Source organism: Bacillus sp. MSP13 (assembly GCF_000815295.1).
Lineage (GTDB): Bacteria > Bacillota > Bacilli > Bacillales > Bacillaceae > Bacillus > Bacillus vallismortis.
Genome location: NZ_JXAQ01000011.1, coordinates 230687 through 288357, shown reverse-complemented (window position 1 = coordinate 288357; position 57671 = coordinate 230687). Strand labels below are relative to the sequence as shown.

At 43.6% G+C, this 57671-nt stretch carries 52 protein-coding genes, 1 other RNA gene and 3 pseudogenes (2 of these 56 running past the window's edge); 12 read left to right on the top strand and 44 right to left on the bottom strand.

What is annotated here, in order from left to right; genetic code table 11:
* The 10 genes from cysI to csoR form a co-directional block, all read right to left on the bottom strand.
* A protein-coding gene (gene cysI, locus SC79_RS13625) for an assimilatory sulfite reductase (NADPH) hemoprotein subunit (protein WP_039075510.1) crosses the window boundary here: on the bottom strand, nt 1-549 show its beginning. 1167 nt of this gene lie to the left of the window's left edge; the window shows 549 of its 1716 coding nt (coding positions 1-549); it begins with the start codon at nt 547-549; its stop codon lies beyond the left edge, outside the window.
* Nucleotides 550-575: 26 nt separating this feature from the next.
* Entirely contained in the window at nt 576-2396 is a 1821-nt protein-coding gene (locus SC79_RS13620; RefSeq protein ID WP_039075509.1) for an assimilatory sulfite reductase (NADPH) flavoprotein subunit, read from the bottom strand.
* A gap of 312 nt (nt 2397-2708) precedes the next feature.
* Nucleotides 2709-5033: an RNA polymerase recycling motor HelD gene (gene helD, locus SC79_RS13615; protein WP_039075508.1), complete on the bottom strand. Its 2325-nt coding sequence runs from the start codon at nt 5031-5033 to the stop codon at nt 2709-2711.
* A 187-nt stretch (nt 5034-5220) separates the two neighbouring features.
* On the bottom strand, nt 5221-5829 hold the full coding sequence (locus SC79_RS13610) for a trimeric intracellular cation channel family protein (protein WP_010330083.1): 609 nt from the start codon (nt 5827-5829) through the stop codon (nt 5221-5223).
* 182 nt (nt 5830-6011) lie between these two features.
* On the bottom strand, nt 6012-6428 hold the full coding sequence (locus SC79_RS13605; protein WP_039075507.1) for a disulfide oxidoreductase: 417 nt from the start codon (nt 6426-6428) through the stop codon (nt 6012-6014).
* Nucleotides 6429-6432: 4 nt separating this feature from the next.
* Nucleotides 6433-7101, bottom strand: a complete 669-nt coding sequence (locus tag SC79_RS13600) for a DsbA family protein (RefSeq protein WP_039075506.1) — start codon at nt 7099-7101, stop codon at nt 6433-6435.
* Between the two features lie 121 nt (nt 7102-7222).
* On the bottom strand, nt 7223-9331 hold the full coding sequence (locus SC79_RS13595) for a heavy metal translocating P-type ATPase (RefSeq protein ID WP_156122673.1): 2109 nt from the start codon (nt 9329-9331) through the stop codon (nt 7223-7225).
* Nucleotides 9332-9487: 156 nt separating this feature from the next.
* The gene (gene copA / locus SC79_RS13590; RefSeq protein WP_039075504.1) at nt 9488-11899 is read right to left on the bottom strand and encodes a copper-exporting P-type ATPase CopA; all 2412 of its coding nucleotides are present in this window, start codon (nt 11897-11899) and stop codon (nt 9488-9490) included.
* An 81-nt stretch (nt 11900-11980) separates the two neighbouring features.
* Nucleotides 11981-12190: a copper chaperone CopZ gene (gene copZ / locus SC79_RS13585; RefSeq protein ID WP_039075503.1), complete on the bottom strand. Its 210-nt coding sequence runs from the start codon at nt 12188-12190 to the stop codon at nt 11981-11983.
* A gap of 73 nt (nt 12191-12263) precedes the next feature.
* Nucleotides 12264-12569: a copper-sensing transcriptional repressor CsoR gene (gene csoR, locus SC79_RS13580; protein ID WP_014115157.1), complete on the bottom strand. Its 306-nt coding sequence runs from the start codon at nt 12567-12569 to the stop codon at nt 12264-12266.
* A 127-nt stretch (nt 12570-12696) separates the two neighbouring features.
* Between csoR and SC79_RS13575 the strand changes: the two genes are divergently transcribed.
* The gene (locus SC79_RS13575) at nt 12697-13773 is read left to right on the top strand and encodes an oxidoreductase (RefSeq protein WP_039075502.1); all 1077 of its coding nucleotides are present in this window, start codon (nt 12697-12699) and stop codon (nt 13771-13773) included.
* Nucleotides 13774-13812: 39 nt separating this feature from the next.
* Here the strand turns inward: SC79_RS13575 and azoRB are convergent, their stop codons facing one another.
* From azoRB to SC79_RS13550, 5 genes and pseudogenes are all read right to left on the bottom strand, one after another.
* Nucleotides 13813-14448 carry an FMN-dependent NADH-azoreductase AzoRB gene (azoRB, locus tag SC79_RS13570; RefSeq protein WP_010330091.1) on the bottom strand — a complete coding sequence of 212 codons (636 nt, stop codon included), beginning with the start codon at nt 14446-14448 and terminating at the stop codon, nt 13813-13815.
* Nucleotides 14449-14608: 160 nt separating this feature from the next.
* Nucleotides 14609-16507: an FUSC family protein gene (locus tag SC79_RS13565; RefSeq protein WP_039075501.1), complete on the bottom strand. Its 1899-nt coding sequence runs from the start codon at nt 16505-16507 to the stop codon at nt 14609-14611.
* Nucleotides 16508-16612: 105 nt separating this feature from the next.
* The gene (locus SC79_RS13560) at nt 16613-17269 is read right to left on the bottom strand and encodes a GntR family transcriptional regulator (protein WP_039075500.1); all 657 of its coding nucleotides are present in this window, start codon (nt 17267-17269) and stop codon (nt 16613-16615) included.
* A 7-nt stretch (nt 17270-17276) separates the two neighbouring features.
* Nucleotides 17277-18224 carry an EamA family transporter gene (locus tag SC79_RS13555; protein ID WP_039075499.1) on the bottom strand — a complete coding sequence of 316 codons (948 nt, stop codon included), beginning with the start codon at nt 18222-18224 and terminating at the stop codon, nt 17277-17279.
* A gap of 91 nt (nt 18225-18315) precedes the next feature.
* Nucleotides 18316-18543, bottom strand: a pseudogene (locus tag SC79_RS13550) (SDR family NAD(P)-dependent oxidoreductase); the annotation flags it as partial.
* A gap of 248 nt (nt 18544-18791) precedes the next feature.
* On the opposite strand from SC79_RS13550, the gene SC79_RS13545 reads away from it, so the two are divergent.
* Both SC79_RS13545 and SC79_RS13540 read left to right on the top strand, forming a co-directional pair.
* Complete coding sequence (locus SC79_RS13545; protein ID WP_039075497.1) at nt 18792-20672, top strand: ribonuclease YeeF family protein; 1881 nt, start codon at nt 18792-18794, stop codon at nt 20670-20672.
* A 4-nt stretch (nt 20673-20676) separates the two neighbouring features.
* Nucleotides 20677-20976, top strand: coding sequence for a contact-dependent growth inhibition system immunity protein (locus SC79_RS13540; RefSeq protein WP_039075496.1), 300 nt, complete (start codon nt 20677-20679; stop codon nt 20974-20976).
* A gap of 38 nt (nt 20977-21014) precedes the next feature.
* Here the strand turns inward: SC79_RS13540 and SC79_RS13535 are convergent.
* The 6 genes and pseudogenes from SC79_RS13535 to secG all read right to left on the bottom strand — a co-directional run.
* Nucleotides 21015-21728, bottom strand: a pseudogene (locus SC79_RS13535) (peptidoglycan-binding protein); the annotation flags it as partial.
* Nucleotides 21729-21919: 191 nt separating this feature from the next.
* Nucleotides 21920-22282, bottom strand: a transfer-messenger RNA (tmRNA) gene (gene ssrA / locus SC79_RS20645).
* Between the two features lie 177 nt (nt 22283-22459).
* Nucleotides 22460-22930 carry an SsrA-binding protein gene (smpB, locus tag SC79_RS13530; protein WP_003220025.1) on the bottom strand — a complete coding sequence of 157 codons (471 nt, stop codon included), beginning with the start codon at nt 22928-22930 and terminating at the stop codon, nt 22460-22462.
* Between the two features lie 144 nt (nt 22931-23074).
* Nucleotides 23075-25414 (bottom strand): ribonuclease R, encoded by a 2340-nt coding sequence (gene rnr, locus SC79_RS13525; RefSeq protein WP_039075495.1) that lies wholly within the window; start codon nt 25412-25414, stop codon nt 23075-23077.
* A gap of 18 nt (nt 25415-25432) precedes the next feature.
* Nucleotides 25433-26173: an alpha/beta hydrolase gene (locus tag SC79_RS13520; protein WP_039075494.1), complete on the bottom strand. Its 741-nt coding sequence runs from the start codon at nt 26171-26173 to the stop codon at nt 25433-25435.
* Nucleotides 26174-26302: 129 nt separating this feature from the next.
* Nucleotides 26303-26533: a preprotein translocase subunit SecG gene (gene secG, locus SC79_RS13515; RefSeq protein WP_003220028.1), complete on the bottom strand. Its 231-nt coding sequence runs from the start codon at nt 26531-26533 to the stop codon at nt 26303-26305.
* 150 nt (nt 26534-26683) lie between these two features.
* Between secG and SC79_RS13510 the strand changes: the two genes are divergently transcribed.
* Nucleotides 26684-27454, top strand: coding sequence for an alpha/beta fold hydrolase (locus SC79_RS13510; protein ID WP_039075493.1), 771 nt, complete (start codon nt 26684-26686; stop codon nt 27452-27454).
* 38 nt (nt 27455-27492) lie between these two features.
* Here the strand turns inward: SC79_RS13510 and SC79_RS13505 are convergent, their stop codons facing one another.
* A complete protein-coding gene (locus SC79_RS13505; RefSeq protein ID WP_003220031.1) occupies nt 27493-27726 on the bottom strand; it encodes a helix-turn-helix domain-containing protein in 234 nt (77 codons plus the stop codon).
* A gap of 151 nt (nt 27727-27877) precedes the next feature.
* Between SC79_RS13505 and rghR the strand changes: the two genes are divergently transcribed.
* From rghR to SC79_RS13485, 4 genes are all read left to right on the top strand, one after another.
* Nucleotides 27878-28282, top strand: coding sequence for a transcriptional repressor RghR (rghR, locus tag SC79_RS13500; protein ID WP_010328616.1), 405 nt, complete (start codon nt 27878-27880; stop codon nt 28280-28282).
* 26 nt (nt 28283-28308) lie between these two features.
* Complete coding sequence (locus SC79_RS13495) at nt 28309-28728, top strand: helix-turn-helix domain-containing protein (RefSeq protein ID WP_039075492.1); 420 nt, start codon at nt 28309-28311, stop codon at nt 28726-28728.
* Between the two features lie 93 nt (nt 28729-28821).
* Entirely contained in the window at nt 28822-29145 is a 324-nt protein-coding gene (gene catR, locus SC79_RS13490; protein WP_010328618.1) for a catDE operon transcriptional regulator CatR, read from the top strand.
* Nucleotides 29146-29272: 127 nt separating this feature from the next.
* The gene (locus tag SC79_RS13485; protein ID WP_039075491.1) at nt 29273-30979 is read left to right on the top strand and encodes a methyl-accepting chemotaxis protein; all 1707 of its coding nucleotides are present in this window, start codon (nt 29273-29275) and stop codon (nt 30977-30979) included.
* A 17-nt stretch (nt 30980-30996) separates the two neighbouring features.
* On the opposite strand, the gene SC79_RS13480 is transcribed toward SC79_RS13485, so the two are convergent.
* The 14 genes from SC79_RS13480 to opuBA all read right to left on the bottom strand — a co-directional run bounded on the left by SC79_RS13480 (nt 30997) and on the right by opuBA (nt 46381).
* On the bottom strand, nt 30997-32388 hold the full coding sequence (locus tag SC79_RS13480) for a HAMP domain-containing histidine kinase (RefSeq protein WP_039075490.1): 1392 nt from the start codon (nt 32386-32388) through the stop codon (nt 30997-30999).
* A complete protein-coding gene (locus SC79_RS13475) occupies nt 32379-33041 on the bottom strand; it encodes a response regulator transcription factor (protein WP_039075489.1) in 663 nt (220 codons plus the stop codon). The genes SC79_RS13480 and SC79_RS13475 overlap by 10 nt, the downstream gene beginning before the upstream one ends.
* 17 nt (nt 33042-33058) lie before the next feature.
* Nucleotides 33059-33829: a lantibiotic immunity ABC transporter MutG family permease subunit gene (locus SC79_RS13470; protein WP_039075488.1), complete on the bottom strand. Its 771-nt coding sequence runs from the start codon at nt 33827-33829 to the stop codon at nt 33059-33061.
* Between the two features lies 1 nt (nt 33830).
* Nucleotides 33831-34586 (bottom strand): lantibiotic immunity ABC transporter MutE/EpiE family permease subunit, encoded by a 756-nt coding sequence (locus SC79_RS13465; RefSeq protein WP_039075487.1) that lies wholly within the window; start codon nt 34584-34586, stop codon nt 33831-33833.
* Nucleotides 34583-35299 carry a lantibiotic protection ABC transporter ATP-binding protein gene (locus SC79_RS13460; protein ID WP_039075486.1) on the bottom strand — a complete coding sequence of 239 codons (717 nt, stop codon included), beginning with the start codon at nt 35297-35299 and terminating at the stop codon, nt 34583-34585. Before SC79_RS13460 ends, SC79_RS13465 begins: the two co-directional genes overlap by 4 nt.
* Nucleotide 35300: 1 nt before the next feature.
* The gene (locus SC79_RS13455) at nt 35301-35810 is read right to left on the bottom strand and encodes a NisI/SpaI family lantibiotic immunity lipoprotein (RefSeq protein WP_180298685.1); all 510 of its coding nucleotides are present in this window, start codon (nt 35808-35810) and stop codon (nt 35301-35303) included.
* 445 nt (nt 35811-36255) lie between these two features.
* Nucleotides 36256-36426 (bottom strand): gallidermin/nisin family lantibiotic, encoded by a 171-nt coding sequence (locus SC79_RS13450; RefSeq protein ID WP_003220055.1) that lies wholly within the window; start codon nt 36424-36426, stop codon nt 36256-36258.
* Between the two features lie 72 nt (nt 36427-36498).
* Nucleotides 36499-37827 (bottom strand): lanthionine synthetase C family protein, encoded by a 1329-nt coding sequence (locus SC79_RS13445; RefSeq protein ID WP_039075484.1) that lies wholly within the window; start codon nt 37825-37827, stop codon nt 36499-36501.
* Nucleotides 37800-39140 carry an ABC transporter ATP-binding protein gene (locus SC79_RS13440; RefSeq protein ID WP_231559197.1) on the bottom strand — a complete coding sequence of 447 codons (1341 nt, stop codon included), beginning with the start codon at nt 39138-39140 and terminating at the stop codon, nt 37800-37802. Before SC79_RS13440 ends, SC79_RS13445 begins: the two co-directional genes overlap by 28 nt.
* Before the next feature lie 494 nt (nt 39141-39634).
* Entirely contained in the window at nt 39635-42727 is a 3093-nt protein-coding gene (locus SC79_RS13435; protein WP_039075482.1) for a lantibiotic dehydratase, read from the bottom strand.
* Between the two features lie 220 nt (nt 42728-42947).
* The gene (locus tag SC79_RS13430; protein ID WP_039075481.1) at nt 42948-43619 is read right to left on the bottom strand and encodes an ABC transporter permease; all 672 of its coding nucleotides are present in this window, start codon (nt 43617-43619) and stop codon (nt 42948-42950) included.
* A gap of 16 nt (nt 43620-43635) precedes the next feature.
* Nucleotides 43636-44556, bottom strand: coding sequence for a choline ABC transporter substrate-binding lipoprotein OpuBC (gene opuBC / locus SC79_RS13425; RefSeq protein WP_039075480.1), 921 nt, complete (start codon nt 44554-44556; stop codon nt 43636-43638).
* A gap of 11 nt (nt 44557-44567) precedes the next feature.
* Complete coding sequence (opuBB, locus tag SC79_RS13420) at nt 44568-45221, bottom strand: choline ABC transporter permease OpuBB (protein WP_039075479.1); 654 nt, start codon at nt 45219-45221, stop codon at nt 44568-44570.
* 14 nt (nt 45222-45235) lie between these two features.
* On the bottom strand, nt 45236-46381 hold the full coding sequence (gene opuBA, locus SC79_RS13415) for a choline ABC transporter ATP-binding protein OpuBA (protein ID WP_039075478.1): 1146 nt from the start codon (nt 46379-46381) through the stop codon (nt 45236-45238).
* Between the two features lie 284 nt (nt 46382-46665).
* Here opuBA and SC79_RS13410 point away from each other — a divergent pair, with 284 nt between their 5' ends.
* From SC79_RS13410 to SC79_RS13400, 3 genes are all read left to right on the top strand, one after another.
* A complete protein-coding gene (locus tag SC79_RS13410; RefSeq protein ID WP_039075477.1) occupies nt 46666-47214 on the top strand; it encodes a GbsR/MarR family transcriptional regulator in 549 nt (182 codons plus the stop codon).
* Between the two features lie 182 nt (nt 47215-47396).
* Nucleotides 47397-48011 (top strand): PH domain-containing protein, encoded by a 615-nt coding sequence (locus SC79_RS13405; protein ID WP_039075476.1) that lies wholly within the window; start codon nt 47397-47399, stop codon nt 48009-48011.
* Nucleotides 48012-48154: 143 nt separating this feature from the next.
* The gene (locus tag SC79_RS13400; protein ID WP_039075475.1) at nt 48155-48853 is read left to right on the top strand and encodes a zinc ribbon domain-containing protein; all 699 of its coding nucleotides are present in this window, start codon (nt 48155-48157) and stop codon (nt 48851-48853) included.
* A 37-nt stretch (nt 48854-48890) separates the two neighbouring features.
* On the opposite strand, the pseudogene SC79_RS13395 reads toward SC79_RS13400, so the two are convergent.
* Nucleotides 48891-50704, bottom strand: a pseudogene (locus SC79_RS13395) (zinc ribbon domain-containing protein).
* 126 nt (nt 50705-50830) lie between these two features.
* On the opposite strand from SC79_RS13395, the gene SC79_RS13390 reads away from it, so the two are divergent.
* Nucleotides 50831-51298: a GNAT family N-acetyltransferase gene (locus SC79_RS13390; RefSeq protein ID WP_082022701.1), complete on the top strand. Its 468-nt coding sequence runs from the start codon at nt 50831-50833 to the stop codon at nt 51296-51298.
* A gap of 45 nt (nt 51299-51343) precedes the next feature.
* Here the strand turns inward: SC79_RS13390 and SC79_RS13385 are convergent, their stop codons facing one another.
* The 7 genes in view from SC79_RS13385 to SC79_RS13355 are tightly spaced (at most 16 nt apart) and all read right to left on the bottom strand, a layout consistent with a single transcriptional unit that may run on beyond the window.
* Complete coding sequence (locus tag SC79_RS13385; protein WP_039075473.1) at nt 51344-52576, bottom strand: MFS transporter; 1233 nt, start codon at nt 52574-52576, stop codon at nt 51344-51346.
* Nucleotides 52554-53471: a TIM barrel protein gene (locus tag SC79_RS13380; RefSeq protein WP_039075472.1), complete on the bottom strand. Its 918-nt coding sequence runs from the start codon at nt 53469-53471 to the stop codon at nt 52554-52556. The genes SC79_RS13385 and SC79_RS13380 overlap by 23 nt, the downstream gene beginning before the upstream one ends.
* Nucleotides 53472-53474: 3 nt before the next feature.
* Nucleotides 53475-54152: a PIG-L deacetylase family protein gene (locus SC79_RS13375; RefSeq protein WP_052245604.1), complete on the bottom strand. Its 678-nt coding sequence runs from the start codon at nt 54150-54152 to the stop codon at nt 53475-53477.
* Nucleotides 54115-54873: a WbqC family protein gene (locus tag SC79_RS13370; protein WP_039075470.1), complete on the bottom strand. Its 759-nt coding sequence runs from the start codon at nt 54871-54873 to the stop codon at nt 54115-54117. Before SC79_RS13370 ends, SC79_RS13375 begins: the two co-directional genes overlap by 38 nt.
* The gene (locus SC79_RS13365) at nt 54846-55727 is read right to left on the bottom strand and encodes a GNAT family N-acetyltransferase (RefSeq protein ID WP_039075469.1); all 882 of its coding nucleotides are present in this window, start codon (nt 55725-55727) and stop codon (nt 54846-54848) included. The genes SC79_RS13370 and SC79_RS13365 overlap by 28 nt, the downstream gene beginning before the upstream one ends.
* 16 nt (nt 55728-55743) lie before the next feature.
* Complete coding sequence (locus SC79_RS13360; RefSeq protein WP_039075468.1) at nt 55744-56979, bottom strand: DegT/DnrJ/EryC1/StrS family aminotransferase; 1236 nt, start codon at nt 56977-56979, stop codon at nt 55744-55746.
* Nucleotides 56945-57671, bottom strand: partial view of an NAD-dependent epimerase/dehydratase family protein gene (locus tag SC79_RS13355; RefSeq protein ID WP_039075467.1) — the 3' portion only. The gene runs 203 nt beyond the window's last position; 727 of the gene's 930 nt are visible here — the last part of the coding sequence; its start codon lies off the right edge, out of view — the gene reads right to left on this strand; the stop codon is at nt 56945-56947. The genes SC79_RS13360 and SC79_RS13355 overlap by 35 nt, the downstream gene beginning before the upstream one ends.

Here is a 57671-nt window from a genome sequence, read left to right as displayed (position 1 = left end):
TCTCGTCCGCGGCAGCAAATCGTCACTTAATTTTTTAGACCACTCGTATACCTCTGAGTGGATGTCAGACTGATAAGGATTCGATGCGCACATCACATTGCGGTTTACGTCTCCGCAGGCCGCGATTGTATCCAACAGAGCGGAGTGGATCGTCTGAATGGTTTTCTTCATGTTCCATTTCAGAATTCCATGCATTTGGAATGTTTCACGGGTCGTCAGCTTTAATGTGCCGTTCCCGTATTTCTGGGAAAGATCATCCATGACAAGCCATTGTTCCGGTGTTGAAACGCCTCCTGGCATACGCACGCGCAGCATGAACTGATAGGCCGGTTCAAGCTTTTGCTTTTGGCGTTCATTGCGAAGGTCACGGTCATCCTGCAAATAACTGCCGTGGTGTTTCATCAGGCGGTTGTCATCATCCGGAATTCCGGCACTGATCCGGTCCAGCATCACTTCTTTCAGTGTGCCGCGCAAATAATCACTTTCTTGTTTTATGCGTTCAACATCACTTGGAGAGCCGTCCGGTGCTTTTAAGATTTTGGTCACCATGTTGAAAAAACCCCTTTCAAGTCAAATCAATATACATCCCGCTGATAGCGTTTTTGCTGCTGCATGTCGGCAAGGTAAGCTTCCGCTTCTTCGCGGCTCATATTGCCTTCTTTCTCGATAATATCAAGTAATGTGTGATGGACGTCATGCGCCATGTGTTTTTCATCACCGCAAATATAGACAGCCGCGCCGGCTTGAATCCATTCGAACAATTCCGCGCTCTGTTCAAGCATGCGATGCTGAACATATACTTTTTCTTCCGTATCACGTGAGAACGCCACATCCATTTTTGTCAAAACGCCGTCTTTGATCCAATTCTGCCACTCTGTCTGATAAAGGAAATCCGTGACAAAGTGCTGATCGCCAAAGAACATCCACGCTTTGCCTTCCGCTCCCGTCTCCTCACGCTCCTGCATAAAGGAACGGAACGGAGCGACGCCTGTCCCAGGGCCAACCATGATAATTGGTGTTTCAGGATCATTCGGAAGCTTAAAGTTTTGATTATGCTGGACATAAACAGGCAGCGTGTCTCCCGGCTGCAGACGCTCCGCGCATAAAATCGAGCAGACGCCTTTTCGTTCACGGCCGTGCGCATCGTAGCGGACTGCGCCGATCGTTACATGTACTTCATCCGGATTTGCTGATAAACTGCTCGCGATTGAATAGAGGCGGGCCGGCATTTTTCGCAGAATCGAAACAAACTCCTGCGCCGAGACGCTGAACGGTCCGTAATCACGAACAAGATCAAGCAAATCGCGTCCTTCAAGATACGCTTTTACGTTACCCTCATTTCCCGGGGCTAATAGCTCTCTAAGCTCATCGCTCCCCGACAGCTGAACAGCCTGTTCAAGAAGCGGTTTTGTGAGAACGGTAATCTCATAGTGAGAAATGAGCGCTTCTTTGAGTGGGCGCACATCACCTTGCTTATTCAGCGTCACAATTTCTTCGGGGTCCCAATTCATTTCCTTCAGCAGCAGCTCAACAAGCTCCGGATCGTTTTCCGGATAGACGCCGAGGCTGTCACCAGGCTCGTATGTCAGGCCAGATCCTTCAAGAGACAGCTCGATATGGCGTGTTTCTTTATTTGATCCTCGGCCGTTCAAATTTATGTTTTCTAACACTTCAGCCCGAAACGGGTTTGTTCTGGAGTAAGAAGACTCACCGCTTTGAGGCGAAGCTGCTCCTGACGCAGGCGCGGCGCTTCCGCCACCGGCTTCACTTAAGCCCTCACATACACTCTCAAGCCATTCAGCTGCTGGCTCATCATAGTCAAGATCGCAATCAACGCGCGGAGAAATACGTTTTCCCCCAAGTTCTTCTAAGCGCTGATCAAATTCCTTCCCTGTCTGGCAGAAGAATTCGTACGAGCTATCACCAAGCGCCAAAACAGAAAAACGAAGGTCTTCAAGCTTAGGCGCCCGTCTTCCATGCAGAAATTCATGAAACGACAGCGCGTTATCAGGCGGCTCGCCTTCACCGTGCGTGCTGACAACGATCAAAAGATTGTTTATTTTCTTCAGCTGATTCGGCTTAAAATCGCTCATAGATGAGACGGTCACTTGAAATCCGCGCTCCTCAAGCTGCTTGCCAGCATGTTCTGCAAGTCCCTGTGCGTTTCCCGTCTGTGAACCGTAAAGAACGGTCACTTCTTTTGAAACGGCCGGTGCCGCCGCTTCTGCAGACACCGCAGCCGCAGGCGCCCCCACGGTTTCTTGGGCGGAAACAGATTGCGCGGATAAATATCCGCTCAGCCAGATTTTCTGAGATTCGGTCAAAGTTGGCAGAAGGCGGTTAAGGAGTTCTGCCTGCTCCTGATTAAACGGACTGTTCATTACCTGAAGTTGCAACGTATCCACCTCACAAAGTTATAAACTGATCGAAAATTGCATCTAATTGAACTTTACCGGAATACTAGGCTTAAGTAAAATATATTTACATGATGATAACGATTAAGAATCCTAATGATAAAACCGCTTTGTTTCATTCAAATTGCAGAGAAAACCCTAAACAGAGTTTTAGGAAGGACGAGCAACGGGGCAGGCGATGGGTGAGAGCGGCATTCGGCCGGATGCTCTGGTTTTTACCCGAAGAGTTTTTTCACGTGATCACCAATGCGAGAGGTTGTCGGCATGCTAAAAAAGAGAAGGCTCCCCTTCTCTTCACTTAGCATCCTGGTATAAATGAGACGGCATAGCCGTTACAAACGGACTTGCCTTACCTGTATAAAACACCGTCAGCGAATGCATCGCCCGAGTGCAGGCAGTGTATAAGAGCCTGCGGTCGTGCTCGGTATGATAATGTTCTTCTGATGCATCATAGACAAGGACTGCGTCAAACTCAATACCCTTCGCTAAATACACTGGAATAACACAAACTCCCTTTTGAAATGTTTGATTTTCTTTATGAATCAGCCTGGCATCTATATATTCGCTTATATTTGCGTGCGCCTGTATACATTGCCGCGCAGTCTTGCAAATAATGGCTATTGTTTCGTGTCCTTGCTTCTTAAGCCTCTCCATTTCTTTCGTAAGCTTTTGACAAAGGTCTTCATGCCCTTCGCTTTTGAAAACGAGAGGCATTTCCCGGTTTCTGTTAAAAGGCTCAATGTCCTCTCCATCCTCAAGAATCGCTTTTGTTAACTCGACAATCTGCCTTGTCGATCTGTACGTTCTTTTTAAACGAACATATTCAGCCGGCTCAGCTTCAAAGCTCGCATCCATACGCTTTGGGCCATGTATAGTATGGGCGTAGATGGACTGATTGATATCGCCGAGCACTGTCATGCTGGCGGCCGGAAAAATGCTTCTCATATACGCCATCTGAAACGGTGAATAGTCCTGGGCTTCGTCGATAAAAAGGTGTTTGATTTTCATATTTTTCTTCCTGCCTTCGATCAAATCCTGCAAATAAAGAAACGGCGCCGCGTCCTCATAGAGCAATTGATTTTCCGCAAATGCCGCTCGGGTCTGCTCCCCTATTGGCGCCGTCTTCTCATGCTGAGATGTCCCTCCCCAGGCTGAAAACAATTGCAGATACAGCTGTTTCACATCAAGAAATGCGAGAAGCCTGATCGCCTGTTTGAGCGGGTTAAACGCCTTTTTCACAATGATGGCGGCAAGCAGCTGCTGCTCTCTTTGATAATCGTTAAACGTGCTCTCACTGAACTGTTTCCTTTCCTGGAGTTTTTTGTACACGTCCAGGTAATCCTCCTTGTCGAGCAGCTCAGCTTCCTGAATGACCCAATCTTTGCGCCGTTCCTTTTTCTCAAATGTATTAAGCTCACTCAGCAGCCACTTTGCCGTTTGCTCTATCCGGTTCGGAATGGATTGTCGTTGATCCAGTGAGTAAAAATAGGATTGAATGTGTTCCTTAGTGATCAGTTTTTGTCCGCGGAAGACGATATTTTTAAAGATCATCCCTTCGGTGGACAGCCGGCTGACATATTCATCAATGAATTGCTGAAAAGATAAGCCCGCCTTCCATGTGATTCCCGAAAGCCTTGATAGAAAACCGCCTTCCTTTGATTTGGCCAGGCAATATTCGAGCTGATCAAAGGAGCTTTCACATTGGAACGTGCGGCCAAGCCGGCGCTCGATATATTCCTGAAACGTCGCCTGCTCCATATTCTCTTCCCCTAACTCGGGCAAAACAGAAGAGACGTAGCTGTTAAATAAAAAGTTGGGCGAAAATAAAACGATTTGTCCGGCATCAATGACACCGCGGTGCCTGTATAACAAATAAGCGACACGCTGAAGCGCTGCCGAGGTTTTCCCGCTGCCGGCCGCTCCCTGCACGATCAGGAATTTGCTTTTTTCATTACGGATAATCTGATTTTGTTCTTTCTGAATCGTAGACACGATGTTTTTCATTTGGGTATCAGATTGATGGCTTAAGACCTCTTGCAGCATTTCATCACCAATCGTCATATCAGTATTAAACATCGCCTTGAGAGCGCCGTTTTTAATGATAAATTGTCGTTTCAGCACCATTTCGCCTTCTATCGTTTCACCGGGCACTTCATACTCCGCTTTTCCTGGGGAATAATTGTAGTACATACTGGATATCGGCGCCCTCCAGTCATATATCAGAAAGTGTTCTTCCTTCTCATCCATACAAGAAGCTAAGCCGATATAAATTGGCTCCGCCTGTTCTTCGCCAGTTTCAATAAAATCAATCCGCCCGAAATAAGGTGATGCTTTTAATTGATGAATTCGTTTGAGCTGCTGATCCATGCGCCGGTGATTCCGTTCCCGATCAGACAGCAGCTCCGCCTGCTGCTTCATGCTAGCCATCGTTTCAACGGCTTCATGGGTATCATCAAAATTGACCGTAACATCCTCCCAAAAGCTTTTTCTTAATCCGATAATATCTTGCTTCAACCCGCCTGCTGATGTTTCGAGAAACCGCTCTTTTTTGCCGAGTTCCTGCAGTACCTCATCTATTCTTGACTGCTCTTCCTTCCATTCTTTATCCTGCTGATTCATGGACGGCACCTCCAGAAAATAGTTGACAAACACAGATGAAATACTGTAAAATAAATTTGGATATAAATTATATTTATGACAAAAACAAACAAATACAATTTATCTTAGCACATGTACCCAATCTCAATCAAGGTTTGGGTTATTTATATGCAAAAAAACCGATTTCAATTGAAATCGGTTTTTCCTGTTAGTTATCTAAACGAAAAGAACGGTTTGGCAGCTTCCACTTAAACATGTAGGAACAAACACGGCAAACGACGAGCACGAAAAACAGAACGTACAAGCCAAACGAGTTTCCAAGCCAGCCCAAGCCGACGATTAAACCGCCGAGAGCCGCCCAGACCGCATAAATTTCCGCTTTCAGCACAAGCGGTTTGCGTCCAGCAAGAAGATCGCGGATGATTCCGCCGCCGCTTCCCGTCAGGACCGCAGCCACGATGACGGCACTAAGCGGGTGACCCATTTTGACGGCATACAGCGCGCCTTGGATGGCGAAAGCCGCGAGACCGATTGCATCTGATAAATTGCCCCACTTGTTCCAATGCCTCAGCAGCAGCTTCGGAAACAGAAACACAATCGTAATGGACAGGAGGGCGATTTGAAAGTATGCGCCCTGCTCCCATAATGCCGACACCGGAACACCGATTAGCAAATTACGGATCGCTCCTCCTCCAAAGGCTGTGACAATTCCTAATATATAAACTCCTAAAATATCATATTCTTCTTCCATCGCAACAATTGCGCCGCTGACTGCAAACGCAATGATGCCAATCACACTGAGCAGCTCCCAAGCCATTCTGATGACTCCCTTTAGGTTTGTTAAATTTTCTGACGACCTCTAGATTTTATAATCGCTCAAGCGTAAAATCAATAACATTTTCACAATAAAAAAAGATAAATATAGAGAGAATTCGCCAAACGCTGTAGAGCTGCCATTTACAGAGAAAAAGCGCCCGGCATACGCGGACGCTTCATTGGTTATTCAGATTTTTCGCCTTTCAGCAGACACATAAAAACAATAATCAGAATAAAAGCAATCAGGGCCAGAAACGGAATGGTGATAAAACCAAACCAGTTAATGTATTGGCCTGAGCACGGCACACCGCTTACACACGGCTTAATGCCGGAAAAGCCCGGGACTTTCTGCTCTAAGTAATGCATAATGGAAATAAACGCCCCGATAATCGCCATCGGAAGCACATATTTTTTTACGCGAGTATCCCCTTGAAAGGTGGCGATTCCTAAAATCAGGACGAGCGGATACATCAGGATACGCTGGTACCAGCACAGTTCACATGGAATGAACTTTTTGATTTCACTGAAATACAGGCTGCCGAGCATGGCGATAAGAGCGACAACCCAGGAAGCATATAAACATACGATTCTATTTTTCATATGATTACTTCCCTTTCAGCTCTTTTTCTATTGTCTCTTTGATTTCATCATAATCTGAGAAATCGCTAATCACTTTATCATTAACGTAAATCGTCGGGGTTGCTTTTATGTTCATTTTTCGATTAAGTTCTGAATCTCTTTCCACCTGAGAAGCGAATGTTTCCTTATCAAGATTATCCTTGAGCGTCTCAGGATTGACCTTTGTGGTGCTTTTGGCAAGATCACCGAGAACGCCCGGGGTCACCCACTCCTGTCCTGTATCCGGCTGTTTATCGAACAGCTTTTCATGGAATGCCCAGAAAGAGTCAGGATCTTCTTTCCATACTTCTTCTGATGCGAGAGCCGCTAGCCTTGAACCTTTTCCATGAAACATGACGTTCACGAATGAAAATTTTACATCGCCCTTATCAATAAAGTCTTTTTGTATTTTTGGGAAGATGTCACTGTTAAACATTTTGCAGGACGGACATTTGTAATCTCCGAATTCAACTACAGTTACCGGTGCATCATCCTTGCCGAGCACAGGCTGGCCTTTGATAGACGGCTGTCCGGAAACCGCTTCATTGCCTTGTTCCGTTTTGTTATTAATCATGACAATGGCTGCTAGCAAGACAACAACCACAACCGTAAGGATCACCGCGAATTTCGCAGAAGACTGCTGTTTCTTTTTCACTCCGACACCTCATCGTTTTAAAATTATAAAAAAGAAGCGGATCGCAATTGACCCACTTCTTCATTTTAACAAGACAAGCGCTGATAAGAAAACCCCGAAAAAATGAATTATTTCCGACAATTTAACTGTTTTTGAGACGCATGACGCGCATGGCGTTTGCCACAGCGAGCAGCGTAACGCCGACATCTGAGAAAACCGCTTCCCACATGGTTGCAATTCCGAATGCTCCGAGAATAAGAAAGATCACTTTCACGCCTAAAGCAAAGCTGATGTTTTGCCATACGATCCGCCGTGTCCGTTTGGCAATCCGAATCGCTTCGGCTATTTTTGACGGCTGATCAGTCATGAGCACGACGTCTGCTGCTTCTACCGCGGCGTCTGAGCCAAGGCCGCCCATGGCCGCTCCGATATCCGCGCGCGCAAGCACCGGCGTATCATTGATGCCGTCACCGACAAAAATGAGTTTTTCATTTGGCGATAGCTTGGCTTCTAATGCTTCGACCCGCGCGACTTTATCCTGCGGCAAGAGCTCCGCATATACCTCGTCGATGCCAAGCTGTTTTCCGACCATTTCTCCCGTTTGTTTTGAATCACCTGTCAGCATCACCGTCTGTTTGATTCCAAGCGACTTCAAATCAGCAACCGCCTGTGCTGCGTCTTCTTTTGCTTCATCCGCTATGATGATTGCTCCGGCATAGTGTTGGTCAACAGCTACGTGTACGATTGTTCCCGCATGTTCATCGGGGACGCCTTTCACCTGTTCTCTTTCCATGAGCTTCTGGTTCCCGGCAAGGATTTCTGTTCCGTTTACTTTTGCAAAAATGCCATGGCCGGATATTTCCTCGTATGACTCTATCGCGTCAGAGGAAAGCGTCTTTCCGTAAGCTTTACGCACAGATTCAGCGATCGGATGCTGGGAATGAAGCTCAGCATATGCCGCCGTTTCAAGTAATTTGTCCTTTGTGAATCCTTCAGCAGGTTTGATTTCTGTCACTTCAAAGCTGCCTTTTGTTAATGTTCCCGTTTTATCAAACACCGCGTATTTGACTTGATTCAAGGCTTCTAAATAATTGCTTCCCTTCACTAGCACTCCGGCCTTTGAGGCTGCGCCGACTCCGCCAAAGAACCCGAGCGGAATGGAGACAACTAGCGCGCATGGACAAGAAATCACTAAGAAAATCAGCGCGCGGTACACCCAATCGGAAAGTAGGGCGCCGGGAATCACCAGCGGCGGGACAAAGGCCAGCAATGCTGCGATGATCACGACAGCGGGTGTGTAATACTTGGCAAACTTCGTAATAAAGTTTTCTGTCCGGGCTTTATGGCTGCTCGCATTCTGAACCAAATCTAATATTTTTGATACCGCAGACTCCTGATAGCCCTTTGTGACTTCAATATGCAGAACGCCGTTTTGATTGATAAAGCCTGACATCACATCTTGTCCTTCCGCAGCTTTTCTCGGAACGGACTCACCTGTCAATGCAGACGTATCAACCATCGCTGATCCTTGCACAACTTTACCGTCAAGGGGTATGCTTTCGCCCGGATTGACCACAATGATGTCTCCTATTTTCACGTCTTCCGGAGAAACCAATTCGATGCCGTTCTCTGTTTTGACATTGGCGTAATCAGGCCGTATATCCATTAACGCACTGATTGATTTTCTGGACCTGCTGACCGCGGCTCCTTGAAAAAGCTCACCGATTTGGTAAAACAGCATAACGGCGACACCCTCAGGGTATTGCTGGATCAGAAAAGCGCCGATTGTGGCAAGGGCCATTAAAAAATGCTCATCAAACAACTGGCCACGGCTGATGTTTTTCATTGCCCGGATGACGATATCACCGCCGATAATCAAATAGGCAGCAAGGAAAAGGAAAAATTCGATGGTTCCGGATTGAACGGCATAGGCCGCTGCTCCTAACATGACAGCTGCCGTCATTCTAATCAGCATATTGATCATGCGATTGCGAAAGCCGTCATCAGCCGATTTCTTTTTATGCTTTTGGCGAACCGTTACATGCGGATCGATTGATTTTACTTTTTTCTCCACCTTATGGGTGACCCATTGCTCTTCTTTCCCACCGGCTGAGACAGTCAAGGTGCTAGCCGCAAAATTTACCGCGCATCCGTCTATGCCCTTTATGCCTTTAATTCCGTTTTCGATTTTTTGGGCACAATTGCTGCAATCTAAACCGTCCAGAACGTATTCCTGTTTCACTAGTCTCACCTTACCTTCCGAATTAGGGTTCCCTCTTCAAAGCGTATCAATGAGTGCTTTTATGGATTATATATGTTCATATGCTCATATATTAGTTGTATCTATTATATGATGTTTCCCAAAAAAGTGTCAATGAAAAACAAAAACCGGCATATCGCCGGTTTTTTATTTTACTTTCTGCAGACGCAGCGCATTCAAAACAACGGAAACAGAGCTGAATGCCATCGCTGCTCCCGCGATCCATGGCGCTAAAAATCCGAGCGCTGCGATCGGGATGCCGAGGCTGTTATAACCAAGCGCCCAGAATAAGTTTTGTTTAATGTTTTTCATTGTCAGTCTGCTCATTCGAATGGCGTCGGCAATGCTGTTTAGATCGCCGCGAATCAGCGTAATGTCCGCTGTTTCCATGGCAATATCCGTTCCTGTTCCAATCGCCATGCCGATATCGGCTGTGGCAAGCGCCGGCGCATCGTTAATTCCGTCGCCTACCATGGCCGTCTGGTGGCCTTCTTTTTGCAGGCGGGCGATTTCCGCCGCCTTTTGTTCAGGAAGAACTTCCGCAATGACACTCGTAATTCCCGCTTCCTTCGCGATGGCTTCTGCGGTTCTGCGATTATCTCCTGTCATCATAATGACATCCAGACCCAACGCTTTCAGACGGGCCACTGCCTCTCGTGAGGTGTCTTTTATCGTATCGGCAACAGCTATAAGCCCCGCTGGTTCACCATCAATAGAGACAAGCATAACCGTTTTCCCTTCTGCCTCAAGTTCTTCCATTTGGGCAAGGAAAGCTCCATGCTCGATCTTTTCGCTCTCCATTAACTTTCTTGTGCCGACGAGAATGGTTTTGCCCCCGGCTTCAGCTAAAACGCCTGCGCCGATTTTTGCTTCAAAGCGGGTCAGCTTCGGTATCTCAAGCCCTTTTTCTTTCACGCCGGCAACAATCGCTTCGCCGAGCGGATGCTCCGAGCCCGTTTCGGCTGCCGCCGCAAATCGAAGCAGGTCTGTTTCTGCAAAACGGCCGAATGGAATGGCATCTGTCAGCTGCGGCTTCCCGTTTGTGACAGTTCCGGTTTTATCAAGAACAATCGTATCTAAACGATGGGTTTTTTCTAAATGCTCTCCGCCTTTAAAGAGAATCCCGAATTCAGCCGCGCGGCCAGATCCAGCCATAATGCTCGTCGGAGTGGCGAGGCCGAGGGCGCATGGACAGGCAATGACAAGCACCGCAATGAACTTGCTGATCGCGTCACCAAAATCACCGGGAGCCGCCCAAAGATACCAAATCAGGAAAGTGAGTACGGCAATTCCCAATACAATGGGCACAAAAATGCCGGAGATCTGATCAGCGAGACGCTGGATCGGCGCTTTTGACCCTTGTGCTTCCTCGACAATTTTGATGATATGAGAAAGGGCAGTATCCTTTCCGACGTTGACAGCTTTGATTTTCAGGAATCCGTTTGAGTTAACGGTTGCGCCTGTCACGCTGTCACCCGGATGTTTATCAACAGGAAGGCTTTCTCCTGTAATCATCGATTCATCTACAGCCGACCGGCCTTCCACTACTGCTCCGTCGACAGGAATCCGTTCGCCCGGTTTGACATAAACAATGTCGTTTGCCAGCACTTCATCTATCGGAATGATTCGCTCCTGTCCGTCTCTTACGACAGTCGCTGTTTTCGCTTGGAGCTTCATCAGCTTTTTAATGGCATCCGAAGAACGGCCTTTTGCTTTTGTTTCAAACAGCTTCCCTAATAAAATCAGCGTCAGCAATATCGCGCTTGTTTCATAGTAAAGGCCGGCTGTATGGCCATGTGAGCCGATGCTTTGGATCGTAATATAAAGGCTGTAAGCGTAAGCAGCCGTTGTCCCGAGCGCGACTAAAACATCCATATTGGCGCTTTTATTTTTGAGCGCCTTATACGCACCCATATAAAACGGCCAGCCGATCAGAAACTGAACTGGTGTCGCCAGCGCAAACTGCATCCACGGATTGAGGAATAGATCCGGCACCCAAATGAACGAGGTAAACGTAAAATGGCTCACCATCGCCCAAAGAAGAGGAAACGACAGAATCGCTGAAAAGATCAGTCTCGTCGTTTGCTTCCGTTCCTCTTTCTTTTTAGAGGCTGCGGAATCCCGTTCCTCATCGCCCTTCGGCTTAAGCTTATATCCCAGCTTATCTACGGCTTCTTTCAAATCGCCGACAGACGCTTCTTTTGGATTGTACTCGACTGTAACCGTTTCTAAAGCAAAGTTTACAGGAGCATTTGTGACGCCTTCTATTTTGTTAAGCCGCTTTTCAATCCGATTGGCGCAGGCCGCACAGGTCATGCCTTCAATACCGAATTCAGCTTTTTCTGTTATGACGTGATAGCCTAGTTTTTCTATTTTATCCTGAATCGCTGCAGGCCCTGTTTCAGCGGGATCGAAGGTGATATTTGATGTTTCCGTTGCCAAATTGACGTTAGCATCCGTGACACCCGGCATCCGCTTGAGGCCTTTTTCAATTCTTGATGCGCAGGCCGCACATGTCATCCCAGCTACCTGCATCGCGATTTCCTTTTGTTCACTCAACACACTCACTCCTTTATATACACCCGGGGGGTATATAAAAATGAAAGAAATACCGCGCCTCCATTAGCGCGATACCTTCAATCAATCGGCTACATCATAGCCTTGGTCTTCAATCGCATTCGCAATGTCTTTGACTGATACTTTGCCGGCATCAAACGAAACATCGACTTTTCCCGCTTCCAGATTGACATCAACAGCACTGACGCCGTCCAGTTCTCCTACGCTCGTTTTCACTGCTTTAACACAGTGCTGGCAAGACATTCCTTCTACATGCAATGTTTTTTGTTCCATAAGAATTCCTCCTAGTTTATTCTTTCTGTTTTCAGTCTACCATACCCCCGTAGGGTATTACAATGAAAAAGCCTTATGATTTTGTGAACTTTTTAAATACATCCAAAAGCTCAGAAATAGCTTGTTCCCCGTCTCCGCTTTTAATGGCATCCGCTACACAATGATGGGCGTGGTCCTCGAGCAAATGGAGCGCCACATTTTTCATTGCCGCCTGAACTGCAGAAATCTGCACCAGAATGTCTACACAATATCTATCATTTTCCACCATATTTTGAATGCCTCTGACCTGTCCCTCTATTCGCTTCAGCCGGTTTGTGATTTGATCCTTTTCCTTCGAGCTTTTATGGTTTAATGCTTTATGTTCGTTATGCTTCTCCATGCGCACACCTCTGTTCCTTATAATAATTCCCATTATACTGATTGTCTAAACTGTTGTCTAAGCTTGGCGCGGCAAAAAAATGAATCAGTTAGGTTTTACCATTTGATCAGAAGGGTATATACCTTTTGTGAAAACGCTTTTAAAGGAGAGAAGAAAAGTGGATAAGATAAAGGTTGGGATATTAGGGTACGGACTGTCCGGTTCCGTTTTTCACGCGCCGCTGCTTGCTGTTCTGGATGAGTATCATATCAGCAAAGTCATGACATCGCGGACTGAAGAAGTGAAACGGGATTTCCCGGATGCTGACGTTGTGCATGAACTTGAGGAAATAACAAATGACCCAGCCATTGAGCTTGTCATTGTCACCACCCCGAGCGGCCTTCATTTCGAACACGCTATGGCATGCATTCAGGCCGGAAAACATGTTGTGATGGAAAAGCCGATGACAGCGACAGCTGAAGAAGGGGAAAAATTAAAGCAGGCTGCCGATGACAAAGGTGTATTGTTAAGTGTATACCATAATAGACGCTGGGATAATGATTTCTTAACCATTAAAAAGCTGATTGAGGACAAATCACTTGAAGAAATCAATACATATCTAGTCTCCTATGACTGCTACAAACCCGAGGTTCAAGAGCGGTGGCGTGAAAAAGAAGGCGCCGCAACCGGCACGCTGTATGATCTCGGCTCCCACATCATAGACCAAACCTTGCATTTGTTCGGGATGCCAAAAGCCGTTACGGCGAACGTGATGGTCCAGCGTGAAAACGCCGAAGCTGTTGATTATTTTCATGTAATGATGGATTACGGCAAACTCCAAGCGATTCTTTATGGAGGATCAATCGTTCCGGCAAACGGACCTCGTTATCAAATCCATGGACAGCATTCCAGCTTTATCAAATACGGCATTGATGGACAGGAAGCCGCACTCAGGGCGGGAAGTAAACCTGAGGATGACAGCTGGGGTGCGGATGATCCGGCGTTTTACGGACAGCTGACAACCATCCATGGCCAGGATAAAAAAACAGAAACCATCCCTTCGGCAAACGGCTCCTATCTTACCTATTACCGCAAAATAGCGAAAAGCATTCGGGAAGGCGCCGCACTGCCTGTCACCGCTGAGGAAGGAATTGATGTCATCCGCATCATTGAAGCCGCGATGAAAAGCAGTGAAGAAAAACGAACCATTATACTTGAGCAATAAACAAAAGGCCTCCCCTTTTGATCAGGGGAGACCTTTTCATTAAAACGTTTTTCCTGCTTCTTTCGCGCGCGCAATCGCGTCTTCTTTAATTTGTTGTGCTTTATCAGGCTCCGCATTATGTCCCTCTACGAAAATGCCATCGAAGGATGGTACGCCGAAGAAGTTCATCATGATGCCGATGTAGCGGTGGCCCATTTCCATTTCAGCCGCAGGGCCCTCTGAATAGTAGCCGCCGCGCGCTTGAATATGGATTGCTTTTTTATCAGTTAACAAGCCGACAGGACCTTGTTCAGTGTATTTGAATGATTTTCCTGCAACAGCAACAGAATCAAGGTACGCTTTCATCACAGGCGGGAATGAGAAGTTCCATAAAGGAGTAACGAACACATACTTGTCAGCAGACGCAAATTGATCGCTAAGCTCTCCCAGACGTCCGACTTTTGCTTTTTCGCCTTCAGAAAGCTCTTCAAAGCCTGTGCCTGATTGCAGCTTGCCCCAGCCGCTGAAAACGTCCGCGTCAATGTGCGGAATGTTTTCTTTGTACAAATCAATATGTACAACTTCATCATTTGGATTCGCTTCTTTGTAAGATTCAATAAATGCTTTGCCTGTTGCCATACTGTAAGATGTTGCTTCATCATGAGGATGAGCAGTAATATACAATACTTTTGCCATGTTTACCAGCCCTTTCGTTTTTAAAAAATCACACATTCATTATTATCATACAGATGCTTTATGATTATTCTGTCTCTCTTAGACTTTATTATAGGGACAGCAAAAATTACTTTCAAGTGATATATCTTGAATCAAAGATTCTTTCACTCTTCCACACAGCTCATTTTTCAAAAGCTGTCTTTAAGCCTAAATAAAGTGCGGAAAGCTCTTTGCTGATTCGCGGGTAATAAGAAACGTGCGGCACTTGTATGTCCGCCGGCATCCTTTTCAACAAAGCGGATCTCTCAGCCTGTTCAAAAAAAGACCGCAGCAGGTTGATCTCTTCTTCAGAAAACGGAGCAGGCGGCCGATGATGAGCCTGGGCCGAGAGTAAATAATACCCTAAGTGCTGAACGCCGGAAATGGCAGGCCAGAGCTCATCCACATTTGTCTGAGGAAAATCCCCAAGCGCCTTGTCATACGCGTCCCGAAGCCTGACCAGGCCCACCCGCAACTTGTGTTCGTCTGCTTTCTGGCCGGTTAACAGTTTCTCCATAAACTGCCCTTCCAGCTGGATCACATCCCTCATCAGTTCAGGCAGCCGTTTCGTTGAAAACCGTCTCCATAAAAGGATCGTTCCCAATAGCCCGATAATGCTGCCGACTGCTACATCGGTCAGCCTCGCTATCATAAAATAACCCACATTCGCGCCGCCATGCACGCTTTCTGTAATGACAAGCGCATTTGCGGTCAAAAAAGGAACCGCCAGCGCATAATTGCGGACAATCAGCATCTCAAGCAGAAATTGCAGCGCTGCAATACAAAACGCAATATAAATACCGCCTGGCTCAACAAACAGAATGGCGCCTGCCAGCCCAACACCGATCACGGTTCCAATTGAGCGCTGAATGGCCCTGTGAAGCGTCAAAACCACAGTTGCGCCAAGCATGACCGCTGCTGCCGAAAGCGGAATCCAATAGGAACGCGCAAAGCCGAATGCCAGAGCAAACAGATCGGCGGTAATCAGGACGATCCCGTACTGTAACGCACGTATCAAAACCGGAGACTGCCAGCCAAAAGCATTTCTCAAAAAGAAAAAAGGTCCTGGCAGGCGGCCCGGTTCCCCGCCCAGCTGCTCATCAAACCGTCCTGATGCTATCCGCAAAGCCTCATTGATTTCTTCAAACAGCTTCCGTCTTGGCTCAGATTCATGTTCCTTGATTTCAAACGCACTGCAATCACGGGCATGCCCCAGCGTATCTCCTGCTTGTCGGAGTGCTTTTTCAATTTGTGCCGTCTCTCCATCTGGCGTTTCAGCTGAAAAATGAATAATGGCAAGGAACATGTCATCGGCTTTTTCGAGCAGGCGGAAAAAGCGTTCATCATGCTGCGATTTTTTTCTCCAGTTCCCTTTCCCGAGAACGGTTTGACGGGCTGTTCTGAGCATAAGCACCGTTTGATGCTGCCTGTTATGAAAGTCCTTCGTGCCAACCGCAGAAAGACATGAGGCCAGCTGGTGATATGTTTTTTGCAGCACCGCCCTCTCCGGTCCATGTTTGTTCCATAGCCAGCCGCTTAAGGAGATGCCCGTGGCGAAAATGCCGCCAAGAAACGTCAATCCCGCTCTGAACAGCGTTTGTGAAGGATCGGCTGACATTCCGGAGCTGACCAAAAAAGCAAGGACAAAAAACATCGGCGCAGGGCCTTGTATACCGAGTGCGCTAAAAATAAACATCGCCGTTGCGCCGATCAGCCCCAGGACAGCTGCCATCCCCCAAACCGTCCCGGACAAAAACGTCCCCAATCCAAATGAGAAGGCGATTCCAAGAGAAACCAAAAGCAGCTTCAAAGCGCGTTTTTTGTACGATTCTCCGCCCGCGTATAAATAAACAAAGCCCCCAATGCTTGCAATTAATCCATAATCCGTGCGGCCCGCCAGTGCGCCGACCAGCACAGGAATTCCTGAAGCGACGCCTGATCCAATCGCCTTTTTCCAAGGAAATGGGGTCGCGCGAATGCGAAACGCATCCTTCACGATGCTTGGCATAGTTCTTTGATTGTTCCCAGCAGTTTTGTTCATTTGACAAAATCCTTTTCGATGAATATACGGATCTCTTCCCGTTTATCTGCTTTAGTATGCCCAAAAAACGCAAAAAAAGCAGAGACCGTACTGTCTCTGCCTGCTTTACCTCAATTTATCCGAAATATCCTGAATCGGCTTGATCCAGTTGCTGTATGTCAGCTCCGATGCTTTTTTCCGATCCTTCTCTTTACATACCTGAATAATTTGTTCATGTTCTTCAATCGAATTTTGCGGTGATTTAAAAAAAAGATATTCGAGCCGAAGAATATGCATATGAAGAACGGATGTGAAATTGCGGATATATTCATTATCGGCCGTATCAATCATGACATCATGAAACGCTTTATCAAACCCAAGCACTTCATAGATTTCATTTCGGTCAATCGCCATCTTCATTTGCTGATTGATCGCAGCCATATCTTCCAAATGGGATGGCTGGATGTTTTCCATTGCCAGCTCGACAGCGGTGGACTGGAGAGCCGCCATTGGCGGATACACCTTAAATACATCGTTTTTTTCAATTTGTGAGATTCTTGTTTCTCTTCCCGGTGACATTTCAACAAAGCCTTGTACAGCCAATAATTGCAGAGCTTCTCTAACCGGCGTTCTGCTGACGCCAAGCGCTTTCGCTAACTCGTCATCGTTGATTTTTTCTCCGGGAGCAAGAATGCCTTCCACGATCCATTTTTGAATTTGTTCCAATGCAATCGTTTTAGCAGTTTGTCTGACAGGCTTCGAGATATTTGACGGGATTGGCATAAGAGCATCACCTCTGAATATTGGTTTGTTTTTTTACCGCCGCTGTTTTGCCGGCGCTCTTCTTTTGCGATAAAACAAAAATCATCACCAAAATACACGCCGCCCCTAGCGCTTGATATAATCCGAAGGGCACGCCGAGCCACAGAATGGAGGATGCCACTGCAGCAACCGGCTCAGTGCACCCAAGCATGCTCGCTTCTTGCGGGAATAAGTATTTCAAGCTTGTCAAATACATATAAAAACCCAATAGCGTTCCGAAGATCACAATAAAACCGACTAATAAGCTCGCAGACACTGTCCATCCCTGCATATCAACGTCCCATGGTGGATGGATGAAGCTCATGCCAATGCCTCCGATCAGCATTCCCCAGCCAACCACGAGAGCAGAACCCCACTTTTTCAAAAGAGAGCTGGAGTACAGCGTATAAAAGGCCAAAGCCGCGGCAGAAAGCAATCCCCATATCACAGATAAAGACGAGACGGTTAATTGATTGACACTGCCGTTGGTCAGCAGTAAAAAAGTGCCTCCCAAAGCCAGCACAAGCGCGAACATATCCGCTATCTGAAAGGAGTTCTTCCGGGTCACAAGCAAAAACAGCATAATCAAAACAGGCGCTAAATACTGTAACAGCGTAGCCACAGCAGCATTTCCGGTTCCGATCGAAGCTAAAAATGTATACTGAACGCCCAGCATGCCAGCAATCCCGAAAACGATCAGCTGGATAGCCGATTTCTGATCCTTCCATATCCCCCACACAGCACGTCTGTTTTTGCCGGCACATATCATCATCAACAGAAGCACACCTGATAAAAGCAAACGCACGGTGACAAGCCACTCCACCGACACATCACTTGTTTCAAACAAATGCTGGGCAGCCGTCCCCGATAAACCCCAAAATGCTGCTCCGACTATGACCATAAAAAAACCGTATATCCGTTGTTTTTGAGTCGCCAATGCGCACCCTCCTGATAGATAATATGCAATATATTACATATTATATCGTTTCACTTTTCTGAATACAAAGGTTTTCACAAAAAAATTCTCCTCAGGAAGAGGTGTAGACACTGCGGACCAAACCGCCGTCCGCCCGAAGCTCGCCATTGATCGCGGAGGAAAGCGGGCTGCTTAAAAGTGTAACGAAGTGGGCGATTTCCTCCGGACGGATCAGTCTTTGAATGATGGATGTCGGCCGATGTTCTTTCATAAAACGCGCCTCAGCTTCTTGAACAGTCAGGTTTTCACCGGGATACAGCGAATTCAGCATCGTTTCCAACAGAATGGGTTTATTTTATTTTAATTTCGCTTCAAGTTTTGCTTTTGTAGCTGGCCCGTAAATACCGTTAGACTTAAATTAGTTAGAAGCGTTTCACTGCGTCATCGGTTCTCAAACAAATAAGTTAAATAGGAAAATTGACACAGATCAAATGATTCATTTCACACTTTTGAATCACATCGCTGTCTATTTCTTCATTTTTCCATGGTAATATCTTGTTGGGGCTATTGAAACGAAAGGATATGAACATGAAAGTATTTGAAGCCAAAACACTGTATTCAGAAGCAGATAGACGTGCAAAGGAATACAAAGAGTTAAGAAGCCAGATGGTCAATCTACAGAAAGCCTTCAAAACTGTAGCTGATTTAGATGACAGCGAGTTTTCCGGCAAAGGCGCCAACAACATTAAAGCATTTTATCAAGACCACGCAGGTGTAGCTGACAATTGGATTGACTTACTTGATATGAGAATTGCTTTCTTGACAAGCATTTCAGGCACTCTAGAGGACGCCAGCTTATCTGATGCATATATAGAAGAATCCTTCTTAGCACACGAGCTGGCTAACGCCTACACAAAATCAAAATCGATTATGTCTGAACAAAAGAAAGCGATGAAAGACATCTTACATGATATCGACGATATCCTTCCGCTTGATTTGTTCTCAACGGAAAACTTCAAAGACGATCTCGCCGATGCGGAGAACCATCGCAAAAAAACAGTCAATAAACTAGACAGCGTGGACGAAGCACTTGTTTCTGAATATGCCCAGTCAGAGCCTAACGAGCAATTCATCAAGAAGGACTTCCAAAAGCTTGAGGAATCCACAGGCAAAGGCAAAAATGCTTCCCCTATCCAGTACAATGCCAAAGCGTATCGAGAAAGTGACATACATAAGAAAAAAGGCGATATCTCGAAACAGACTGAAGCCTATTTGAAGATCAAGAAAGATGAAGCGAAAGAACGAGAAATCAAAGAGCTGAAAAAGAAGCTAGCTGACGGAGTGACGGATCCGGATGAATACTTAGACATTGCCAAGAAGGTCGGATATGAGAACCTTACCCCTGAACAGCTCCAGTACGCAGTGCAGCTGGAACAAGCAAAACAGCTGAAGGACGTCGGTGAAAGTGTAATCAATGCCGGTAAGACAGTAATTGATTTCGTCGATGGGGTTAATGATGGAATTAACGATGCGATTGACGATACGATATATGGCGTCAAAGACTTGGTTGTGGGCGCATGGGACTATTCGCAGCTCCCTACCGAACTAAAACTCGCAAAAACAATTACAACCGTATTGAGCGTACCTTCTTATTCAAAAATCATCTGGACAAACCTTGCCGACTCATGGAATGATAAAATGATAAATGGCAATGCATACGAAAAAGGGCATTATATCAGTTATGTGGCAGGAAATATCGTTGGCACAAAAGGTGCGGGTTCCGCAGTGCAAACCACGAGCAAACTTTCTAAAGTAGGCAAAGTGGTTGAAGGTGGATCAGCCGCTGCTCATGTCAATAAAGGGATAAACAAAGGCAAATCTTATTTCAATTCTTTCGTTAAAAATAAGAATGATCTTGCACTTGTGGGGATTGCACAAGACGTCGAGAATACGTATAACGCAAAAAATACGCCTCTATTAAAAAGTATGATTGAAGATAAAAAAGAGAGTGTTCTGAGAAGATCTGAACGTTCTAACAACATGGGTATAGGTAATGTCAAACAAGGTGATAGTACCCCTCTCGCACCTGGTGGAGGGTTAGCTGCTCATGAAGCAAAAGGCGGGCATCTTATTGAAAGACACGTTGGGAAGACCGACGAAGAACTAATTCAAAGACTTGATAAGAGCAAAATGAGTAACAAGAAGATATCCGGTTCATCATCATTTAAAGATAGAGCAACTGCAGAAAGAGTTGCTAATAGCGCTCTCACTAATAATAAAGTAAAAATAGAAAAATGGTTAAATAGTGATGTGAAAAAGCCTTTAGTACTCTCTTATAAAGGGAATGAAGTTTTAGGAAGAGGAATACCAAAGGGAGAAGATACAATTACTGATTTAACTAATGCTAAAATTATATTGAAAAAGAACAAAGATGGTAGCTTTATATTAACTGGCTACCCAACGAGGTGATACCATGATAGATACAAACATTTCCGAACCTGTATTTCAATTTCTAGGAGGTATTTTTCATCAAGATATAGAAACTCCAGAATCAGCACTGGACGAATACTTAGAAGAGATTCCAAAAGAAGAGCAAGAAACTGATATAGCAGCATTAAAAGATTTTATTAACAGTGATTATTCGGATGAAGAAAAGAATGATTTTATCGATGAAGCTGCTGATGGAGTGGACATTCGTAGTTACGGAGTATCTCCATTAGTATGGCTCGAACAAGTTATTCAAAAAATAGAAAAGAATATTAAAACTTTATAATCCATAAAAGGCCCCTTGAATTTTCAAGGGACCTTTTATTACTTCAATTTTTCTTCAATTTTCGCTTTAGTAGCTGGTCCATAAATGCCGTCAGCAGTCAGGCCACTTACTGACTGGAACCGTTTGACCGCGTTTGCTGTTTTCGGACCATATACCCCGTCGATACCGTTATTCTTTGCTCCTTTATCTGGATAGAAATAAAGAGCCGCCAGAGCGTTTTGAACCTGTCTGACTTTCGTTCCTTTCGTCATCGGACTTGTCACTTTAATAACTCCGGAAGGCAGTGCATATGACGTTTTTTCACTGCTTGGTTTAGTGCTTGAAGCGCTTGAACCTGTGAGCTTTAATACTTGGCCGACCTTTATCAAGTTCGGATTCTTGATACCGTTCAACCTTTGCAGGGTTGCCATACTTACGCCTGTTTTCTGTGCAATGACAGAAAGAGCATCACCTTTCTTCACGGTGTACGTCGCCCCGTTAGCCTTTGTTTTCGTTTTCGTAGGAGAAGGTGCTTTTTTACCACCAAGGCGTTCTAATTCTGCAGCAATGGCGGCCTTCACTTGTGCCCATCTTCCCTCTGACAAAATACGGTGCGGGCAATACTTGCCGTTCCAGTCTTGATCCTTTCGTACACGATCAATCCCCCAGCCGCGTTCTTTAAATAGCTGCGCCACAAACTTGATAAACAGCTTTTCTGCCGCCTTATATTTAGTGCCTCCCGATTTGCTGTAACAGATTTCAACCCCGGGACTGTAGTGCCGAAACCGGAGCTAGAGCAATGAAAAGACAAAAAAAGCGCTAAAAAGACAGCACCGGTTACATCAGATTATAGGGTTTTGGTTCTTTTTAGCATAGCGACCAGTACAATTGACTGACTCAACGAAAAAACCGCAGTGCCCTCGAAAGCTTTAAAAGCCTTGATAGCACTGCGGTTTCAAAGTATGTATGGAGACGGTGGGAGTCGAACCCACGTCCAGAAACATCGATTACTTAAGCGTCTACGAGCGTAGCCTGCATATTTGTAGTTTCACTCATCTTCTTGCCTGCGGGCGGGCCTTCCGAGAGCTAGTCTGTTCATCTCTTCTTACGTTCTCAGACGGGAACGCAAGCGTAGCCTACTTGGATGTGCTCTTCACAGACACATAGGCAATGTCAGGAAGAGCTCGCTGCGCTTATTAGGCAGCTAATGCTACGTTTTGGTTAAAACTGTTAGTTTTGCCAGTTATATTTAGATGCGTGTTTACGAGATCGCCTCTCGGCTCGCAGCTCAAGCTCGATCCATCCCTGTCGAATCCGTAACGTCCCCTTGTGATAAGGGAAATACGGGAGAAAATATCAAGCTCTCACTCAAACTGGCTATAGTCTTATTATAACATGATCACGGCGCTTTTCAATTGTCAAATCCTTGAAAAAAAGCAGCGTTGCGATCTGATCGTGAACACAGTATAGCACAGGCCTGATTTTTGAATCAAGCACTATGCCTTTAGAAGCCTTTTTGACTATCTCTGAACGCTCTTTCGATTTCCCGCTTCGCGTCCTTGCGCTTCAGGTCTTCCCGTTTGTCATAGTTCTTCTTCCCTTTTCCAAGGCCGAGAAGCACTTTGGCAAAGCCGTTTTTCAAATACAGCTTCAACGGAACGAGAGAATAGCCTTTTTCCTTTGTTAGACCGATCAGCTTGTTAATCTCCTTGCGATGCATTAACAGCTTTCTCGTCCGAAGCGGATCATGGTTGTAGCGGTTTCCCTGTTCGTACGGGCTGACGTGCATATTGTGGAGAAACACTTCTCCCCGTTCGATTTTGGCAAAGGAATCCTTAAGGTTTACGCGGCCGGCGCGAATCGATTTAATTTCGGTTCCTTGCAGAACGATGCCTGTTTCATAAGTTTCTTCTATAAAATAATCGTGATTGGCTTTCTTATTTTGAGATAATACTTTTCCTGACCCTTTTGGCATGCCAGAACCTCCTCTCTCTAAGGAAAAACTGTCCACCTTTTGCGATACGCTCTATTTTACCAAATGTCACGTACCTCTACAATGAAAAGCTGTTTCCGAAAGAAAGCAAATAGAGCGCCGCGGCCCTATTTGCTGGTTGAGCTGTTATTTCTTCTTTTTCCGTTTCTGTTTCGGCGCGTTTTGAAAACCGCGTTTTTTCTTTTTCGGCTTCGGCTTCGTGAACCATTCCCCTTTTTCCTCAGATGGAGCTGGAGAAACAGGCGAATTGGTGCTTTGGACGCGTTTTCTGGCAGGCTTTCCGCGTTTTCTGCCCCGGCTGCTGTCCAGTTCCTTAGGACGACGCGGAGAGCCTTTCATGCCGACGATTTCAAAATCAATATTGCGCTCGTCTTTATTGACATCGACCACCTTGACCGTGATTTCATCTCCAATGCGGAAGACGTTGCCTGTCCGCTCGCCGATCATTGCAAAATGCTGCTCGTCAAAGCGGTAGTAGTCATCGGTCATAAAGCTGACGTGGACGAGCCCTTCGATTGTATTCGGCAGCTCGACGAACATTCCGAAGTTTGTCACGGAACTGATCATGCCGTCAAACTCTTCACCGATTTTATCAAGCATGTATTCCGCTTTTTTCAGATCATCCGTTTCACGCTCGGCGTCAACTGCCCGGCGCTCCATTGATGATGTATGTTCGGCGATATCCGGCAGGCGTTCAGCCCACTTTTCCTGTGTCGCTTCATCGACTTTGCCGTTGATTAAATACGTTCGGATCAGACGGTGAACGATTAAGTCTGGATAACGGCGGATCGGCGATGTGAAGTGCGTATAGAATTCCGTTGACAGACCGAAGTGCCCTAAGCTTTGCGGGTCGTATTTCGCCTGTTTCATCGAACGGAGCATGACAGTGGATATCACTGTTTCTTCAGGTTTGTCACGCACAGCGTCCAGAACGCTTTGCAGCGCGCGCGGATGAATATCTCCCGCGGTTCCTTTCACCACATAGCCAAATGTCGTGACGAATTCTAAAAACTTTTGCAGTTTTTCGGCATTCGGCTCTTCGTGAATCCGATATATAAACGGTACGTTCATCCAATGGAAATGCTCCGCTACTGTTTCGTTCGCCACGAGCATAAATTCTTCAATCAGCTTCTCGGCGACTGAGCGTTCTCTGATGACAACGTCTTTCACCGCTCCTTCTTCATCAACAAGCACCTTTGCTTCTTTAAAATCAAAATCAACGGCGCCGCGGTTCATCCGCTTATCACGCAGAATTTGAGCCAGGCGCTCCATGTCTTTGAACATGGAAACAAGCGGCTCGTATTTTTGTTTCAGCTCTTCATCATCGTCAACAAGAATTTGATTCACATCTGAATACGTCATTCTTTCTGTTGTTTTGATGACACTTTGGAAGATCTCGTGCTCCGTGACCTGCCCTTGGCTGTTAATGGTCATTTCACAAGATAGGGTCAAGCGGTCAACCTTTGGATTTAAGGAACAGATTCCGTTTGACAGTCTATGCGGAATCATTGGGATGACACGGTCAACCAAATACACACTCGTCCCTCTTTCAAGCGCTTCTTTGTCAATCGGGGAGTTTTCGGTTACGTAATGGCTGACATCGGCAATGTGCACGCCAAGCTTATAGCTTCCGTCATCAAGCTTTGTCACTGTAACTGCATCATCCAAATCCTTCGCGTCCGCCCCGTCAATGGTGACAATCACCTGGTCACGAAGATCGCGGCGGTCTTTCAGGTCTTTTTCGTCAATGGTGTCAGGCGTACTTGATGCCTGTTCCATGGCATCTGCAGGAAATTCTCCCGGCAGGCCGTGCTTATGAATCACCGATAAAATATCGATGCCCGGGTCATTTTTGTGGCCGAGAATGGTTTCAATCTCGCCCTCTGCGTTCATGCGGCCTTCAGGATAGCTTGTCAGCTTGACAACAACCTTATGCCCTTCCGCCGCACCGTTTTTCCCATTTTTCGGGATAAAAATGTCACTCGTGATTTTTTTATCATCCGGAACAACAAAGCCGAAGTTTCTTGTTTCAGTATACGTACCGACAACCCGCTGAATCGCTCTTTCTAAAATGCGGATGACGGTCCCTTCCTGTCTGGAGCCGCTTGACTGTGAATTCAAGCGAACCATGACGATATCACCATTCATTGCCGTATTCAGCTCATTAGGCGGAATAAACACATCGCTTAACGACGTATCCTCTGGCAGCAAAAAGGCGAATCCCTTTGCATGTGCTGAGATCTTTCCTTTTATTAAATTCATCTTCTCCGGAATCCCGTAGCGGTCGCTTCTCGTTCGTACGATAAGCCCTTTGTCTTCCAAGGCGACTAACGCTTTGACGAGTTCTTTAAACTCCTCGGCTTCCGTAATATTTAACATCTCCTCTAGTTCCTGAACAGTCAGAGGCTTGTACGCCTCTTCCTTCATAAACGAGAGAAGCTTATCCATAAATGCTTCTTTTTCCATTATTCAACCTCCTGTTGATTACCAATCGAGCTTCTCTAAAAATTCATACACATCCTGATGGACGAGGTCTCGTTCTTTGTCTAGCGTAATGACATGGCCTGACTCCTCGTACCATTTCAGGTGTTTATCATCAGTTTCCACTTCGTTGTAAATGATATTGGCGCTTTCGGTATTAATCATGTGATCATGTCGAGCCTGAACCACAAATGTCGGTGAATAAATCATATCGACATTGTTCCGCACATCAGCAATTAAGTTTTGCAGTGCCTTGAGCGTATTCATCGGCGTTTTTTCGAATTCCTTCATTTCCTCTTCAATTTGCTCCGGGCTTTTCCCCTCGAATTTTTTGTAATTGCGAGCGTATGAAAGGACGCCCTGGTACATGACCTCTTCACTCTTAATATGCATTGGCGCGCACATTGGGACAATTCCCTTTATGGGTACAGTGTAACCCAATTTCAGCGAAAAAACCCCGCCAAGCGACAGTCCGCAGGCAGCAATGTTCTCATAACCTTCAGATGTTAAGTATTCATAGCCGTCCATGACGTTTTTCCACCAGTCTTCTGGCCCCGTATGTACTAATTCTTCAGGAGGGACGCCGTGTCCTTCATATTGAGGCGCATGGCACGTATAGCCCCGTTCATTTAAGTAACGCCCCAGCATTCTGACATCCGCCGTATTTCCTGTAAAGCCGTGCAGCAACAGCACCGCTTTATCTCCGCCTTTAAATGTAAATGGTTTTGGTGTCACAACTTTCATGCTCAGTCTTCCTTTCTATCTGCACGATCATTTTAGTTTTCCACAGTTTGCCCAGAAAAAAACGCTCTGAATATCACCAGAAACGTGAAAAAGGCCTGACTTCACATCAGACCTTATACAAACATTGCCCTATAGGATATAAGCAAGCGCAATCGTTAACACGAAAAACAAGACTGCCAGCACAACCGTGATGCGGTGCAAAATCAAATCAAGACCTCTTGCTTTTTGTTTCCCGAAGAGCTGCTCCGCTCCGCCTGAAATCGCACCAGATAATCCGGCACTTTTACTGGATTGAAGCAAAACGACAATAATAAGTGCAATGCTGACGATAACCAATAAGGTAATCAAAACCGCGTGCATCCCATACACCTCCAGACTCACTGGCCTACATTACTTCTATTTTACATGAAAAGGATTGGCATGTCACGCTGTATCAAACGCCAAAAGGCGGGATAAGACGTATAATCTTGGTTACCCTATGCATATGAAAAGGTCAAAAGGAGAAAAACAATGCCCCTTATCAGCATAGCCAGCAGAAAACACCTTTATTACGAGGAATATGGACAAGGAATTCCTATTATTTTTATTCACCCGCCGGGCATGGGACGTAAGGTTTTTTATTATCAGCGCCTTCTCTCCGAGCATTTCAGGGTGATTTTTCCCGATTTAAGCGGCCACGGCGACAGTGATCACGCGGATCAGCCAGCCTCCATCTCTTATTATGCGAACGAGATTGTGCAATTCATGGACGCTCTTCACATGGATAAGGCTGTATTATTCGGGTATTCCGCCGGCGGGTTAATCGCCCAGCATATCGGCTTTACCCACCCGGACAAAATATCTCATCTTGTTCTCTCCGGCGCTTACCCCGCTGTTCATCACGTAATCGGAGAGAAGATTCACAAGACGGGAATGTATTTGCTCGAGAAAAACGCCGGTTTGCTCATCAACATCCTTGCTGTCAGCCACACAAAAAACAAAGAAATTCGACATCTATTAACAGGCCATATGAAAAAAGCGGACCTTGTCCATTGGCATCAATATTATCAGGATTCGCTCCGTTACAACTGCATTGAACAGTTGCCTCAATTACACATGCCAATGCTGTTTATGTATGGCGGCCTGCGGGACTGGACCTTTCCTGCCTCAAGCTATTACCGCAAAGCTTGCAGCCATGCCGAATTTTTCAGGTTGGAATATCAGGGGCATCAACTGCCGACAAAACAATGGAAAACATGCAATGAACTGGTGACAGGCTTTGTGTTGACACATCATTCATAGGGATAGAAAACGCTTGGTCTCCTTGCGTTTCCTGCCATCTATTGACTTTTGTCAATGAAATCATAGTAAAAAAGATCCTCAAATTTCAAGTTAAAATAATGAAGCATTTTACCGATCACAAGCTGTCCCGGCCGCCTTTCTCCATTCAGCACGCGGCTCAGTGTGGCGGGTGAGACCCCGATTTCCAGCGCAAGCTGATTAAGGGAGTAATCGTTATTGACCATATACTGCAAGACATAATCACGTCTAATCTGTATCTTTTCTACTGGCACTTTCCTCACCTTCCATTCCTGGGAAACTTTTTTCTATACTTTTACATTACGGCTTATGTTAACTTTTGTCAATACATTTCCAGCCTACCTATTCCCTTTAGTCAATAAACATACTAAAATATGAGTAACAGTGAGGAACGGGGTGAGTTACATGGAAAGCTTTGGCGAACAATTGCGGTCATTGCGAGAAGAGAGAAAATTAACAGTCAACCAGCTGGCGACTTATTCAGGCGTAAGCGCGGCCGGCATCTCCAGAATCGAAAATGGCAAACGGGGCGTACCCAAACCCGCCACCATCAAAAAACTGGCGGAAGCCTTAAAAATTCCTTATGAAGGGCTTATGTATAAGGCTGGTTACATCGAAGAAGTGCATGAAGCCAGGGCTCCTTATGAAACGAAGTGCAAGCTGCTTGAAAAAGCGGAGGCCTATGGCTTGAAAAATCTAGCTCTTCTTGAAAAAGAAAAGTGGCAATATCTCAATAAAGAAGATTTGCTCATGCTCGATCATTATTTTTCGTTTATCTCAGACGAAGCCAAAAAACGTTCTGCTGACTAATCCTTGATAGAAATGAGGCGATCACCATGTCACCGTTCGGACAGCAATTGCGGGAGCTGCGCCGCGCCCGCAAACTGACAGTGAATCAGCTCGCGGTATACTCAGGCATCAGCTCGGCAACCATATCAAAAATTGAAAACGGCAAGCGGGGCACGCCAAAACCCGCCACTATCAAAAAACTGGCGGCCGTATTGAAAGTGCCCTACGAAAACCTGATGACGGCAGCAGGACATATTCGGGCCTTTCCAGAAGAAATCCGCGAAGCTTCGGAAAGCTATCAATCCGTTTATGGCATTTATCAGACGGCTGTCACTCGCGGAGTGAAGCACCTCCCGATTTTCAATAGCCAAAAATGGGGATATCTCTCCAAACAGGATATTGAACATCTCAGCAAATACTTCGATTTTTTAGCCTCGGAAGCAAAAAAACGAACCTCTTCTTCATAATCTCCTGTATCTCTCTTCGTGCATTTTATCAATCACGCTTGGATACCCTCGCTCGTCATTTGCGTTATAATAGTGACAGACGAGGTGAAAAGTATGAACCAATCAGAAATGTGTCCTAGATTTGAAAAAGCAGTCGACATCTTGAGTAAACGCTGGGTCGCTTTGATCGTATTTCAGCTCTTGAACGGATCGCAGCGATTTAGCGAAATTGAAGCAGCACTTCCAAATCTAAGCGGCAGAGTTCTGTCAGAACGGCTGAAAGAACTTGAGCTTGAAGGAGTGGTGAAGCGGGATGTCATCCCCGAAACTCCGGTTCGCATCGAATATTCATTGACCGATAAAGGAAAAGCGCTAGCCCCCATTTTGGGTGAGATTTCGAAATGGGCGACGGATTGGATTGACCCTTCCTTTCACTGATGAATAGTAAAAACGGATCATCTCGATATGAGATATCCGTTTTTTATTTTTATTTATTTCCAGATGAAAAATCAATTTATCTGCCGATATATAGTACATCACAGTACTTATAAAGGAGAACACGTATATGCGATTGACGATTTCCCGCAAATTTAGCCTGGTATTTTTGACACTGATCTTGATCAATTTACTGATAGGCGGAATAGGCGCTTTTAATATGCAGCATATCATTCAAAAGACAGATGAAATCAACACACGATGGATCGATGGAATTAAGCAAATTACATCCGTTAATTATTTGACGGAACACCTCTCTTCGAAAGAAAAAGACTTTCTCATTTATACAGAGAAAGAGAAAATGGATACGCTTGAAAAAGAGATGAGCCAAATCCTCAACGAGCTCAATCAAACGCTCGATAACTATGAAAAAACAATTTTCAGTAATAGCAGCAAAGAACGAAAGCTTTTCGAAGAACTCACAGCTGAAGTGGACGCATATGCTGCGATTCATGAGCAGATTGTAGAGAGCGGCCGCACCAATGATATGGATAAAGCAAGAGGGCTGCTGACGCAGACTGAAGCTGAATATGAGGATTTAAAAACAACAATCACCCAGCTTGTTGAACTGAATAAAGAAGGCAGCAACACAGCTGTGAAACAAGCCAAGGACGCTTATCATAAAGGACTCATTTATTCGGCTGTCCTTCTAACAGCTTCCATTGTTATCAGTGTTATGATTTGGTTATATATCAATCGCAGCATTGTGAAACCGATCATTCGCATGAAGGAATCCGCGAATGAAATTGCTGTAGGAAATCTGTCGAATGACATAGAGCCGCTCAACTCAAAAGACGAGCTGGGCGATCTGAACGAAGCACTGCAAAAAATGGTAGGCAATCTGAGAGATATCGTCGGGTACTCAAAGGAAATCTCAAGCCGGGTTCTTTCCTCTTCACAAGTACTGACAACAGCTACAAATGAAACGAGATCCGGCAGCAAACATATTACCGAAACGATGAACGAAATGGCAGAGGGCTCTGAACAGCAGGCCCAAGACGCCGTGACGATTGCCGAATCGATGAACGAGTTCACCGAAAACATTGACAAAGCCTATAATCACGGCATGACCATCAGCGATACGTCTCAAAATGTTCTCGGACTCGCGGTAAGCGGAAATGAAAATATGGCTACGTCATTGCAGCAAATGAAGACGATCCATCATATCGTTCAGGAAGCCGTTCATAAAGTGAAATCGCTGGAACAGCATTCCCAGGATATCAACAAGCTCGTTCAGGTCATCAATGGCATTGCCGAGCAAACGAATTTGCTGTCACTAAACGCCGCGATTGAAGCTGCCCGCGCGGGAGAAAGCGGCAAAGGCTTCGCCGTTGTGGCAGAGGAGGTCAGAAAGCTGGCTGACGGCGTTTCTGATTCCGTGCAGGATATTACCCGGATTGTAGGCGGCACACAGCAGGAAATCCACGCTGTCATCAAGTATTTAGAAAGCAGCTTTACAGAAGTCGAAAAAGGAACAGAAAACCTGACAGACACCGGACAGGCTATGCAGCAAATCAAGCATTCCGTCACCAACGTCGCAGAAAGCATTAAGGAAGTAACGAATGGCCTGAAGCAATTAACAAACCAATCGATTACCATCAATCAATCGATCGAAAATATCGCTTCTGTATCTGAAGAGTCGGCCGCCGGCATTGAAGAAACATTTTCAATTACCGAGCAATCCGCCCACTCTATGGACCAAGTGCTCCAGAATGCCGAAGAGCTTGAGCAGCTGGCGAAGGAGCTCAATGAGAAGATGGATCAGTTCACCATTTAAAAATAACCCACGTCCCGTTAGGGCGTGGGTTTATTCCTTATTAAGGGGATTTTGACTCGAACCTCTCCTCCACCCGCTTTCGTATTTCCAAGAGCAAGTTCTCCGCTGTGAAGGTTCACTGCATTTTTAGCAAACGTCAATCCCATTCCATAATGTCCTTTAGCATGGCGGCTCTTATCATCCATGTAAAAGAGTTCTGTTGCTTTTTTTAATGCTATTTCCGAAAATCCGCTTCCTGTATCTCTCACAAAAAAATAAAAAGACTCAGAATCGCATTTTGCATGCACTGAGACGGTTCCGCCTTCCGGTGTATAGTCAACTGCGTTTGTTAAGATATTCAATAATGCCCTATGTAACAATTGCCGGTCTATTTGCGCTTCTTTCAATAAATGTTCTTTTTTGAACGATATGTTTATTTTTTTATTTCCTTTATAGGCGGATATATCTTTCTGTAACGTTTCTGTCAGCTTCTCTACAGATGCTTTCTCAAAATGAATCGTTAAGGAATCCTCCGTTTTCGATAGGTGAATAAGCTGATACATATATTGTTCAATTTGATTTCCTGCTCCAAGGATATACTTTGTATACTCAGCTTGTTCTTCGTTTTGTTTTGACAAGCTGAGTAATTCGGCATTTCCCTTAATAATCGTAATTGGAATCTTGATGTCATGCGCCAAAGCGCCTATTTGTTCTTTTTTGTTTTTTTCTAAACGCCACTGTGCCTCAAGTGAGGACTGAAGTGCATCTCTCATTTCAATCAAAGAATCAATCACATCATCGAATTCCTTAATATGTGTAAATTCGGGAGTGAATTGTAAATTTTGCTCTTTTATATATCGGGTGATGACGTTCAATGTCTCAAAATGCTTTCTTAACCGATTCGCAAAGTAAGTTGTTATAATAGAAATCACTATAATGAGCAAGATAATCAAAATACAAATACTCGTTAATTCATAATTAGGAAGGTATTTTCTTAGTAAAGGCGAACCGAAATCGGCCCGTAATGAATACTGCAAAACACAATATTCATTACCTCTATCAATCACCATATATCCTTTTTGCTTATAATTGACATACGGTTTTTTTTCAATCTTTTTTTTGACCAGCTGCAGATCTTTTTCTTGAATAGTTCCAGCCGTTTTTTGTTTTGTTTCTTTGTCAAGGATGGCATATGACATTGTATCAGGAATCATATCGGCAGTTACTTTGTCGATGGTTTCCAGCTTCGGCGCAAGTTTTTCCGCTTCCCGTTCATTATAATTCGCTGGGTGTGAGAAACCTGTGTTCATCGCGATCGTATTCACAAAAATATATAGCAGTGCAAGCACGACCAAGCTCACACATAGGGTCACCATATACTTTACCAGTTCTCTAAGAAGCGTTTTCCGGCTCTTCACACCTATTCCCATTTGTACCCAACGCCCCATACTGTTTTGATGGGATCTGCATGATGCTCTTTACATTTTTTTCGAATCGTTCTGATAAATTCAGTAATGGTTGAATACAAGGCATTCCCCTCTAATCCATATATCTCCTCGTAAATTTGTTCTCTCGAAAATGTTCTCCCTTTATGTTGAGCTAAAAATTCACAGATTTTATATTCATTTTTTGTTAGGTTGAGTTTGTTGTTATTGATAAATACCTCTTTACTATCAAAATCAAATAAAAAACCGGAGATCACTCTCTTCGATTGGTGTTTATCTCTCTGTTCCCTTCTTAAGTGAGCATTCACTCGGGCACTAAGCTCTTTAACGCCGAACGGCTTTGTAATATAATCATCTCCGCCGGTAATAAGCCCTTTTACTATCGCTTCCTCTTCCGTTTTAGCCGTGAGGAATAAAATGGGACAATCAACCAAAGGCCGTATTTGTTCACATAACTCAAATCCATCAATATCCGGCATCATTACATCTAGCAAAATTAAATCATATCCTTGAAATAACTCGGGCGGCTGTCCATGAACATGATCTAAAATGTCAACTTGATGCTGGTCACGGCGCAGAATATTTTGTATCAGGACAAGAATATCTTTTTCATCATCGACAGCAAGGATTTTTGCCATTTCCCGGCCCCCTCATACTATTCAAATGTTTTTCTGCCTTCCCATTTACTAAACCAAATAAGACTGGCAATCATTGTACATATTATACCAAAAACCATGATCAATACACCTGAATGTATTTCATGCATTAACAAAGGGTGATTCCCTTGATTTACTTCTTTAAAGTGAAGTAATCCATGTAAATCTGACAATCTAATCCCCCAAGCCCACGGGTTATATTTCCATATCGCATCGCCTAGTCCAGTGTTCATTAGAGCTGTCATGAGCAGGCCCGCTCCTCCTATCAGGACAGAAGCTCCCATTCCAAACATACAGCTGATAAAAAAGTAAATACAATATAGGACTACACTGCCCGCAACTAGCCAGGCACCACCCATTATAAACATATCGTAAGACAAATCCGGCACGTTTAAAATAAACTTTAGCCCTATGAAATAGATCAATAGCGCTAAACCAATAGAGAAAACCTCCATGATAAGCAGCATGAACAATTTACTGACATAAGCAATCACTTTCGGAGCTGTGCTCCCTAGTAACACATGAAATTTCCCCGCCTGTTCTTCTAAGGTTGCAGTCATTCCGCACAGCACCCCGATGAGCAGCGGCAATGCTACTCCAATCGCTTCCATAAAAGACTTATACAAGTGAAATTGGCTTTGATCTCTCCCATAAAAATAGAGGATCAATACGCATGAACAAACGATAGGAATAATAAAATGCAACCACATAAAGGAGGTGTGCTTGGTTTTCTGGAAATCAGCTTGTAAACACCTCAAAAGCAATCTCACCTTACATCGCCCCCTGCTTTTTTGTTCTGTAATCGCTGGAAGGAGCAAATGAACGGCTAGTGAAAAATGCCAGTAGCAAAAATAACAGAATAGAAATCACTATAGCAGGAGGGACGACCAGCCAACTCAATAAAGGATCATTATTCTCAAGCAGCAGGCCATTAGGGTGAATACCAATAGTTGGAGCCATCATTCGAATTGGCCAGCTCCACGGTATGAACCACCAAAAGGAACGAGAGGCCGGCATAATGCCCAGAATGAATGTTCCTATCAGATTTAACATGACCGCTATTGTCAACCCCCACTTTTTTGCCACAAATAAACAGAGTGGTATCTGCCAAAGACTTGTTAACCAAAGCAACAAGCTTGCAGCGATTGTAGAAAGCGTAATAATGGCAAAATCAGCGATAACGAATCCCATGAGTAACATAAAAATCAAAAATACAATCTGAGATAATAGAGAATAAATGACAATAATGATAATTTTAGCATACCATACTTTCCCCAGATTTATAGGCAATGAATACGTCCCATTATAATCGGAGGCCTTTTTTTCTTTTTGATGAGATAAAGAACAAAATAAAGCAATCATTACCGGCATAAACAAAATAGACCACCAGTTATAAGTACCTGATACAAAAAACTGAACGTTCATTAAAAAAGAAAAACCTATATTAAGAAGAGGTACAAAGATAATCATTTTTCTAGAAAACGTCCTCTTAAACTTTAGGTTTTCGGCTTTTATATAATTTATCATCTTTTGACACCTTCTTTTTCACGGCTTGCCTTTACCACTTCCATAAATAAGTGCTCCAAATCATCCGCCTCGTTTATTTTCCCCTCATACCCGAGATGACCGCCGACGATAATGCCGATATGGTCTGCAATTTGCTCTACTTCTGAAAGAATGTGACTAGATAAAATGACCGTGATTCCCTCCTGAGGAAATGAGCGAATAAGGTCTCTAAGTTCCTGTATTCCTATTGGATCTAACCCGTTCGTAGGTTCATCAAGAATTAATAATGTAGGGTGATTTAATAGGGCGATTGCAATTCCAAGCCGCTGCCTCATTCCCATCGAAAACTGCCCTGCTCTTTTCTTCCCAGCATGCAGCATATCCACAGTCTTTAGCACACTGTGGATGCGATCTTCGGGAAGGCCGAGCAGCGTGGCATGTACTTTCACATTTTCAAATGCTGTTAAATTATCGTAAAGAGGCGGAGATTCTATTAACGATCCGATATTTTGCAGATCAGATCGTTTCCATTTATGTCCGTCAAAGAAAACCTCACCTGATGTTTTACGTAAAATTCCCGTTAAAATTTTTAGGGTTGTCGATTTTCCAGCTCCATTTGGTCCCAGAAGACCGTAAATGCTGTTTTTTTGAACAGTTAATGAAACATTTGAAACAGCTGTTTCTTTGCCAAACCTTTTTGTAAGACTTTTGGTTTCTAATAAGACTGTACTCATGTCACTCTCTCCCTTGTTCCGTTTCATTCTTTATGAAGACCGCTCGATAATACTCACGATTAAACTCAACAATGATTTCCTCGTTGACATCAGTTCCCTCGTTTGTACTGTAAACCTTCCCATAGCGTAAAGGTTTTTTCTCTCTGATTTCATCCGGGTCATGAGAGATATACGGTTCTTTTAGTTCTTCTTCCGACCATCTCTTTCCATCACCATCTACAAAGAAAGTTTGGCCTATAGCCCCAATGACTTTTCCTTTTTTGTCTTCATCAACTTTATCTTTCAGCTGATAAAGTTTATCGTCATAGACCACTTGATCGAGTTTTCCCTTATCAATCAAGCTCTCCATTGTTTCAGATGTCTCGTTTTCGTTGTCATCAGTAAAATGCATTGTTTTTTTCGTTTCTTCAACAACCTTATCTTTAAACTTTGTGAATGATTGACACGCTGATAACGTACATAAAACAATGAAACAACCTAACAGGTTTACACATCTTTTCAAAAACAACATACACCACCTCAATCTTATGAAATTTCCCAATCGCTGTTAATTACCGACTTTATTGAGCCATATGAAGATGCTTTTTTACCGGATGCAGACCATTCTAGAATACTTTTATCAAAATTTAATCAAAAAACATTCCCAAGTGGAAACTTTAGGCATTTGGGGGCCAGCTCCACGATCACATGCCAAATAAAAAAAGTGTGATCAGATCACACTCCTCACTCTAGACGGACTATTCATCTCCAAATTAAAATGATTGTCTTACAAATATTCGATTCATTCATCTCTTGTCAATGGTCCCTTTATCTCCCATGAAGCTGAATATAAAAAACGGGTGTGAGATATAACTCTTTCACACCCGTTGCTTTTCACATGTCTCAACTCTAAAAAGATAAGTATGTATGACGCTTAGAAGTGCAAGGAGTCGAGGCAAAGTGATTAGCGGTTTTACTTATTTAGAGATTTTGCAGTTACAAGTAAGTGTTTGTAGGAAGCAAGTTTGCAATGCACCCGTTACACATCCTGGTGTGCAAAGTGATTCACTTTTCCATTGAGGAGTGATTTTAGAGTCTTGTTTAGAGACTTTTACAACATCCAAATCGAAATCATCGAACTTTGACATATTGGTCACCTCCTTTCAATACCTATATAGTAACGGAAAAATATCAAGATTTTATCATTTTTTCCTTTTTTATTAAATTAATAATGCTTTTGTCCAATCTGTTTTTGATCCTAATTCCATATTTAACATCCCTAACCCTACACCTACAGCGCCATCCAACAGACCAACGTACTGCAAAGGCACCACTTCGTCCCCTTCCATTGATTCATAGTTATGGAAACCAAAGATATAATCCTTGTCATAGAAGCTCATAATCTTTTGTTTGATCTCTTGAAGCTCTTCCTTAAAATACTCTTGTCCGGTGAGTTGATTGACGGCCAGCATAATCTGACCGATACCGCTATAACCATGGCATACGGTGGGTGAATAAATTCCCTTTATATCAGATATTGTGTATCTTAAATTTTGCACTCCGATATTTAAAAGTTCAGGATTTTGAAGTGCTTTTCCAGCTTTAACAATCGCCAGACATACACCAGGTCTCCCATAACACCAAGCATCTCTGCTAAAATTGACTGCGTTAGGCGGAGATCCGTTTTGATACTCCTCAAAGCTAATAATTCCCTTCCAAAACAAGCGGTCTTGCTCTTCTTTTTCGGAAAATCGCAGTAGGAAGTCCACCATTTTTTCAATCGCGCGTTCTTGCCCCTTTACTTCAATTCCCTGCATGAGTGCTGAAGACAGAACACAAATAGGACCAGGTATTCCATGTGCTAATCCCATATTAAAATTGCCGTTAGGATAAGCTTTTTTTTCAATATCAGTAAACTGATGTTGAGAAGGAATATGCCACCCAGGAACTGTTTCTCCATCTACGGTAATGTCTTCGGTTAACCTAACCAGATAGGTTAACATATCAATTAACAAGTCTCCCATAGCCTTATCTTCTTGAAATAGCAGCAGATAGCTTGCAATGCCGCTAACTCCTTCTATCACATCATAGTCACTCATATACACTTGCCGCTGCTCAAAATCAGCAAGCAATTGAGGTACGGTTTCAGCCAAATAGTCGTTAATACTAGAAATCAAACCATTATAATAGGTGAAACGTTGCGATAAACAGACTGCTGCCAGCCCAATGCCAGCTGCTCCAGAAAACATTGAAGGAGTATGCAGCCCATTTTCTTTTATTTCATTTACTAAAATCGACAAATATTGATGTCCTAGGTCGTCCCATCCTTCCTCAGGAAAATGGGCGTGCAATTCGGCATACAGCATGCAAATGCCAGGTATCCCATGACTCAAAGCAGTTGACTTCCAAGGGATCAGCGGAACTTCACCGATGCTGCGAAAATTATCTTTTTGATTCACTATTTCAAGCACTTTATCGTAATTAGAAATTTGACGAGCCATTTCTTTCACAATTTCAACTTCTATCCTTGATACAGTGCCTCTTTCCATTTGGTGCCTTCCCCCTCTAATGGATTCATATAGTTCTCGGATTCATCCATTTTTTTATATAACGGACAAGTTTTTAATAGCTCTTCATGTGATCCTATTCCTACAATTTCTCCTTCATCCATTACAATGATTCGATCTGCAAGTTTGGCAGCAACTAATCGATGGGAAATAAAGATTCCTATTTTATCTTTTGACAAGCTGAAAAAAGTATCGAAGGTTTCTTTTTCTGCAATTGGATCCAGCGCAGAACTGGGCTCATCCAAAATATACAAGGAAGCCTCCCTAAAGTAAGCTCTTGCCAAAGCAATCTTTTGCCATTGTCCACCGGATAACTGTCTTCCTTCATCAAACCATAGTCCGAGCTGTGTATCGAATTGATAGGAAGAATGGCTTTTTAAGAAATCGGCCTTTACAACATCGAGAACTTCATGCATTTTGTTTGTTTGATGTAGTTTATCAATTTGTCCGAATCCTATATTTTCTTTTAATGTCATTTCGTATTTCATAAAGTCTTGAAATAGCGCTGCAATTTGGTTCATATAACTTTCCATATCCAGTTCTTTAATATTTGTTCCATTAATCAAAATGTCGCCCTGCTGAACTTCATATAGGCCGGTAAGGAGCTTAATGAATGTACTTTTCCCTGATCCGTTTGGCCCGACAATGGCTACACGTTCTCCTTTATGCAAGGAAACGTTAATATGTTTCAGTGTCTGTTCTCCTTGGTTGGGATAGATAAAGCTGACATTTTGAAAAACAACAGAATGAATAGGCTCAACAATTGGCTTCTTGTGACCTTGACTTTTCTCTTCTTTTAATTCCAGAAATTCATACAATTGATTCATATAGAGATTGCTGTTATAGATCGAATAAATGCTTGTCATGATAGATTGTGAGTGATTTTGCACCAGCGAAACCGATCTGATATAGCTCATTACATTACCGACCATTATTTTTCCCGCAAAAGCAGACATGATGGCAATAAAAATAATGACAGCTCCAACTAATTGCACTGCAATCTCATATATAAGGTTCAAATACGTTTTCTTTCTTAATATCTTTGTATCTTGTTCTATAAATGATTTTTTGATATCCCAGTACTTGTTTAATAAATAATCCTTAAGGTTATACAATTTTAATTCTTTAAAAGAAAAGTCATGTGTGAGTATATAGCTGATATACCAAGACTTTCTTTCCTTTCCTGCCCTTTTCCAGTGTATGAAAAATTCTTCCTGACCAATTTTCAAGAAATAGAAAAGAGAAATGACCGGAATAACCAACAACAGGAGTGAGACTTTAGGATTCCATGACATCAAAAACGCAATTGATGAGAGCAGCGTCACAAAGGATGTGATCATTGTAATGATGGCTTGAATAATCTGATAGGGCTTATAACTGATCTCTTTCGTTACCCTCTCCAACTTGTCATATATTTCCGGGTTTTCAAAGTCCTTGAGAGCTAAATTACTGCTCTTTTTCATGACTTTATAGTTGAGCTTATAACCAATATTTAATTGAAATTTGCCATTATAAAATTCAGAAACCTGCGAAATGAGCTCCGAAAAAAAAGATACCCCTAGATATGTCAAGAAAATGGTGATAACAATTGAAACATCTTTCCGGATCGTCACAAGGGAATTAATCAGTTCTTGTGAAATATATAGTGAAACAATTGGCAGAATACCGGTAATAATGCTGAATACTATCAACTTTAAAAACAGTGATCTTTCTAAGGTGAAAATCAACTTGAACGTCTTAGGCATTTGTTTCATGATAAACAGCAGCTCTTTTAGCTTCAGTTGTTCCTTTACTTCCATACTAAACTACCATTCATCTTCTGATATCGTTGCGCATATAAAGAATGTCTGCATAGGGTAAGAATTTTATTTTCTAGTTCTCTGTCAGTTCCAAATAAACGATTGCAATGCAGATGGATGACACTTCCTATGCGTGAATAAATCTCATCTTTGTTATCAAATGCCTGTTTGATTAAACTTGCATAATGAGCTGCGGCCATTTTTCTTGCTTTCAACGTTTCATATAGTATTCTGCCATCATTTGTTTTCTTGAGATGATCCCAATCTCGATCAGAATTGCACATCTCAATATACAGTTCTCGATCCTTTTTAAATTCAGTACGATACTCATTCTGCAAGGAATTTCTCTCTAAAAAAGTTAACTGTTCTTCAAACGTTAGCTCGAACTGTTCTAAAAACTGTATAACCGAAACCATGCCTGCAATTTCCTTGCTTATCGCTATATCTTTCATCCGGTGCATTCTAATTATCGTTTCAACAACTTTGCTGTCTTCACAGAAAAGCTGTTCTGCAGCCTCCATAAGGCTTAGCCCGCCATATCGTTCTATCTCCCGCTCGTATTGAGTGATAACAAACTCTGAAACCAGCCCTTTTTCTCTTAAGCTTTTCAGCCAATTCAATAGTTGAGGAAACATGCTGTACAGCACTTCGGCTTTTCCATTCAATCTAAATCTTAAATGGGGCTTTGGATCCCGATACCTCATAAAGAAATGTCTGACTGGATATTGATCAGAAATCTGGTTATAAAAATCCGCTATTTCAAAAGCAATTAACTCTTCTTCCCTTGTTTGTTTACAATAAAGCTTAATAAACAGCCAATCTTCAAATGGCATTTTTACTCTGTCGGAACCACTTTCCTCTATTGCGTTAAGCATCGGTACATTCAATGGTTTTTCTGGCTGTTTTCTGAGCAGCGGAACGACGATTTCTCCAGAATAGACATGTTGGTCTCTATCCATCAATGCATCTTCATCATGCTCAGCAGCCATAAGTTGTAATGGCTGGTTATGGTCCATTTTTTTCAGTTCCCAGAAAAAAACCTCCAAAGTACGTTCATCCTCTATATCAATCAATAATCGATTGTCTGCGTTAACGATATAAAATGTTTGCGGCAGTTCATAAGTACGATGAAATTCAAAAAAAGCAGATTTCATCTCTTCTAGTGATGAATTCGAGTGCATGCTTACATCACTTTTGTATATCAGCCATTGTTCGCATGATAAGGTTATCTCTTTATATTTGATTTCAGGGATATACTTGAAATCACTATAGATGCCAACCCAAGGGAAGTCACTCCATTTTCTTTTTCCGTCCCTTGAAATTTCTAATAAGAATCGTATAGCGTTTGTCATTAACAACGGATTAAACATATGATTTGATTCAAAAGACAGAATTTCGCCAGTTGTTTTATGTCTAGCATAAAAGATATCGTTCTTATTGATTCCAATTAGAATATCTTCTGCTTTGACGGAATCATTAAGATGCAGAGCGCTATTCGTAAAAAGAGACATTTCTTTTTCTCGGTAGCTTACATTTCTAGTTACATTTCCAGACCTGACCTGATTAGGTACAATACTCAACTCACAAACTTTCGAATGTTTCTCTGTTAACTCTTTCTCCTTGTTATGTAAGGCCTCTATGACTCCACTGATTGAATCAGACATATAGGAAAACCTGCCAAATGTTTTCCCTGCGCGGGTTGACCCCACGTTAGGGCCTAAATAAAGCATGACTTTCCCATTTCGTAATTTAACAAAGAAATTGAGCTCAAGTGATAAAGGGATCTCTTCATCAGAAATGGTAGCGTTGCATATGCTATGGAATGTTTCGTCATTTAATTGAATAGGAGCTTTCTTTCTAACTGATTCAAAATACTTTCTCAGGAAAAATTGTTTCATTTCAGGTGAAAATTGATCCGGAAATGATGTTTCTTCAAAGAATTCATTAGCAGGATTCGTATAGGTAGCAGGCGCACCGATGCCAGTGTTTGAACAAAGCATTTCTAAAAGCGGAACTTCTCTTTCATATCCATAGCGCTCCAAAAAAACATGTTTGTACTTTTCTAAGTGGTCTACATTCTTCGCGGAGGGAGAAGCCATATAAGTAAACATGCTGGCCAATTCACTTATGGCAAGAGATGTTTCATGATCTAGTTGAATAGAGGAGTCTGCTAATCCAGCGTCTACTTGCAGAGGAGATGATGTCTTTATGAGTTTATCCATTGTTTCAATCAGATTTACATACTGATGCTCCCCCTCTCCGATCGCGATTCGATTATATGTATCTATCTGATATTGAATGTTCTTACAAGCCTGAATGAGATCATTCGGAATATGGCTGTTTTCCGCTTGAACAATTACATACTGAAATTGATCTGAAACAGTCATCGGCGGACGTAAATTTGATATCAAGAACTCTTTGTCAATAAGGTCTGTTACATACTGATTAATTTTATTGATTGGGGTATTTGGATAGTTATCTACCAAACAACGGATCATATCTTGATAAGCAGCAGATTCACCACAAAGTTCTTTTACCAAATGGAAAACCGAAGTCGCCCGAACACTAACTTCTTCAGATTTTCCATCTGTACTGTACAACAAGTAAGCCCGGTCACCTTTCATATAGCAAGCGGAATTTAATGTGAAAGAAAGCCGATCCGTGTATTCGTTTTCCAATTTTCTAATGAGTTGATAGAGCCACTTAAAATCAACCCGAGCCTTTTTGTAAAATGAGTGTTGGTCAAAAGACAATTGATTTCTATTGGCGAAAGACCCTATTCCCACCGAAGAAAAAAGGCCAAAAGGTGTGGTTCTCGTTGCTCTTCTTGTTGCATACTTCAAAATAGCCTGCTGAAAGTTGCGCTTCTTTTTCCCTTTTAATTTATTCGGCGATTGCAGGAAAGTATGTATTGTTTCGTAAAGCGTCCTGCTGGATACCAGTATTTGTTCACGAAACAATGAATCGTTGCAAAGGTCATATAATAACTGATCGATATCGTGAGAATTCTCATTTTTTAAGTCTTGATGTACTAAAGGAATCCGAATCATATAATGATCTATAGGTGTATATAAGGATTTCATATTAGTCTATAGCCCCCCATATTTATCCACTTTATATAATAACAACAATTCTACATCCCTCTGCAGAGTCCTCCATTTTATTCTATTTAAACCAAAATTATTACAATACTCTACTTATACTTTACATTCTAAAAATCAAAAAAATATCAAGATTCACCCAATAAATACCATAAAAAAAGGACTCTTTTCCCTCTCAGAAAAGAATCCTTTTTGCTTAAGTCTACACATTTATTACCTTGCTTCTGTTTTTTGGTTTCACTGGATTCAACACCCTTTCAATCCAAGCCATAATTAAATCTGCTCCTATAGCCATCACCGCAGTCGGTATCGCGCCGGCGAGAATAATCGCAGTTCCGTTTGTGGCGTTTGAGCCGCGGACGATCATGTCCCCAAGGCCGCCGGCGCCGACAAATGTGCCGATTGCCGTAAGCCCAATGGCAATGACGAGAGCCGTGCGCAAGCCTGCCATAATAACGGAAAGCGCGAGCGGAAGCTCAACCATCCGGAGCACCTGGAATTTCGTCATGCCCATTGCTTTTCCCGATTCTAAGTAGGCGTGTTCAATGCTGATAATGCCAGTGTAGGTGTTTCGAATAATCGGCAGAAGGGAATAGAGAAATAATGAAACAATCACGGTGTTTGCGCCGAGACCCATGACAAGCATCAAGACGGCCAGCATGGCAAGCGCCGGGATGGTCTGAATAACGTTTGTGACGGCAAACACCCAGGCTGACAAGCGGCGATAATGCGCAATAAGGATTCCGACCGGAACCCCGACAACAGCGGCAAACACAACGCCGTAAGCCGACATGAGAAAGTGGCGGCTGAATTCTTCCATGACGTAGCTTCCGTTTTGCGTATAATACGTCATTAACTGTTCAAGCACGTCCATTGCCTTCGTCCCCCTTTCACGATTCGAAGTAGTGATGCGTTTCTAAATATTCCTTGGCAACGACAGACGGTTCTTTTAGATTGCCATCGACTTCGTAGTTGAGCTCTTGCATTGTGGCTGTGTCGATTTTCCCGATCATTTTTTGGATCACGCCTTCCAGCTCAGGGTGTTCTTTTAGAACATGTTGCGGAACAACCGGAGAGCAGTCGTACGGCGGGAAAAATTGTTTATCATCCTTTAGCATTTTGAGGCCATAGGACTTGATTCTTCCGTCTGTGGAATACGCGAGCACAATATCCATTTTTCCGTTTTTCACCGCGTCGTACACAAGGCCGATCTGCATTGGATACGTGCCGCCGAATGCCATGCCGTACGTTTTTGTAAAGTCTTTATAGCCGTTTCCCTTGAGCTTCATCCAATAGTTATCAACGCCCAGCTTTAATTGCGGCGCCCATTTTTTCACGTCTGATACGTTTTCTAAATGATATTGATTCGCCAGCTCCTTGCTGACCGTAAAGGCATATGTATTATCAAACCCGTATGAGTCATACCATTTTAAATCATACCTTTTTTTAAACTCCCGCTGTATCAGCGCCAGCGCTTTATCCGGATCTTTTTCAGGTTCCATTCTCAGCGTGCCTGTCAGCGCGTCGCCTGTATATCTTGTCGCCGCGATATCAATTTCCCCGTTCATTAAGGCCTGCTGCTGCACCGCGTTGGACCCGAGATTTTTAATGGTTGTTGTTTTCAGGTCGGTATGGTGTTCGATCAGCTGCCCGAGCATGCTGGCGATGATTTCTGATTCGCTCATGCTTTGCGCGCCGATTTTAACCGTCTGGTCTGAAGCGGCAATTAGCCCTGGAAGCGAACAGCCGCTCAACGTCAGCATTGTTGCGAGCGTTAAACCGATTATCCATTTGAGAGATTTTCTATTCATGAGCCGCCTCCTTATGAAACTTCCTTCAATCTCTGCATGCCGGCAGGTGTCAGTTTTCGTTCAGCCACCGCCAGCACGTAATCAATCACGATCGCCAATATCGTGACGGGCACAGCGCCCCCGATGATATATTCCGGCTGATATAAATTCAATCCGATAAAAATATAATCACCCAATCCGCCGCCTCCGATAAAGGAAGCAAGCGTTGCCCAGCCGATTAAGTAAATCGAAGATGTTCTGATTCCCGCCATGATGACAGGCGCGGCAAGCGGCAGTTCCACCAAGCGGACTTGTTCAGCTGGCGTCATTCCGATGCCTTTGCCAGACTCGAGCAGATTTTTGTTGACGCCGCGTATGCCGGTATACGTGTTGCGCAGAATCGGCAGTACGGAATAGAAAAACAATGCCACAATGGCTGGAACCTTCCCCACACCCAAGAGCGGAATAAAGAAAGCGAGAATCGCCAGACTCGGCAGTGTCTGAATGATATTGACGATACCGATAATCGCGCCGGCTCCCTTCTTCATTCTAGTCAGCACAACCCCGAGGGGTACGGCAACGATTACGCCTAAGATGACAGCAATGAGCGATATTGTGATATGTTCATATGTTTTATAAAGGAGTTCGCCCCCGTTGGTTTGCAAAAATTGAATAATATGATGCATGACTTGTCGCCTCCTTATGACAATACCGCGAGCTGCTTTTCTTCTCCCCAGAGGGAGTCATACACAATGTCGACCAGACTCGCTCTCGTCACAATTCCGATTAAGCGCCGGTTTTCATCCACAACAGGGACATATTTGACACCCCGTTTTAAAATTTTGCGGACCGTGTCACGCAGCAATGTGCCGCCCAATACGGTGTAAAGGTCTTCATGTAAAATCTCTCCTACGAGATTGGCTTTTTTCCGGCATTGATCAATGATCTCAACATCCACATAGCCTTGCAGAACGTGCTCGTCATCGACGACAAGCAATGAATCGACACGCTCCTGCCTCATCAGCTGAATCGCTTCAGAAAGCGTTTTATCCGCGGTGATCGTTACAGGCTGTGTGTTCATAATCTGGTCGACCCGTTCCACATCCGGACTGGCTGACTGAATCAGCCGCTCCTTGCCGATAAATTCCTCAACAAATTCGTCTGCCGGATTTCTCAAAATGTCATCGGGCGTTCCAACTTGAACGATTTCCCCCGCTTTTAAAATCACAATCCGGTCTGCCAGCTTAATCGCTTCATCCATATCGTGGGTAACAAATACGATGGTTTTATGTAAGGTTTTTTGCAGTTTTTTAAATTCTTCCTGAAGGGAATCCCTCGTAATCGGGTCAAGCGCCCCGAACGGTTCATCCATTAAGATAAGCGGCGGCTCCGCGGCAAGTGCCCGTAATACACCAATTCGCTGCTGCTGTCCTCCGCTTAATTCATGAGGGTAACGGTCCAAATATTCTGGCCCCATATCGACCAATTTCAAAAGCTCACGCGCACGCTCTTTCCGCTTGTGCTCCGGCCATTTCAGCAGTTTAGGGACAAGTGAAATGTTTTGCTGAATGGTCATATGCGGAAACAAGCCGATCTGCTGAATGACATAGCCGATCTTACGCCTTAACTCTACGGGGTCCTGTTCCATAATGTTTTCGCCATCAATAAAAATCTTGCCGGCGGAAGGCTCAATTAATCGGTTTATCATTTTCATCGTTGTCGTTTTTCCGCAGCCGCTCGGGCCGATAAAACAGATAAATTCGCCTTTTGCAATCTTAAGATTCACGTTGTTCACGGCTTTTTTGCCGCCCTTATATGTTTTCGAGACATTTTCTAATGTCAGCAAACATCGCACCTCCAAAATTAAGTTTATTCAATTTGTTCAGTTTAAATTTAATTTTTCAGATAATTGAATGCTTCCCATTATAGAATAAAGTTTATAAAATAAAAAGTTTATAATTTGTTCATATTATTTATAAAGTATGTGTAAACGATGATTTACCCGCATTGACGTGTGTTGATCTCCTTATTGCTCCAATTTCCTGCTGAATTCTCTTGTTACAGCTTTTCCGCCATGTCAAAAATGTGGTATATTGACATCGGAATTGTTAACTGAAAGGATTGAAACCGTTGGAGAAAGATCCGTTAACGATCATTGAACAAGCCGAGGACCATTTAATAGAAAGAATCGCGGAAAACATGCATGCATTTGGAATAACCTCTACCGTCGGGCGTGTGCTGGGCATTATTTATATGAATCGAAAACCGATGACGCTGACCGAATTGTCTGAAGCGACCGGCATGAGCAAAACACGCATGAGCCAAGTTGTCCGGGAAATGCTAGATGCCAACATTGCCGAGAAAGTGTTTGAAAAGGGCGTGCGAAAAGATTTATATGAGGTTGAGCAGGATTACTATCAAACATTTATCACGCTGTTTACAGCCACTTGGAGCAAAATCGTCAGCAAGAACAAAATGATGCATAAAAAACTCAATCGGGAGCTGCTTAGCATGTTGGAAGAAGAGCTTACTCCTGAAGCGGAAGAGAAAGTGAATGAGCTGCTGAATGAATTACGAGAATGGCTCCATTACTACGACTGGCTGAGCAGACTGATCGAATTCTTTGAGAGTGAGGAAGTTTTCCAATACGTTCCAAAACGAAAGAAAGCCGCTCCCTGAAGTAAGAGAGGGGCTTTTTGAAATATGCCCTTCACCCCCGGTGCCGCTCATTCCGTTTTCCTTTCTAAACGTGTGAACTGTCAAAATTACCAAAAAGGACTACATCCCAAAAAGGTTCCCAATCTTTTTAAAGGCTTCCATGCTACAATAAGGTGATCATGTTAATAGGAAGGTAGGATACGATGTTCAAAAAAATTGCAGCAGATGCCCTTGGCTTATCTGATATCGGAAAAATTATCGAACCTCAGGATTATGACAAAACAGATGCTGATGACTATGTCATGCATGAAGACAATGAAAAAATATACTTCTTGATTAAAACGAAAGCAGACGAATACTGCTTTACGAATCTGGCTCTGATCCATGTGGACGGCGAACGCGCCACTTCCTCAAAACGAACGTTAAAACGCTATCCTTACTCTCAATACAAAATGTCTGATGTTTTTCTGGAAACCGCGGGAAAAGTCGATCTCGATGTGGAAATCAAATTCAAGCTGGGCACTGAACACTTTGACATCGATGTGCACAAAGACCAAATTGAAAAGTTAAAAGATCTATATAAAGCACTGCTTCGCATTGCCGAAACAACCTATGAAAATGATATTTTAATCAATCAGGCGGAACAAAGCTTGGATAAAGCCGTGACGATTCTTCATCATACCCGCCCCGAGCACGTCAATCTTGAAACGCAATATAAAGAGCTGACCGAATTCGGATTCACTTGGCTGACATCCGTTCGCTCTCAATATCATATTAAGGATTTTGGAGATGTATTTGAGAAATACATTAATAACTAGCATAAAACAGACACGGCTTTTATGAGATCCGTGTCTTTTTCATGTGACATTTTTGTTTGAATACTGGTTACTTTACTACATTTTTCTTTTATAATAAAAATAGTAGTCTATTTTCCCTATATTACAGGTAAAGGAGTTATTTTATGTATTGTCCTCAATGCGGCCATCAAACAGATGGCGGAAAGTTTTGTGAGAAGTGCGGATCACCGCTCCCTGGTCAGTCAGGCCAGCAGCAGGCCGCGCAAACCGGAGCCGCTGCAAAGCAAGCGGCGAAACAGTTCGGTTCATTTGTTGTGGCCGTCCTGAAACGCCCTTATCAGGAATGTAAAACAACGGGCGGCGAACAGCTGATCAGCGCGATCATCACGTTGGTTCTTTTCAGTTTGCTGACCCCTTTGATGTTTTATATCCTTTTTTCAGACGGTCCCGGCAGCGTAAGCTTTACAGCCATCTTTTTAGAGCCAACCATTTATTTTGCCCTGTTTCTTTTCTTTTTGCATGCATTGATCTTTTTCGCCTTAAAAATCGCGGGAAACCACGTATCATTCAAAGATTCATTTTCCAGATTTGGCGCGTTTCTTATTCCGTTTACGGCTATTTTGGTTCTTGCCCTTTTATTGTTTTTACTGCATACAAACATTTGCTTCACTATTTTAACCGTTGGTTTAATCGGTGCATTCTTTGCCATTCCTCCTGTGATGCTGATCAGTTATCAGCATTCATATAAAGGAAAGGTTGATGTCATTTACTCAACGATTGTCATTTATTTGATCACCTGCGTTACATTCCAGCTTATGATCGAACACTATATGAAAGAGATTTTCCGCTACATATTCTTTTAAAAAACAACCCCATCACCTGCTGGTGATGGGGTCGTTTTTATTGAATCGACGTTAAGTAAATTCTTCCGTTCTTCACTACGCCGGTATAGATCCAGTTATAGGTTTTCAGTTTTGGACTGCCGCCTGATTTTGTGATATAGAATTCTTCATACGTCTTAATTGTAATAGCCGATCCATTTTGACTCCAGCTTTTCACTTCATAGTTATTAAAGTCTTCCGTTGTCCCCTCTTTATTTAATTTCGTTACAAGATGCTGTTGGTCAGAATAAAGAGAACTGCCTTTTTCAAGGCTGTCTTCCATCAGTGAGAAATGATTTTGATTCACGGCATCTGCCTGACTTTGCAAATAACTGCCCATAAATAATGTCACTTGTTCATCTGTCACATTACCGCTTGCAGAGCTTTCACTGTCTTTGTTTTTCGAGCCTTCCCAGGCGGACGTGTACGTCTCCGGCTTATCATTTTTGATTTTCTTTATATTTGTTCCAGCCGAATCGAATGTTGATTCCGCATCTTCAAAAATCCACTTTTTCTGTTTTTTATCATAGGAAAGGAGGTATTTGTAACTCGGACTGTCATCAGTCATTTCGGAATTTGTATAGTCGTTATACGAAGAAGACTGGTGCAGTTCTTTTCCTTTTACTGATACCTGCCACATCCCGTCGTTTTTCTGAGAGAGAGCGAATGTATCCAGATCAAAATCAGTTTCTACATATTTATCTTTTAAGTAAGAATTCGTATATTTCATAGAATCGACGGTATCCTTCGCCTGTGCCTTCCATTTGGCGCTCGCCTCTGTCATCTGGGCTGTATTCCCATCTGATAGCGCTTTGGAATACTGTTTCGTTGTTTTGACAATCGTTTTCATAATCGTTTCCTGTGTGCCTTGATCAGGAATTAACGTTAGCTCCATTTCTTTATGGTCGATTGGCACGCCCGCTGTTTTGTTTTTCCCCACGGAAACTCCGCTTCGACCGCAGCCGTCATGGATCCGTCTGTCAGAAGAGGGCCATATGTGACGGCTTTGAACGGGTCCTTATGAATCGACTTGCCGTTAATCAGCAAATCACCCTTCCCGCTCTTGATCTCATCCGCTAAGCTGAATGTCACATCGTCTGCTTCCAATGAGAGATCAACACGAAAGCTGTTATCGCCAACAGCCTGAATGTCTTCCTTTTTCACGAGATCAACGACATCGTTTTTCAGTTTGGCTGAGACGGTATATTCGCCGGGAATGTATGGCCCGAGGGTTTGTGCTTGATCGGCTTTCTTTACCTGTCCGGCATCCTCTTTATTCACATATAGATCGGTATTTTTATAATTGCTGGTCACTTCAAAATAAACAGGTGCTATCTTTAAATCATAATGGTCAAATACGAGCAAGCTTTTCCCGTCTTTCTCCGCGTATACGATATCCTTTTGAGCTGTGTCCGCACGCAGCGATACAAAAAGCTCATCTTTTTTGTCAGGATGGTCCTTCAAATACGCAAGAAACGGTTTTACATTCTTTTTAGTCAGTTTAAGCTTGTCATTTACCGGCGTAAGAAGAGAAGCGATTTGGTCTTGATCTTCATCCTTTACAGCCTGTTCAAACTTGTCGACTAATCTATCCTTTGAAGTAAAGTACGCTCCGGTTTTATAGGCGGCGAATAATATAACGCACGCAGCGGCAATGCTGCTCCATAAGATGATGGTTTTCTTAGGGATTGGCTTTCGCGGCGCCTGCCTCGTTTCAGCAGCGCCTGCTGTTTCTTTATGTGCCTGTCTGCTGCTCCCTCCGATCGGGGTGCCGCATTCTTTACAAAACTTGGCCCCTTCTTTATTTCTCTGACCGCATTCCTTACAAAACATGTGACGTTCCTCCTATTTTTAATCCGCTATTTTGTACATATTTCCTATGTTACATATTTTATAATAGAATGGTATCGAATTGGAGGAAATCATGAAAATATCTCGATAAACATATGAAAAGGTGGAATGAACGTGCAAAAGCTAAGGATTCAAATAAGAGAAAAAACAAATGATGAATTATACGACCTATTGCTTCTTGCCGATCCGTCGAAGGACATTGTAGATGAATATCTTGAGAGAGGAGAATGTTACACAGCTTGGGCCGGTGATGAAATTGCCGGTGTTTATGTATTGCTCAAAACGAGGCCGCAAACAGTTGAAATTGTAAATATAGCCGTAAAAGAATCTCATCAGAAGAAGGGCTTTGGCAAACAGCTTGTACAAGACGCCATCGAAAAGGCAAAGGAGCTGGGTGCGGACACGATTGAAATCGGCACGGGAAATTCCAGCATTCATCAGCTTTCTCTCTACCAAAAATGCGGATTCCGCCTTCAGGCGATCGACCATGATTTCTTTGTCAGACATTATGATGAGGACATTTTTGAAAATGGAATTCAATGCCGCGATATGGTGAGGCTTTATTTAGATCTTTAATAAAAGAGCTGCCGTATGATCATCGGCAGCTCTTTCACATAGAATTTAAAAAAACTGATTCGCTTTTTTTCCGGCATCCCTCTGCATTCCCTGCCTCACTGACAGGATGAAAAAAGTCAGTGCGAGGGTCAGACCGACAGACAGAAAAATATAATCAGCGTCCATGAACACAAGAAGCACTGTGTAAACAGCTGCTGATAGAGGTTCTCCCATCTTTACGATAGAAAAAATGAGCGCGAATATCCTTCCGAAGTATTCAGTCGGAACCGTCTTTTGAAAATACAAAACTGTTTGCACATCAATATATGAAATGATAATGCCCAGCGCCAAAAAAATGGCACATTCCAGCCCGTTAAGCGAAAAAAACAAAACCATCATGAGCAGCCCTACCGCTGTTAACGTTCTGGGATATAGCCGTTCCAACCGCTTCGTATTCCACTTAAAAAATACGGCAAGATTGCCTAAGAGCATGCCTCCCTGAAACATTGAATACATGATGGCGAACCATACGGAATAGTTTTCATGAAAACGTTCAACTGCAAGAATCGGCCCCATGACCGAAATAAACCCGGCAATGACAAGGTTGACGATAAAAAAATAACCGACAGAAGTCATCCAAGATGAGTTGCCTTTCAGCATTTTATATCCTGTCTTAAGGGCTTCTGCCCCTTTGCTTTTTAGGCCGGCAGATTCTGAAATGTGAATAAGAGTAATCAATACTGCGGATACAAAAAATGCCGCTCCATTTATGAAAAACAGCAGCCCGAACGGAATTGCCGCAATCAAAATGCCGCTAATCAGCTTACCGACGATCAGACCAATAAGTTCGCTAGTATTTATTAAAGAAGTCGCTTGATCGAGATGTTTTTGAGGAACAAGCAGCGGAATAAGCGCCACTTTCGCCGGGGAAAAGAGCATCGATTGCAGCGATAAACAAAATGCACATACACCAATGATCCATACAGTTAACAAACCATTCGCGCTAAGGACTGCCAAAAGAATCATAATGACGGCCCTTCCGGTATTACACAAATACAATATGGATTTTTTTCGTACAGAATCAATGAAGGGACCTGTAAACATTCCGAAGGTCAGGGGAACGAGCTCGATAAAAGAAATCACCCCGACCAATATTTTACTTCCGGTCAAATCGAGCACAAGGAGCGGAAGCGCAATGAGCCAGACGCCATCCGCTGCGGAAGAAAATACTTGTGCAGACCATAGCTTTGCATAATTTGGTGTTCGATATGACGAATCATGTCCGTTTTTGATCTTCATCAGAAGCACCGCCGAACCATTCTAATGTTCTCCACGATTCTTTTCTTTGTGTATAGTCCTCTTCCATCACTTCAAATACGATACCCGTGCCATCCCCGCGGTGTATGTCCTTTAACATCTCCGCCGCTTGTCTGAGCAATCGTTCATCAATCGTTCCTTCAGTGGGATGACGCCCTTCAAAACAGCGGACATCACCATGCGGGAAGGCTAGCTGGCGAAACGAACTGAAATGATAATGTTTAATGCTGTCCTTTAAGCTAAGAAACTGAAAAAAATCAGGGTATCTCAGCTTTTCATCCCTGAACATAAGTGATGATGACAGATGTGTCTGATAAGTAATGGCCCAATGACAAAGATCCCATGTAATGCCGATATGTTTTAAACCGAGCTGAGTCAGTTCCTCAAAATCCTCAGGATAAATAAATATCGGGTCAAAGTCTTCGCCCAGATTTCCGATAATCGGCAGATTTTCGACTCCAATCCAAATATCTGTCCCTTTCAGCTCATCATCAAACGCCGCAAAAAATTCAATGATTTTTCTGCGGTTTCCTTCTAAATCATAGCCTTGAAATTCTTCAACGGACATAAATTGGTTGGCATGAACAGTGATGCCCTTAGCGCCGTACAGATCCGCAAGCTCAGCAAAATGCAGCAGACGGTTCTTTATATGCGCTTCGTGAACATAATCCGCATTGTCGGTTGGAAAATGAAGGGTCAATAATGACGGCTCAAGCTGTTTTGTGTAATCAAGTGTCCGCTTAAAGGTTTTCACATAATCTGTTGCTTCAAACGATTTTCCGTCAAAAATATTGGCTTCAAGACCGTATCCTGCTTCAACCCACTTTTTATCAATTTGCTTCGGATCTAACCCGAAAAACGGTATTTGCGCAATCATCCGTCACCACGTCCCTCTCACAAGCATAAATGCTTCTGCTGCAGAAAAACCGGATTTAGCTCCCCATACGTATGCGTTATTTTCTATCGCTTGCAAGGACCGCGGATGCGGGAAATCCCTCAACTCCGAACCATAGCACGCCATAGCCTTCAACTTCAGCTCAAGCTCTTCTTCTATATTAATGAAGAAATTCGCATGGAATTGATCCTTCTTCAAGTAGTTCCACTCAGTCGAGGATAAGGTTTCGTATGCGAGAACCTGTTTTACGGAATGGCCTGGGAGCGGGCGGGTTGCCGTCATCACCGCTCTGAACACGACGGCGTGGTCAATATTAATGTCACCCCCGTATTGTGTATATACAATATCCGGCTGAAACCGTTCAATTTGTTTTTCTGCTTCTTTTACCACATCCAGCAAATCCATTGAATCAAGCCTGTTATCAGGCAGATTTAACCTGACAAAATCGCTTATGCCAAGCGTGCTAAGCGCTTGCTCTGTTTCACTATAGGAATGCTGCATGGCCGAATCACCAGGTCTTTCATAGTCTTCTTTTCTAGACGATTTTCCCTCAGCCATAATGACAGCCGACACACTGTCTCCTTGACGGACATGTTTCGCCAATGCTCCGCCGACGCCGATAATTTCATCGTCCGGATGCGCCGCAAATACCATTACTTTCATCATATTGTCCCCCTTTGACTAACGCCTCGGACATATCCGCCCCGCAATTCATAAGCAGATCAAGCATAGAGAGATGAGGAATGTGCTCTCCGAATAATTGCGGATAATGTATTGTCCTGATTTGCTGGTATTCGATCGTAATTCCGTTTCTATTAAAATCGCTTTCTATTAAATAGTCTGATCCTTGGCTGCCTGAATAATAGTGATCAGCCCCGAGTTCTTTACAAAGCGCGAGCACAAAATCACTCTTTTTTTCCTTCCGGCATTCGAGCTCCGAAACATAGCAAATCGGCGTCGATATACGAAGTTCCCGCAGAAAAAAATCAATGATAAACATATTTAAATCGTGAAGGTACTCCCATTCCCGCTGATAAACATCTTTAAAAAACATTTGATATTCCTCGAAATAGGGTGCCTTTGCATAATTCATTTTAATCGCCATCCAATGTTTCTTACGCCAGTCTTGTTCTTGATCGATTTTCATATCACGAAGCTCGATATCCTTATAATTTTTCATCTGCAGAGGCACAGTCAGCCACATCGGGCCTTGAGAAGTTTTGATCCTGTTCCGATTGAGAAATCCCTTTTTCTCAAACTGGGCTGTATCGTGAATCGCAAATACATCTGATTGATGGATTTTTTCAAAAAAACCATACCATGGGAGGTAACTGGATTGATGGCCGCTTACGACTTTTACTCCGCTTCTGTGAAATGTCGACATCGTTTCTCTTCAGCTCCCCAATATCGTTTCGGTCTGGCAATTTCTTTACTGTGAGAATATCCAAAATCAACCCATTGAAGCTTCTTGCCGATGGCGAATGATAAAGCGTTCCGCATTAACAAATAAGAGGCCTGTGTTTCTTTACCGGCGGGGCTGTTTACATTCTGCCAATAATAGAAATGGGAATGGTCATATAGAAAAATACTGCTGCTGATCATTTCACTCTCAACAAATGCCCCTACCCAAAAGACTTGCCTTCCAAGGCTTTCTAGCAGCTTTTGAAAAAAGTCCTGACTGAGCATATAGGCTGCACCGATAGCTGCTGTATGCGCCTTATACAATTCGTAAAATTCATGAATTGATTCCTGTCCGATTAGGCGGACGGACACATTTTTCTTCTCCGCATATCTAACGGCAGTCCGAGCTTTTCCCGAACAGTTTGTCCATAGCTCTTCGAATGTATCGGGAAGCGGCAAAATGTGTGTTGCTTTCTCCGCCCATTGTTCCCCCGTTTCTTCGATAAAAGAAGTTTGGCCGTGCGGAAGCAGGAGCCGCGATAATTTTTGCCCAAATAATGCTTTGATTTTGCCTTGCAGCCATTTGAATGAAACCGGACGGTCTGAAATGACGCCTCCGTATCCGATCATATTGCCGCTGAGCAAGCCATCCTGCTCAAACACTGGAACATAGATCACTTGTCCGCCGTCCGATGTCAGCTTAATGGGGTGAAACGAGGTATTAGGGAGCTCTTCCATGAGCTTCCCCCAATCATAGCTTTGAAACAATCCAGTCTGAAATATGCCAGCGGCCCGATCCCATGCTTGACGAGTTACAATATTTGCTGTTTTTTGCACGATATATCACCAACATTCATTTCTTATTCTTTTGCTCTGCATACGCTAAAACAGTTTCAGCAATATCCTTCACCTGCTCTGTACCAAGAGGCGGTTTGAACGGCAGTGAAAGAACTCGTTTCCAAAGAGAATGCTCATCCCCTTGCCGTGAATAAGGCTGATACAGCGGAATAAGGTGAAGGGGAAGATAGTTCCAGCAGGTTTGAATCCCTTTTGACGCTAAATAAACGGAGCAGTCGTACCTTTCACCTTCATGAGGAAAGACGATTGTCAAATAGTTCAGGCTTTCTCCTTGCTGGGGCTGAATCATCTTGATCCCGTATAACGCTTCTGCCCGTGCCAAAATGGACCTTGCCGTCTCCAAATTTTCAGATGAGTCTTTCACCAGCCGCTCCATCTTTGTCAACTGTTGCTCGATGATAGCTTGTCTCACCGGATGCATTCGCAATAAAGGGACAGTAGCAGGTGTTTTCGGAAGGACTTCAAGCTTGCTCGTTTTCATAGAAGTCTGAACACCCGTTTTTCTGAACAAGAAAGATAGAGTCCTTGACCTCATCAAAGCCTGTATTCGCTGCTGTCTCATATAAGCATAATAATCAGCATTGACTTGCTTTCGCTGTTCCATCGGCAGCCTGCCGTTTTTGTCCAGAACATCTTTCCGAGCGATTAACGCTCCGCCCCCGATACTGCCGAGGGGCTTTGACGGTCCAAAGCTCAAGATGCCGAAATCCCCCAAACCGCCTGCAAAAGTTCCTGCTTGTCTTGTAAACATAGCTTGAGCGGCATCGTCAATGATACGAATACGCTTCTCTTTCACCCACTCAATAAGTTCCATGTTTTCCTTCCGGCCGTAGACGTGTGTCAAAATGACAGCGCATGTTCTATCGGTCACTTTGTTTTTCACATCTTCAAAAGATAGGGATAAATCATCATCCAGATTGGCAAAAACCGGCGAGGCTCCGGATTGAAGCACAGCATCAATGACATTCGGACAGCTGAATGATGAAAAAATCACTTCTTTTCCAAGCCCAGCTCCGGAAAATGTCAGCGCAAGCACTAACGCCGCACTGCCGCTCGTAGTCAATTCGATTCCCTTTCCATAGCGTTTTTCCAATTTTTCTGCCAAAGTTGTTCTTTTAGCTGAAATGAAATGCGGGAAAAAGCTTTTGCCTGAAAGCTGCCCCGCATAAATGGGAAACTTGATCTGTTTCGGATTTTCAGGATAATGGAAGTTTTTGTTTTTGTCTTTCAATTTTAATCATCCTCAGGCCTTCCTCAAGGTGAACTTTAGGAGCGTATCCAAGCAGGCGCTTTGCCTTCTCGATCGAGGGAGCACGTTTGAAAATTTCAATGTCTTTCCCTCTGACGCCATCCTCACCCAGCTTTTTAAAGGTGTAATTATCTTTCTTCCTGCCTGTCATGACATTGATTTTCTCTGCCAATCCTTTTATGCTGATTGGCAAATCGTTTCCTATGTTGAAATCTTCAAAAGCACTGCCTTTGTGCAGAAGTGCCAGATATGTTCCGTTCACGATATCGCTAATATAGCTGAAGCATCTGATTTGGCCGCCGTCTCCATATAGAGGAAGCTCCGCGCCAGATTCAGCCAAACTGAAGAACTTGTTAATGACAAAGTCCTCCCGCTGCTTCGGGCCGTATACATTAAAGTACCGGACAACCCTGACATGCAACGAGTCTGATGCCTGTTCCCTCACATATTCCTCTGACTTCAATTTTGCTTTTCCATAAGCGGATTTAGGGAGCTTCTTGCTTGACTCCATATACGGATAATCGGGCGAATCCCCGAATACCTCTGAGCTGGAGGAAAAAAGAAGAGTCTTGATTCCTAGCTCCTTGCATATCTCCGTTACGTTTTTCGTTCCCTCAAAATTCACCTTGATTACGTCCTCTTCATTGCTGCGGCAGCTGTCAACTCCGACCATT

Coding starts and splice junctions, on each gene's coding strand:
- SC79_RS13605 (WP_039075507.1), bottom strand. CDS start 6,428: ATGAAAAATAGAATCGTATGTTTATATGCTTCCTGGGTTGTCGCTCTT.
- SC79_RS13380 (WP_039075472.1), bottom strand. CDS start 53,471: ATGATTGCGCAAATACCGTTTTTCGGGTTAGATCCGAAGCAAATTGAT.
- SC79_RS13520 (WP_039075494.1), bottom strand. CDS start 26,173: ATGAAAGTTGTGACACCAAAACCATTTACATTTAAAGGCGGAGATAAA.
- SC79_RS13495 (WP_039075492.1), top strand. CDS start 28,309: ATGTCACCGTTCGGACAGCAATTGCGGGAGCTGCGCCGCGCCCGCAAA.
- SC79_RS13400 (WP_039075475.1), top strand. CDS start 48,155: ATGTATTGTCCTCAATGCGGCCATCAAACAGATGGCGGAAAGTTTTGT.
- SC79_RS13370 (WP_039075470.1), bottom strand. CDS start 54,873: ATGTCGACATTTCACAGAAGCGGAGTAAAAGTCGTAAGCGGCCATCAA.
- SC79_RS13540 (WP_039075496.1), top strand. CDS start 20,677: ATGATAGATACAAACATTTCCGAACCTGTATTTCAATTTCTAGGAGGT.
- SC79_RS13435 (WP_039075482.1), bottom strand. CDS start 42,727: ATGAAATCCTTATATACACCTATAGATCATTATATGATTCGGATTCCT.
- SC79_RS13610 (WP_010330083.1), bottom strand. CDS start 5,829: ATGGCTTGGGAGCTGCTCAGTGTGATTGGCATCATTGCGTTTGCAGTC.
- catR (WP_010328618.1), top strand. CDS start 28,822: ATGAACCAATCAGAAATGTGTCCTAGATTTGAAAAAGCAGTCGACATC.
- SC79_RS13385 (WP_039075473.1), bottom strand. CDS start 52,576: ATGAAGATCAAAAACGGACATGATTCGTCATATCGAACACCAAATTAT.
- azoRB (WP_010330091.1), bottom strand. CDS start 14,448: ATGGCAAAAGTATTGTATATTACTGCTCATCCTCATGATGAAGCAACA.
- SC79_RS13375 (WP_052245604.1), bottom strand. CDS start 54,152: ATGAAAGTAATGGTATTTGCGGCGCATCCGGACGATGAAATTATCGGC.
- SC79_RS13565 (WP_039075501.1), bottom strand. CDS start 16,507: ATGAACAAAACTGCTGGGAACAATCAAAGAACTATGCCAAGCATCGTG.
- SC79_RS13405 (WP_039075476.1), top strand. CDS start 47,397: ATGTTCAAAAAAATTGCAGCAGATGCCCTTGGCTTATCTGATATCGGA.
- SC79_RS13560 (WP_039075500.1), bottom strand. CDS start 17,269: ATGCCAATCCCGTCAAATATCTCGAAGCCTGTCAGACAAACTGCTAAA.
- copZ (WP_039075503.1), bottom strand. CDS start 12,190: ATGGAACAAAAAACATTGCATGTAGAAGGAATGTCTTGCCAGCACTGT.
- SC79_RS13455 (WP_180298685.1), bottom strand. CDS start 35,810: ATGTTGTTTTTGAAAAGATGTGTAAACCTGTTAGGTTGTTTCATTGTT.
- SC79_RS13450 (WP_003220055.1), bottom strand. CDS start 36,426: ATGTCAAAGTTCGATGATTTCGATTTGGATGTTGTAAAAGTCTCTAAA.
- smpB (WP_003220025.1), bottom strand. CDS start 22,930: ATGCCAAAAGGGTCAGGAAAAGTATTATCTCAAAATAAGAAAGCCAAT.
- SC79_RS13460 (WP_039075486.1), bottom strand. CDS start 35,299: ATGAGTACAGTCTTATTAGAAACCAAAAGTCTTACAAAAAGGTTTGGC.
- SC79_RS13480 (WP_039075490.1), bottom strand. CDS start 32,388: ATGGGAATAGGTGTGAAGAGCCGGAAAACGCTTCTTAGAGAACTGGTA.
- SC79_RS13430 (WP_039075481.1), bottom strand. CDS start 43,619: ATGGACGTGCTTGAACAGTTAATGACGTATTATACGCAAAACGGAAGC.
- secG (WP_003220028.1), bottom strand. CDS start 26,533: ATGCACGCGGTTTTGATTACCTTATTGGTTATCGTCAGCATTGCACTT.
- SC79_RS13465 (WP_039075487.1), bottom strand. CDS start 34,586: ATGATAAATTATATAAAAGCCGAAAACCTAAAGTTTAAGAGGACGTTT.
- opuBB (WP_039075479.1), bottom strand. CDS start 45,221: ATGCATCATATTATTCAATTTTTGCAAACCAACGGGGGCGAACTCCTT.
- SC79_RS13475 (WP_039075489.1), bottom strand. CDS start 33,041: ATGGCAAAAATCCTTGCTGTCGATGATGAAAAAGATATTCTTGTCCTG.
- rnr (WP_039075495.1), bottom strand. CDS start 25,414: ATGGAAAAAGAAGCATTTATGGATAAGCTTCTCTCGTTTATGAAGGAA.
- SC79_RS13440 (WP_231559197.1), bottom strand. CDS start 39,140: ATGTCATGGAATCCTAAAGTCTCACTCCTGTTGTTGGTTATTCCGGTC.
- SC79_RS13390 (WP_082022701.1), top strand. CDS start 50,831: ATGAACGTGCAAAAGCTAAGGATTCAAATAAGAGAAAAAACAAATGAT.
- rghR (WP_010328616.1), top strand. CDS start 27,878: ATGGAAAGCTTTGGCGAACAATTGCGGTCATTGCGAGAAGAGAGAAAA.
- csoR (WP_014115157.1), bottom strand. CDS start 12,569: ATGGAGAAGCATAACGAACATAAAGCATTAAACCATAAAAGCTCGAAG.
- SC79_RS13445 (WP_039075484.1), bottom strand. CDS start 37,827: ATGGAAAGAGGCACTGTATCAAGGATAGAAGTTGAAATTGTGAAAGAA.
- opuBC (WP_039075480.1), bottom strand. CDS start 44,556: ATGAATAGAAAATCTCTCAAATGGATAATCGGTTTAACGCTCGCAACA.
- SC79_RS13545 (WP_039075497.1), top strand. CDS start 18,792: ATGAAAGTATTTGAAGCCAAAACACTGTATTCAGAAGCAGATAGACGT.
- helD (WP_039075508.1), bottom strand. CDS start 5,033: ATGAATCAGCAGGATAAAGAATGGAAGGAAGAGCAGTCAAGAATAGAT.
- SC79_RS13485 (WP_039075491.1), top strand. CDS start 29,273: ATGCGATTGACGATTTCCCGCAAATTTAGCCTGGTATTTTTGACACTG.
- SC79_RS13510 (WP_039075493.1), top strand. CDS start 26,684: ATGCCCCTTATCAGCATAGCCAGCAGAAAACACCTTTATTACGAGGAA.